This window comes from Pseudomonas sp. LFS044 (assembly GCF_047978245.1).
Taxonomy (GTDB): domain Bacteria; phylum Pseudomonadota; class Gammaproteobacteria; order Pseudomonadales; family Pseudomonadaceae; genus Aquipseudomonas.
Map to the genome: position 1 here is coordinate 112,563 of NZ_JBFPFX010000005.1, position 54,717 is coordinate 167,279.

At 64.8% G+C, this 54,717-nt stretch carries 55 protein-coding genes (2 of these 55 running past the window's edge); 26 read left to right on the plus strand and 29 right to left on the minus strand.

The window, feature by feature from the left end; genetic code table 11:
* The 3 genes from ACNQPL_RS05820 to ACNQPL_RS05830 form a co-directional block, all read left to right on the plus strand.
* Positions 1 to 725, plus strand: the 3' portion of a protein-coding gene (locus tag ACNQPL_RS05820) for a mannose-1-phosphate guanylyltransferase/mannose-6-phosphate isomerase (RefSeq protein WP_346615595.1). It extends 730 nt beyond the left edge of the window; only the last 725 of its 1,455 coding nucleotides appear in the window; the start codon falls outside the window, past its left edge; its stop codon occupies positions 723 to 725.
* Between the two features lie 146 nt (positions 726 to 871).
* Positions 872 to 1,336 carry a multidrug transporter gene (locus ACNQPL_RS05825; RefSeq protein ID WP_346615596.1) on the plus strand — a complete coding sequence of 155 codons (465 nt, stop codon included), beginning with the start codon at positions 872 to 874 and terminating at the stop codon, positions 1,334 to 1,336.
* Between the two features lie 129 nt (positions 1,337 to 1,465).
* Positions 1,466 to 2,290, plus strand: coding sequence for an SDR family oxidoreductase (locus tag ACNQPL_RS05830; RefSeq protein ID WP_416466186.1), 825 nt, complete (start codon positions 1,466 to 1,468; stop codon positions 2,288 to 2,290).
* Between the two features lie 130 nt (positions 2,291 to 2,420).
* Here ACNQPL_RS05830 and ACNQPL_RS05835 read toward each other — a convergent pair whose 3' ends face one another.
* The 4 genes from ACNQPL_RS05835 to ACNQPL_RS05850 form a co-directional block, all read right to left on the minus strand.
* Positions 2,421 to 3,872 carry an efflux transporter outer membrane subunit gene (locus tag ACNQPL_RS05835; RefSeq protein WP_416466187.1) on the minus strand — a complete coding sequence of 484 codons (1,452 nt, stop codon included), beginning with the start codon at positions 3,870 to 3,872 and terminating at the stop codon, positions 2,421 to 2,423.
* Complete coding sequence (locus tag ACNQPL_RS05840) at positions 3,869 to 4,930, minus strand: HlyD family secretion protein (protein WP_346615599.1); 1,062 nt, start codon at positions 4,928 to 4,930, stop codon at positions 3,869 to 3,871. Before ACNQPL_RS05840 ends, ACNQPL_RS05835 begins: the two co-directional genes overlap by 4 nt.
* Positions 4,931 to 4,957: 27 nt before the next feature.
* Positions 4,958 to 6,499, minus strand: coding sequence for an MFS transporter (locus ACNQPL_RS05845; RefSeq protein ID WP_416466188.1), 1,542 nt, complete (start codon positions 6,497 to 6,499; stop codon positions 4,958 to 4,960).
* A 114-nt stretch (positions 6,500 to 6,613) separates the two neighbouring features.
* A complete protein-coding gene (locus ACNQPL_RS05850; RefSeq protein WP_387525863.1) occupies positions 6,614 to 7,519 on the minus strand; it encodes a LysR family transcriptional regulator in 906 nt (301 codons plus the stop codon).
* Positions 7,520 to 7,788: 269 nt separating this feature from the next.
* Here ACNQPL_RS05850 and ACNQPL_RS05855 point away from each other — a divergent pair, with 269 nt between their 5' ends.
* Positions 7,789 to 8,235 carry a universal stress protein gene (locus ACNQPL_RS05855; RefSeq protein WP_346615602.1) on the plus strand — a complete coding sequence of 149 codons (447 nt, stop codon included), beginning with the start codon at positions 7,789 to 7,791 and terminating at the stop codon, positions 8,233 to 8,235.
* Between the two features lie 209 nt (positions 8,236 to 8,444).
* Here ACNQPL_RS05855 and ACNQPL_RS05860 read toward each other — a convergent pair whose 3' ends face one another.
* From ACNQPL_RS05860 to ACNQPL_RS05875, 4 genes are read right to left on the minus strand one after another with little or no spacing between them, the layout of a single operon-like run.
* On the minus strand, positions 8,445 to 9,305 hold the full coding sequence (locus ACNQPL_RS05860; RefSeq protein ID WP_416466189.1) for an efflux RND transporter periplasmic adaptor subunit: 861 nt from the start codon (positions 9,303 to 9,305) through the stop codon (positions 8,445 to 8,447).
* A 10-nt stretch (positions 9,306 to 9,315) separates the two neighbouring features.
* Positions 9,316 to 9,516 (minus strand): DUF1656 domain-containing protein, encoded by a 201-nt coding sequence (locus ACNQPL_RS05865; RefSeq protein ID WP_008097766.1) that lies wholly within the window; start codon positions 9,514 to 9,516, stop codon positions 9,316 to 9,318.
* On the minus strand, positions 9,506 to 11,683 hold the full coding sequence (locus ACNQPL_RS05870; RefSeq protein ID WP_416466190.1) for an FUSC family protein: 2,178 nt from the start codon (positions 11,681 to 11,683) through the stop codon (positions 9,506 to 9,508). Before ACNQPL_RS05870 ends, ACNQPL_RS05865 begins: the two co-directional genes overlap by 11 nt.
* A complete protein-coding gene (locus ACNQPL_RS05875; RefSeq protein WP_416466191.1) occupies positions 11,680 to 13,209 on the minus strand; it encodes an efflux transporter outer membrane subunit in 1,530 nt (509 codons plus the stop codon). The genes ACNQPL_RS05870 and ACNQPL_RS05875 overlap by 4 nt, the downstream gene beginning before the upstream one ends.
* A 180-nt stretch (positions 13,210 to 13,389) precedes the next feature.
* Between ACNQPL_RS05875 and ACNQPL_RS05880 the strand changes: the two genes are divergently transcribed.
* Together ACNQPL_RS05880 and ACNQPL_RS05885 are read left to right on the plus strand one after the other, a co-directional pair.
* Entirely contained in the window at positions 13,390 to 14,337 is a 948-nt protein-coding gene (locus tag ACNQPL_RS05880; protein WP_346613974.1) for a LysR family transcriptional regulator, read from the plus strand.
* 165 nt (positions 14,338 to 14,502) lie between these two features.
* Positions 14,503 to 15,477 carry a 2-hydroxyacid dehydrogenase gene (locus ACNQPL_RS05885; RefSeq protein ID WP_387532163.1) on the plus strand — a complete coding sequence of 325 codons (975 nt, stop codon included), beginning with the start codon at positions 14,503 to 14,505 and terminating at the stop codon, positions 15,475 to 15,477.
* Between the two features lie 8 nt (positions 15,478 to 15,485).
* Here the strand turns inward: ACNQPL_RS05885 and ACNQPL_RS05890 are convergent, their stop codons facing one another.
* A complete protein-coding gene (locus ACNQPL_RS05890) occupies positions 15,486 to 16,382 on the minus strand; it encodes a DMT family transporter (protein ID WP_416466192.1) in 897 nt (298 codons plus the stop codon).
* A 266-nt stretch (positions 16,383 to 16,648) separates the two neighbouring features.
* On the opposite strand from ACNQPL_RS05890, the gene ACNQPL_RS05895 reads away from it, so the two are divergent.
* On the plus strand, positions 16,649 to 17,524 hold the full coding sequence (locus ACNQPL_RS05895) for a helix-turn-helix domain-containing protein (RefSeq protein ID WP_416466193.1): 876 nt from the start codon (positions 16,649 to 16,651) through the stop codon (positions 17,522 to 17,524).
* A 137-nt stretch (positions 17,525 to 17,661) separates the two neighbouring features.
* Here ACNQPL_RS05895 and ACNQPL_RS05900 read toward each other — a convergent pair whose 3' ends face one another.
* From ACNQPL_RS05900 to ACNQPL_RS05925, 6 genes are all read right to left on the minus strand, one after another.
* Positions 17,662 to 20,052, minus strand: a complete 2,391-nt coding sequence (locus tag ACNQPL_RS05900) for a TonB-dependent siderophore receptor (protein ID WP_416466194.1) — start codon at positions 20,050 to 20,052, stop codon at positions 17,662 to 17,664.
* Positions 20,053 to 20,193: 141 nt separating this feature from the next.
* A complete protein-coding gene (locus ACNQPL_RS05905) occupies positions 20,194 to 21,174 on the minus strand; it encodes a FecR family protein (RefSeq protein WP_416466195.1) in 981 nt (326 codons plus the stop codon).
* Entirely contained in the window at positions 21,171 to 21,737 is a 567-nt protein-coding gene (locus ACNQPL_RS05910) for an RNA polymerase sigma factor (protein ID WP_416466196.1), read from the minus strand. The genes ACNQPL_RS05905 and ACNQPL_RS05910 overlap by 4 nt, the downstream gene beginning before the upstream one ends.
* A complete protein-coding gene (locus ACNQPL_RS05915) occupies positions 21,727 to 22,053 on the minus strand; it encodes a DUF3325 domain-containing protein (protein WP_346613967.1) in 327 nt (108 codons plus the stop codon). The genes ACNQPL_RS05910 and ACNQPL_RS05915 overlap by 11 nt, the downstream gene beginning before the upstream one ends.
* Positions 22,053 to 23,627 carry a PepSY-associated TM helix domain-containing protein gene (locus ACNQPL_RS05920; protein WP_416466197.1) on the minus strand — a complete coding sequence of 525 codons (1,575 nt, stop codon included), beginning with the start codon at positions 23,625 to 23,627 and terminating at the stop codon, positions 22,053 to 22,055. Before ACNQPL_RS05920 ends, ACNQPL_RS05915 begins: the two co-directional genes overlap by 1 nt.
* Positions 23,624 to 23,929, minus strand: coding sequence for a DUF3649 domain-containing protein (locus ACNQPL_RS05925; RefSeq protein WP_416466198.1), 306 nt, complete (start codon positions 23,927 to 23,929; stop codon positions 23,624 to 23,626). The genes ACNQPL_RS05920 and ACNQPL_RS05925 overlap by 4 nt, the downstream gene beginning before the upstream one ends.
* Positions 23,930 to 24,030: 101 nt before the next feature.
* On the opposite strand from ACNQPL_RS05925, the gene ACNQPL_RS05930 reads away from it, so the two are divergent.
* The 4 genes from ACNQPL_RS05930 to ACNQPL_RS05945 all read left to right on the plus strand — a co-directional run bounded on the left by ACNQPL_RS05930 (position 24,031) and on the right by ACNQPL_RS05945 (position 28,437).
* Positions 24,031 to 24,576, plus strand: a complete 546-nt coding sequence (locus tag ACNQPL_RS05930; RefSeq protein WP_416466199.1) for a sigma-70 family RNA polymerase sigma factor — start codon at positions 24,031 to 24,033, stop codon at positions 24,574 to 24,576.
* Positions 24,573 to 25,502, plus strand: a complete 930-nt coding sequence (locus tag ACNQPL_RS05935) for a FecR domain-containing protein (protein WP_416466200.1) — start codon at positions 24,573 to 24,575, stop codon at positions 25,500 to 25,502. The genes ACNQPL_RS05930 and ACNQPL_RS05935 overlap by 4 nt, the downstream gene beginning before the upstream one ends.
* 80 nt (positions 25,503 to 25,582) lie before the next feature.
* Positions 25,583 to 27,910 carry a TonB-dependent Fe(3+) dicitrate receptor FecA gene (fecA, locus tag ACNQPL_RS05940; protein WP_416466201.1) on the plus strand — a complete coding sequence of 776 codons (2,328 nt, stop codon included), beginning with the start codon at positions 25,583 to 25,585 and terminating at the stop codon, positions 27,908 to 27,910.
* Positions 27,911 to 28,089: 179 nt separating this feature from the next.
* Entirely contained in the window at positions 28,090 to 28,437 is a 348-nt protein-coding gene (locus tag ACNQPL_RS05945; RefSeq protein WP_016395445.1) for an HPF/RaiA family ribosome-associated protein, read from the plus strand.
* Between the two features lie 201 nt (positions 28,438 to 28,638).
* Here the strand turns inward: ACNQPL_RS05945 and ACNQPL_RS05950 are convergent, their stop codons facing one another.
* On the minus strand, positions 28,639 to 29,049 hold the full coding sequence (locus tag ACNQPL_RS05950; RefSeq protein WP_416466202.1) for a response regulator: 411 nt from the start codon (positions 29,047 to 29,049) through the stop codon (positions 28,639 to 28,641).
* A 57-nt stretch (positions 29,050 to 29,106) separates the two neighbouring features.
* Entirely contained in the window at positions 29,107 to 29,283 is a 177-nt protein-coding gene (locus tag ACNQPL_RS05955) for a Flp family type IVb pilin (RefSeq protein WP_387532200.1), read from the minus strand.
* 296 nt (positions 29,284 to 29,579) lie between these two features.
* Here ACNQPL_RS05955 and cpaB point away from each other — a divergent pair, with 296 nt between their 5' ends.
* Genes cpaB through ACNQPL_RS05995 form a run of 8 tightly spaced genes read left to right on the plus strand, consistent with a single transcriptional unit; the run spans position 29,580 to position 37,004 of the window.
* Positions 29,580 to 30,527 (plus strand): Flp pilus assembly protein CpaB, encoded by a 948-nt coding sequence (gene cpaB / locus ACNQPL_RS05960; RefSeq protein ID WP_416466203.1) that lies wholly within the window; start codon positions 29,580 to 29,582, stop codon positions 30,525 to 30,527.
* Positions 30,528 to 30,544: 17 nt separating this feature from the next.
* Positions 30,545 to 31,804 (plus strand): type II and III secretion system protein family protein, encoded by a 1,260-nt coding sequence (locus ACNQPL_RS05965; RefSeq protein WP_416466204.1) that lies wholly within the window; start codon positions 30,545 to 30,547, stop codon positions 31,802 to 31,804.
* Positions 31,801 to 32,991, plus strand: a complete 1,191-nt coding sequence (locus ACNQPL_RS05970) for a pilus assembly protein (protein WP_416466205.1) — start codon at positions 31,801 to 31,803, stop codon at positions 32,989 to 32,991. Before ACNQPL_RS05965 ends, ACNQPL_RS05970 begins: the two co-directional genes overlap by 4 nt.
* Positions 32,988 to 34,244 carry a CpaF family protein gene (locus ACNQPL_RS05975; RefSeq protein WP_346613956.1) on the plus strand — a complete coding sequence of 419 codons (1,257 nt, stop codon included), beginning with the start codon at positions 32,988 to 32,990 and terminating at the stop codon, positions 34,242 to 34,244. Before ACNQPL_RS05970 ends, ACNQPL_RS05975 begins: the two co-directional genes overlap by 4 nt.
* The gene (locus ACNQPL_RS05980; protein ID WP_416466206.1) at positions 34,241 to 35,122 is read left to right on the plus strand and encodes a type II secretion system F family protein; all 882 of its coding nucleotides are present in this window, start codon (positions 34,241 to 34,243) and stop codon (positions 35,120 to 35,122) included. The genes ACNQPL_RS05975 and ACNQPL_RS05980 overlap by 4 nt, the downstream gene beginning before the upstream one ends.
* A gap of 2 nt (positions 35,123 to 35,124) precedes the next feature.
* The gene (locus ACNQPL_RS05985) at positions 35,125 to 36,012 is read left to right on the plus strand and encodes a type II secretion system F family protein (protein ID WP_416466207.1); all 888 of its coding nucleotides are present in this window, start codon (positions 35,125 to 35,127) and stop codon (positions 36,010 to 36,012) included.
* A gap of 10 nt (positions 36,013 to 36,022) precedes the next feature.
* Entirely contained in the window at positions 36,023 to 36,724 is a 702-nt protein-coding gene (locus tag ACNQPL_RS05990) for a tetratricopeptide repeat protein (RefSeq protein WP_416466208.1), read from the plus strand.
* 16 nt (positions 36,725 to 36,740) lie between these two features.
* Positions 36,741 to 37,004 carry a DUF3613 domain-containing protein gene (locus ACNQPL_RS05995; protein ID WP_387532220.1) on the plus strand — a complete coding sequence of 88 codons (264 nt, stop codon included), beginning with the start codon at positions 36,741 to 36,743 and terminating at the stop codon, positions 37,002 to 37,004.
* 11 nt (positions 37,005 to 37,015) lie between these two features.
* Here ACNQPL_RS05995 and ACNQPL_RS06000 read toward each other — a convergent pair whose 3' ends face one another.
* On the minus strand, positions 37,016 to 37,450 hold the full coding sequence (locus ACNQPL_RS06000) for an A24 family peptidase (protein WP_346614062.1): 435 nt from the start codon (positions 37,448 to 37,450) through the stop codon (positions 37,016 to 37,018).
* 75 nt (positions 37,451 to 37,525) lie between these two features.
* Between ACNQPL_RS06000 and ACNQPL_RS06005 the strand changes: the two genes are divergently transcribed.
* The gene (locus ACNQPL_RS06005) at positions 37,526 to 37,969 is read left to right on the plus strand and encodes a TadE/TadG family type IV pilus assembly protein (RefSeq protein ID WP_416466209.1); all 444 of its coding nucleotides are present in this window, start codon (positions 37,526 to 37,528) and stop codon (positions 37,967 to 37,969) included.
* Positions 37,966 to 40,611: an ATP-binding protein gene (locus ACNQPL_RS06010; RefSeq protein ID WP_416466210.1), complete on the plus strand. Its 2,646-nt coding sequence runs from the start codon at positions 37,966 to 37,968 to the stop codon at positions 40,609 to 40,611. The genes ACNQPL_RS06005 and ACNQPL_RS06010 overlap by 4 nt, the downstream gene beginning before the upstream one ends.
* On the opposite strand, the gene ACNQPL_RS06015 is transcribed toward ACNQPL_RS06010, so the two are convergent.
* On the minus strand, positions 40,596 to 42,551 hold the full coding sequence (locus tag ACNQPL_RS06015) for a pilus assembly protein TadG-related protein (protein ID WP_416466211.1): 1,956 nt from the start codon (positions 42,549 to 42,551) through the stop codon (positions 40,596 to 40,598). The two genes, ACNQPL_RS06010 and ACNQPL_RS06015, sit on opposite strands and share 16 nt — an antisense overlap.
* A 174-nt stretch (positions 42,552 to 42,725) precedes the next feature.
* Here ACNQPL_RS06015 and ACNQPL_RS06020 point away from each other — a divergent pair, with 174 nt between their 5' ends.
* Positions 42,726 to 43,028 carry a DUF3509 domain-containing protein gene (locus ACNQPL_RS06020; RefSeq protein WP_416466251.1) on the plus strand — a complete coding sequence of 101 codons (303 nt, stop codon included), beginning with the start codon at positions 42,726 to 42,728 and terminating at the stop codon, positions 43,026 to 43,028.
* Between the two features lie 4 nt (positions 43,029 to 43,032).
* Here ACNQPL_RS06020 and ACNQPL_RS06025 read toward each other — a convergent pair whose 3' ends face one another.
* Both ACNQPL_RS06025 and ACNQPL_RS06030 read right to left on the minus strand, forming a co-directional pair.
* Complete coding sequence (locus tag ACNQPL_RS06025) at positions 43,033 to 43,329, minus strand: hypothetical protein (RefSeq protein ID WP_346613948.1); 297 nt, start codon at positions 43,327 to 43,329, stop codon at positions 43,033 to 43,035.
* Between the two features lie 114 nt (positions 43,330 to 43,443).
* Complete coding sequence (locus ACNQPL_RS06030) at positions 43,444 to 43,914, minus strand: phosphate-starvation-inducible protein PsiE (RefSeq protein WP_346613947.1); 471 nt, start codon at positions 43,912 to 43,914, stop codon at positions 43,444 to 43,446.
* A gap of 227 nt (positions 43,915 to 44,141) precedes the next feature.
* On the opposite strand from ACNQPL_RS06030, the gene ACNQPL_RS06035 reads away from it, so the two are divergent.
* Positions 44,142 to 44,405, plus strand: a complete 264-nt coding sequence (locus ACNQPL_RS06035) for a YebG family protein (protein WP_346613946.1) — start codon at positions 44,142 to 44,144, stop codon at positions 44,403 to 44,405.
* Positions 44,406 to 44,464: 59 nt separating this feature from the next.
* Here the strand turns inward: ACNQPL_RS06035 and ACNQPL_RS06040 are convergent, their stop codons facing one another.
* The gene (locus ACNQPL_RS06040) at positions 44,465 to 45,490 is read right to left on the minus strand and encodes a Glu/Leu/Phe/Val dehydrogenase family protein (protein WP_346613945.1); all 1,026 of its coding nucleotides are present in this window, start codon (positions 45,488 to 45,490) and stop codon (positions 44,465 to 44,467) included.
* Between the two features lie 125 nt (positions 45,491 to 45,615).
* On the opposite strand from ACNQPL_RS06040, the gene ACNQPL_RS06045 reads away from it, so the two are divergent.
* Entirely contained in the window at positions 45,616 to 46,422 is an 807-nt protein-coding gene (locus ACNQPL_RS06045; RefSeq protein ID WP_416466212.1) for a SirB1 family protein, read from the plus strand.
* Here the strand turns inward: ACNQPL_RS06045 and maiA are convergent.
* Genes maiA through hmgA form a run of 3 tightly spaced genes read right to left on the minus strand, consistent with a single transcriptional unit; the run spans position 46,416 to position 49,658 of the window.
* Positions 46,416 to 47,048 (minus strand): maleylacetoacetate isomerase, encoded by a 633-nt coding sequence (maiA, locus tag ACNQPL_RS06050; RefSeq protein WP_416466213.1) that lies wholly within the window; start codon positions 47,046 to 47,048, stop codon positions 46,416 to 46,418. The two genes, ACNQPL_RS06045 and maiA, sit on opposite strands and share 7 nt — an antisense overlap.
* A gap of 12 nt (positions 47,049 to 47,060) precedes the next feature.
* The gene (fahA, locus tag ACNQPL_RS06055) at positions 47,061 to 48,353 is read right to left on the minus strand and encodes a fumarylacetoacetase (protein WP_416466214.1); all 1,293 of its coding nucleotides are present in this window, start codon (positions 48,351 to 48,353) and stop codon (positions 47,061 to 47,063) included.
* 3 nt (positions 48,354 to 48,356) lie between these two features.
* Positions 48,357 to 49,658 carry a homogentisate 1,2-dioxygenase gene (gene hmgA, locus ACNQPL_RS06060; RefSeq protein ID WP_416466215.1) on the minus strand — a complete coding sequence of 434 codons (1,302 nt, stop codon included), beginning with the start codon at positions 49,656 to 49,658 and terminating at the stop codon, positions 48,357 to 48,359.
* A 114-nt stretch (positions 49,659 to 49,772) separates the two neighbouring features.
* On the opposite strand from hmgA, the gene ACNQPL_RS06065 reads away from it, so the two are divergent.
* A complete protein-coding gene (locus ACNQPL_RS06065) occupies positions 49,773 to 50,555 on the plus strand; it encodes an IclR family transcriptional regulator (protein ID WP_416466216.1) in 783 nt (260 codons plus the stop codon).
* Positions 50,556 to 50,784: 229 nt separating this feature from the next.
* Here ACNQPL_RS06065 and ACNQPL_RS06070 read toward each other — a convergent pair whose 3' ends face one another.
* The 4 genes from ACNQPL_RS06070 to ACNQPL_RS06085 form a co-directional block, all read right to left on the minus strand.
* Positions 50,785 to 51,699, minus strand: coding sequence for an SDR family oxidoreductase (locus ACNQPL_RS06070; RefSeq protein ID WP_416466217.1), 915 nt, complete (start codon positions 51,697 to 51,699; stop codon positions 50,785 to 50,787).
* 114 nt (positions 51,700 to 51,813) lie between these two features.
* Positions 51,814 to 52,719, minus strand: a complete 906-nt coding sequence (locus ACNQPL_RS06075) for an alpha/beta hydrolase (RefSeq protein WP_346613938.1) — start codon at positions 52,717 to 52,719, stop codon at positions 51,814 to 51,816.
* 179 nt (positions 52,720 to 52,898) lie between these two features.
* Positions 52,899 to 53,585: an LrgB family protein gene (locus ACNQPL_RS06080; RefSeq protein WP_346613937.1), complete on the minus strand. Its 687-nt coding sequence runs from the start codon at positions 53,583 to 53,585 to the stop codon at positions 52,899 to 52,901.
* Positions 53,575 to 53,961 carry a CidA/LrgA family protein gene (locus ACNQPL_RS06085; RefSeq protein ID WP_346613936.1) on the minus strand — a complete coding sequence of 129 codons (387 nt, stop codon included), beginning with the start codon at positions 53,959 to 53,961 and terminating at the stop codon, positions 53,575 to 53,577. The genes ACNQPL_RS06080 and ACNQPL_RS06085 overlap by 11 nt, the downstream gene beginning before the upstream one ends.
* A gap of 96 nt (positions 53,962 to 54,057) precedes the next feature.
* Between ACNQPL_RS06085 and ACNQPL_RS06090 the strand changes: the two genes are divergently transcribed.
* On the plus strand, positions 54,058 to 54,717 hold the 5' portion of the coding sequence (locus ACNQPL_RS06090; RefSeq protein ID WP_416466218.1) for a LysR substrate-binding domain-containing protein. The gene runs 231 nt beyond the window's last position; only the first 660 of its 891 coding nucleotides appear in the window; its start codon is at positions 54,058 to 54,060; its stop codon lies off the right edge, out of view.

Sequence of the window (54,717 nt, forward strand, 5' to 3'; positions counted from 1 at the left end):
CGGACAACTCCATCGACTACGCGGTGATGGAAAAGACCCAGCGCGCCTGCGTGGTGCCGATGTCGGCTGGCTGGAGCGACGTGGGTTGCTGGTCGTCGCTGTGGGAAGTACACGAGAAGGACGCCCAGGGCAACGTCACCAAGGGTGATGTGGTGGTGCAGGACAGCCGCAACTGCATGATCCATGGCAACGGCAAGCTGGTGTCGGTGATCGGCCTGGAGAACATCGTCGTGGTCGAGACCAAGGACGCGATGATGATTGCCCACAAGGACAAGGTCCAGGGCGTCAAGCAGATGGTCAAGACCCTCGACGAGCAAGGCCGCAGCGAAACCCAGAACCACTTGGAAGTGTATCGCCCGTGGGGCTCGTACGACTCGGTGGACATGGGCGGCCGCTTCCAGGTCAAGCACATCACCGTCAAGCCGGGCGCCAGCCTGTCGCTGCAGATGCACCACCACCGAGCCGAGCACTGGATCGTGGTGTCCGGCACGGCCGAGGTGACCTGCGACGAGAATGTGTTCCTGCTTACCGAGAACCAGTCGACCTACATCCCGATCGCCTCGGTCCACCGCCTGCGCAACCCGGGCAAGATCCCGCTGGAAATCATCGAAGTGCAGTCCGGCAGCTACCTGGGCGAAGACGATATCGAGCGCTTCGAGGACGTGTATGGGCGTACCTCCATGCCGGCTGAGCGTGGCGTGTCGGTGAAGACTATCGCGCAGTAAGGCTCGAACCGTAAGCTACAAGCGGTAAATAAAAGCGGGCTGGCGGTGTACCTACTCATGTGGGTGCAGCGCCGGTCCGCTTTTTTCTTGTGCCTTGAAGCTTGCCGCTCCAAGATGCCTGGAGACTCGAAAGGGATTCGGACAACATGATCATCGGCGCCTTCCTCATCCTCACCTGGCTGGTCCTGCTCCTGCGGTACCCGGCCAAGGCCCTGCCGATTTCACTGGCCGCTGTCTGCGGCCTGGGGTTGGTAGCACTGTTCGTGGCCTGGCAAGACAACCGCGAAGCCACGCAACTGGCACGCCTGGACTTGCGCCTGAGCTACGCCCCCGAACAATGCCCTGCCGACCGCGCCCTGCAAGTGCACATGAAGAACGGCAACAAGGTCCCGCTGACCGAGCTGCGCTGGCGGGTGGGTGCTTATGCGCCGGGCGATAGCGTCAACCTCGCCGAGAATACCTACAGTGCACCGCGCTATCGTGGGCCGGGCGATCTTCAGCCGGGGGCCGAGTGGAAGGACTGCTTGCCACTGCCGCCGCTGCGCTCGGGCTACCGGCCGCAGACACTGGAGTTTCGTGCCGAGCACCTGCAAGGTACATTTGCCAACTAATCAACTGCCTGTACCGGCCTCTCGCGGGCAAGCCCGCTCCTACAAGCACCCGCTGTCCTGTAGGAGCGGGCTTGCCCGCGATGAGGCCAGTACAGTCAACACCAGCCTCCCCTGATAACAGGCGTAACCATGCCCACCGTCCTCATCACCGGTTGTTCCAGCGGCATCGGCCGCGCCCTGGCCGACGCTTTCCGCGACGCCGGCCACGAAGTCTGGGCCACTGCCCGCAAAGCTGAAGATGTCGAGCACCTGGCCGCCGCCGGCTTCACCGCCCGGCAACTGGACGTCAATGACGGCGAGGCCCTCACCCGCCTGGCCGAGGAGCTGCAAGCCCACCACGGGCGCCTCGACATACTGGTCAACAATGCTGGCTACGGCGCCATGGGCCCGCTGCTCGACGGCGGCGTGGATGCCATGCGCCAACAGTTCGAAACCAACGTTTTCGCGGTGATTGGCGTCACCCGCGCGCTGTTCCCGCTGCTGCGTCGCGCGCGTGGGCTAGTGGTGAACATCGGCAGCGTTTCCGGGGTGCTGGTAACGCCGTTCGCCGGTGCCTACTGCGCCTCCAAGGCCGCCGTCAACGCACTGAGCGATGCCCTGCGCCTGGAACTGGCGCCCTTCGGCATTCAGGTGATGGAAGTGCAACCCGGGGCCATTGCCTCGCAATTCGCCAGCAATGCCCAGCGCCAGGCTGAACTGGTGCTGGCGGCGGATTCACCGTGGTGGCCGCTGCGCGAGTACGTCCAGGCACGCGCCCGAGCATCGCAGGACCGGCCAACGCCGGCTGCGGTGTTTGCCCAAGGCGTGCTGGCGGCAGTCGGCAAGTCGCCGGTACCGGGGGTGGTGCGGTTGGGGAATGGCAGTACGGCGTTGCCGCTGATGGCGCGGCTACTGCCTCGGCGGTTGCTGGATTGGGCACTGCGCAAGCGCTTCGGCCTGCTGCGCCCGCTCTGAACATTCGGCTGCCTGTACCGGCACTATCGCCGGCAAGCCAGCTCCCACAGGTATAGCGCTGTGCCTAAGGTCTGCACTGCACCTGTGGGAGCTGGCTTGCCGGCGATGGGCCGCAAAGCGGCCCCTGCCTTTAGGCTTTCTTCGCAGGCTGCTCGTCAAACGCCTGCCAGCCGCCCCCCAAGGCCTTGTACAGCCCCACCAACGCCTGGGAAACCGCCGCCGAGCTGTCGATCCACTGTTCTTCGCTGGCCAGTAACGCACCCTGCACCGTCAGCACATTGAGAAAGTCCACCGCGCCTTCCACATACTGGCGCTGCGCAGTCTCCAGGGCAATGCGGTTCTGCCGCACTGCCTCGGCCAGATGATCGCGGCGCAGCTGGCTGGCGTTGTACAGGCGCAGCACATCGTCGATCTCATGCCAGGCGCCGAGCACCACCTTGCGGTAGTTGAGCGCGGCTTCCTGCTGCTGTGCTTCACGCAGCTGCAGTGTGCCCTTGAGCCGGCCACCCTCGAAAATCGGCAACGACAACTGCGGGCCGAAGGCGAAGCGACGCGAGTCCCAACCCCCGAAGTCGGACAGTTGCATGGCCTGGAAACCGACACTGCCGGACAGGCGAATGCTCGGGTAGAAGTCTGCCTTGGCCACGCCGATGCTGGCCGTGGCAGCATGCAGGCGCGCCTCGGCCTGGCGGATATCCGGGCGGCGTTCGGCCAGTTCGGACGGCAGGCCGATCGCGAACTGCTGCTGCGGCGCAGGCAATTCACCGCCCTCCAGCAATTGCGCCTGCAGGCTGCGGGGCGGTTCGGCGGCCAACAGGCTGAGGGCGTTGATCAGGTCATCGCGCCGCGCTTCCAGGCTCGGCAGGCGGGCTTCGATCGAGGCGACCTGGGCGCTGGCCTGGGCCACGTCAAGGCGGGTAGCGACACCTTCAGCCTGGCGGTCCTGGGACAGCTTCAGGCTGTGCTGGGCCACCTTGAGGTTGTCGCGGGTGACATCCAGCGTGTGCTGCACGGCGCGCAACTGGATGTAGTTGCCAGCCGTTTCCGACAACAGTGCCAGCAGCACGCCGCGCCGATCGTTCTCGGCGACTTCCACCGAGGCATCCGCTGCTTCTACCTGGCGCCGCACACGGCCCCAGAGGTCCAGCTCCCAACCTGCGACCAGGTCGCCCTGCCAGAGGTTGAACGCCGACTTGCCGGCATGGCCCGAGGGGTCGCTCAGGCCTTCGGCGCTGTTGCGCGCGCGGCTGTAGCCGGCGTTCACATCCACCGAAGGTGATTCGTCGGCCGCCACCGTGCTGCGCAGTGCGCGGCTTTGCAGCAAGCGTGCGCTGGCGATCTGCAAATCGAGGTTGCGCTCGGCAACCTGTTGGATCAGCGCACTCAGGCGGGCATCGTGAAACGTCTCCCACCAGCGCAGCTCCAGCGGTTCGGCCTGCGGCTGGCTTGCCGCCGCCTGGCCTTGCAACGGCGCCCATTGCTGTGGCGCCTGGCTGTCGGGGCGCTGGAAATCCGGCCCCAGGGTGCAGCCAGCCATCAACAAGGCCAGCAGCAAGGGGCTCAAGCGTAATGCGGGTTTCATCGTGCACTCACCTCTTTGCCGGCGAGCTTGTCGCCGTGGGTGTCGATGGTCGCTTCGACCGACATGCCCACACGCAAGCGTGCGAGCAGCGGCTGGCCGTCATCGAAGACGATCTTGACCGGAATGCGCTGCACCACCTTGGTGAAATTGCCGGTGGCGTTGTCGGGTTTGACGGCGGCGAAGGTCACGCCGGTGGCCGGGGCGATGCTTTCGACATGCCCTTTCAGCGTTTCGCCAGAGAAAGTATCGACGCTGATGCTGACCGGCTGGCCGGGCTGCACATGGGTCAGCTGGGTTTCCTGGAAGTTACCGACCACATAGGCGTGCTGCAACGGCACCACCGACAACAGGCGCGCCCCCGGGTTGACGAAAGCACCCACGCGCAGTGCGCGCTCGCCGACCATGCCGTCCACCGGTGCGGTGATGCGGGTGTAGGAAAGGTCGAGCTGGGCTTTTTCAACACCCGCTTCAGCGCGTTTCAACTGGCCATCAGCACTGGCCACCTGGGCGCTGAGGATGTCCACTTGTTTACGCGTGGCCACCAGCGCCGCCTGGGTGTTGGCCAGGCGTGCACGGGCCTGGTCTACCCGGCTGCGCGCTTGCTGGGCGTTCTGCACGGTGCCTGCACCCTGCTCGGCGAGGCGGCTGTAGCGGTTGACCTCATGGTCGGCGAACGACGCTTCAGCCTGGGCCGCCTTCACCGCCGCCTCGGCCTGGGCAATCAGCGCCGCCTGGCGTTCAAGGGTGGCCCGGGCATCGGCGCTCTGCGCCTTGGCCACCAGCAGCTGGGCCTGGGCAGCATCAAGGGCGGCCTGGTAGTCACGGGCATCGATGGTCGCCAGCAACTGGCCGGCCTGCACCTGCTGGTTGTCTTCGACCAGCACTTCCTTGATGAAGCCGGCGACCTTGGGCGCGACCACGGTGTAGTCGGCGATCACATAGGCGTCGTTGGTACGCTGGCGGTGATCACTGCCGAACAGCCAGGGGCCGACGATGCCGGCCAGCACAGCCACGGCGAGCACCGAGCCGATCAAAAGGGTTTTGCGGTTGTTGGTCATGTTCAGTGTCTCGAATTCATCCAGGGTTCAGGCCACCGCGCGCGGCGGATAGACCCGGGTAGGCACGAAAGGAATCAGGCAGATCAGCGCCACGGCGATGCACGCCATGACCAGGTACAGGTCGGCCGAGGTCAGCACCAGCGCCTGGTCATGCATGCGCTTGGCCAGGCCCGCCGTGTTGTCGTCGATCAGCGGGGCATTGCCCAGGCTGTCCACCAGGTGGTTGGAATGGAAGTGCCGGCGCAGCGTGCCAACGGCGTCCAGCAGCCCACCAGCGATCACAGCGGCCAGGCCTTTGACGGTGTTGAACCAGCTGGAGGCGAACGGCCCTTCCTGCGGCGTCATGCCGTTGGTGGACAGCATCAGCAGCGGCAGCACCGCCATCGGCTGGCCGAACACCTGCAACAGGTAGAACGGGTAAAAGTCGCCGCGGATCCATTCAGAAGTCAGCAGGCTGCTGCCGACGCACGACACCGCCAGCATCGCCAGGCCCGTGGCCAGCACCCAGCGGCAGTCCACCGCGCGGATGTTGCACAGCGCCGCCGTGAGCGGCAGGGCAATGAGTTGCGGCATGGCCACCAGCATCATCAGCGGGCTGGTTTGCGCCGGGCGATAGCCTTGGATTTGCGCAAGGTACGCCGAAGGAATGCTGCTCACCCCGGACAACACGATCAGTACGCCGGCCAAGGTCACCAGGGCAAAGCTCAGGTTGCGCCGCGACAGCATGCGCAGCTGGAAGAACGGCAGCGGCTCGGACCATTCGTTGTACATGAACAGCACCAGCAGCAGCAGGCCCCCGCCGAGCAGCCAGCAGATCAGTGGCGAGTCGAACCAGCCCCAGCGGTCACCCAACGACAGGCCCAGCACGATACAACTGATCGCTGGCAGGCCGAGCACTACACCTCGCCAGTCGAACTGCTTGAAGCGCTCCAGGCGCAGCGGGTCCTGCGGCAGGCCCCAGCCGACACAGAACAAGGCCAGCGCCGAGGGCAGGATGATCTGCCAGAACGCCCATTGCCAGCCGACGTATTCGGTCCACAGCCCCGCCAGTGGCGTGCCGAGGTTGGGGCCGAAAGTGGCAGTCAGGGCGTAGCAGGCCAGGCCATACACCTTGATCCCCGGCGGCAAAAAGCGCAGGGCCACGCTCATCAGCATCGGCGGCAAGGCCCCCGAGGCAAAGCCCTGCAGCACCCGCAGCAGCATCAGGCTGTGCAGGTCAGGGGCGAACGGTTGCAACAGGCCGAGTACGGCGAACAGGGCGATGGCGCTCATGGTGAAGCGCCGCAGCGAGAAGGTGGTGGCCAGCCAGGGCGCAAAGGCCATGGCCGAGACCGAGGCGGCGCTGTACACCGCCAGCAACCAGGCGCCTTCGTCGGCACCGATGCCCATGGCACCGCGGATATCGGCGAGGGAAATCTTGGTGACCGACTCATTGAGGCCTGCACAGAGTACGGCCAGCAACACACCGAATAGCCCGACCACCACCTGCAGGCCAAACGCCGTCTGCGCAGGCGCGGCCGGCGCGGGGGCGGCGGCCAGCGCAGCAGGAGGCGCGGTCAGGGAACTCATGGCAATACATCTCCAGCAACAATTCAGGGCTGGGGCAATTTTAAGAAGGTCGAATGCTGACGAAAACTGACTTGTTGGTAGTTTTATATTGCGCCAGACGCAATCGAGGCGGAATCACGGGTCAATCCGGCCACAGGCTTTCAATGTCTGGCGCAACCAGCGGTGCGCGGGGTCGTTGTCGAAGCGCGGGTGCCAGGCCTGCATCACATTGACCTTTTCCAATGGCACCGGGATCTCGAACGAGCGCAAGGGCAACTTCAACCGCTGCACACTGTTGAGGATATTGGCGGGTATCGGCAGGATCAGGTCCGAATCCGGCAGCGAGAACATCGCCGAGTGGAAGCTGGTGGTGATCAGGGCCACGCGCCGTTCCACCTTGTGGTTGGCCAACGCCACATCGATCGGCCCATTGGCACGGCCGCGTCGTGACACGCTGATCTGCGGGTAGGCGGCGAACCGCTCAGGGGTGATCGGGGCGTCGAAGATCGGGTGCCCCGCACGCGCCAGGCCCACGAAGTAGGTGTTGAACAGGCTCTGCACCTTGATTTCCGGGCCCAGTTCGATGGCCGAGCTGATGATCAGGTCGATGTGACCGTTGCGCAGCACAGCATCATCGTCACCACTGCCCTCCGGCACGAAGCGCAACACCGTGCGCGGCGCCTGGGCGAGCATCATGCGCAGCAACTGAGCGCCGTAGAGGGCAATGAACAGATCATTGGTGCGGATGTTGAAGGCACGGTCCAGGTTGACCAGGTCGACTTCGTCACGGCTGCGGAATACTTGCCCGGCCTGTTCTACCAGCCCATGCACCTGCTCGCGCAAGGCCAACGCCCGCGGTGTCGGCACCAGGCCACGGCCGGCGCGCACCAGGATCGGGTCGCCCAAGGCATCGCGGATACGCCCCAAGGTCCGGCTCATGGCCGCCGGGCTCAGGTTCATGCGTTGTGCCGCGCCCACCACGCTACCCTCGTCGAGCAAGGCATCGAGGGCGACAAGCAGGTTCATGTCCGGGAGTTGCATGGCCGATTTCCGTGGCGGTTGTGGGAATGGCGATATTAACAGGTCGGATGATTGCGCCAGACGCAATGCCGTCGTGCGTGGTGGGGCATTTATCTCGCTAGTTCAATAGGCCATAAGTGATGCAGTGGCTATACCGGCCCTATCGCCGGCAAGCCGGCTCCCACAGGTACGCCACCTGCCCTGAGATCGGTGCATTACCTGTAGGAGCGGGCTTGCCCGCGAAGGGCCAGTGCAGACAACCCACCCGTCAGCTTCAGCAAGGATTCCGCATGCCCAGCCCCGTCCTCATCGCCATCGACGCCTCCCACGCCTGCGCTGCCCTGCTCGCCCTCGCCCGCCGCTACTGCCGCCCCGGCGAGCACGAACTGCATGTGCTGCTGGCCATCGACTCGACTTTCGCCGTGCACGACAAGCCTGCGCCGTACACCGAAGAGGAACTGGAGGAATACCCCGCTGCCTGTGAGGAACAACGGTTGGGCGACAGCGCGGTGGCCGAGGCTGTCGCTTTGCTACAGCAGGCCGGGTTCGCCAGCCAGGGCTGCATGGTTGCCGGGCAGCCGGTCGATGCCATTGTCGCCAAGGCGCAGGCGTTGCAATGCGAGCTGATCATCATGGGCCACCGGCACCTGTCGCGGTTGGGGCGGTTGCTGGACCCGTCGATCAGCGCGAAGGTGATTGACCGGGTGCAGGTGCCGGTGTTGGTGGGGGTGGCTTAGAGGGTTTTTGAACGGGTTGGGGCTGGTGGGTGCATGGCTTGAGGGTTGTGGCGCCCTTGAGATCGAGCGCCGCGCGGGCGGCGCTCGATCTCAAAGGCGCTGAAGATCCCAAGGCAAGCGCTTCGCGCGGGCGGCGCTCGATCTCAAGGGCGCCACACCCCTCACGACATGCTCCGCCAGCCCCAACGCAACCCCAACGCAACCTCAACTCACCCCTCGCCAGGCATCACCACCACCGTACAGGTCGTCCCCGCCGCCAGCAAAAACCCGTCCGGCACTTCATCGATGTGAATTCGCACCGGCACCCGCTGCGCCAACCGCACCCAGTTGAACGTCGGGTTCACATCGGCAATCAACTCGCGGCTTTGCGGGTTGTCGCGGTCGTAGATGCCGCGGGCAATGCTCTCCACGTGCCCCTTGATGCGCTCGCCGCTCATCATCTGCAGCTCGGCCTGGTCACCCACCTTCACGTGGGGCAACTTGGTCTCTTCGAAGAAGCCGTACACCCAGAATGAATGCTCGTCGACCACAGCCATCACCGCTTCACCGGTGCGGGCATAATCGCCCTTGTGGATGTTCAGGTTGGTCACGTAGCCATCGACGGTGGCGACGATATGGGTGCGCTTGAGATTCAGCTCGGCCGCCGCCAGTTCGGCCTGGGCCTGTTGGTAATCGGCCAGCGCAGCGTTGGCGATGTTGCTGGCGTCGTCGCGGTTCTCCTTGGAGATCACCAGGTTGTCCATGTCGGCGCGGCGCCGGGCGTTGACCTTGCGCATTTCCCAGGTGGCCTTGCGCGAGGCGACCAGCGCCTTGGCCTGGTTGACCGCCAATTGGTAATGCTCGGGGTCGATCTGGATCAGCAGGTCGCCCTTCTTCACCCGCTGGTTGTCCTTGACCGGTACGTCCACCACATAACCGGGTACGTCGGCGGCAACGTTGATGATGTCGGCCCGCACCCGGCCGTCACGGGTCCACGGTGTGGTCATGTAATGCAGCCACAACTGGCGGCCGATCACCACGGCAGCGGTCAGCACCAGCAAGGTGGCGATCAGGCTGAAGAACTTTTTCATCGAAGGATTCTCACCAGTAGAGCGACAGCGCCAGGGCGCCGAACAGGCAGACGAACAGGGAAAGGCGCAGCAGCGCCGGGTGCCAGAAGAAGCGATAGCCATCATGGCTGGCGATGAACCGATCCAACCCCCAGGCCAGGCCCAGGGCGAACAGGAACATCAGGGTCATGGTGGGCATGTACACGCCATGGAAGGCGATCTCACGGGGCATGGTGCAGTCCTTTCGCCGGTGCCAGTGGCGACTGTGGGTCGAGCAGGGAGGAACGGATGAAGTGCAGGTAGCTTTGCGCGCGGCGCAGCACCGAGGTGTCGAAGTGCCGGGCGAAGGGTTCGTCGGTGGCCTGCACGCGGCTGATGGCGTGGTCCACCGCCACCAGCGCGCGCTCATGGTTGCTGGCGCTGGGCTGCAGGAACAGCCGCGCCAGGGCACGGCCCATGACGCGGATGGCCTGGCGCCAGGGCTGCGACTCGGCATAGGCCGGGTGCACCGGGGCACGGGCCTGCTCCTTGCGCAGCTCGATGATCGCATGGCCGATTTCCAGCACGGTGAACATCCAGCCCATCAGCTCGCTCTGCACCTGCGGCTTGCCGGCGGCCAGGCCATAGGCCTGGTGCAGCAGGTCGCGGGTGCGGCTTTCGAAGGCCGAGCCCAGGCCACGCAGGCGCCCGCTGATGGCGAACAGCACCTGCTCGCGCAGCGCCTGCTCCAGGCGGCTCCACAGCCAGCGGCTGTTGGGCGGCAGGATGATCGCCCCGGCTGCGGCGCAGACGAACATGCCGATGACCATGCCGATGTAGTCGTTGATAAAGGTGTAGGGGTCGTAGACCGTCAGGTTGTTGGGCACCGAACCGATGGCGAAGAACACCAGCAGGCCAATACCGTAACCCGCGTAAGCCGGCCGCGACGACAGGAACGCGCCGAGCACGAACACCGGCGCCAGCACCATGCACAGCAGCGGGAAGCCGTCGATCCAGGGGAACACGAAGAAGGTTTCGAAAAACCCGATGAAGGCACCGATGGCCGTGCCGCACGCCATCTGGAACGACATGCGCTTGGGGTTCGGCGAGGCCGCCGACAGGCCTACGGTGACGGTGGCGATCAAGGTCATCATCGCGCCACTGGGCCAGTCGCTGAGTAGCCAGTAGCTGCCCAGCAGCAACAATACCGCCGAGGCGCGCACACCGGCGGCCAGCGACACCAGCCAGCTGGTCTGGGCCACGTAAGGCTCGTCCCACTGCTCGCGCTCATGCTTGTGTGCGGCCAGCGAGGCATGGGTTTCGGCGTAGCTGTACATCTCGTCGACGAAGCGATAAAGCAGCTCGAAGGCGGTATGGAAGTCGAGCAGGTCGGCCTCGCTGGGCGCGGTTTGCAGGTACGCGTTGCGCAGGCCGCGCACCTGCGATTGCAGGCCCTCTTTGTAGGCAGCCAGCTCCAGCGTGAGGCGCAACGCGTCGGCATCGGTGAGTGCCCGCCCGACATACGGCTGCAGCAGCTCGACCAAGGTATCGAGCCCCGGCTCGATGGCCCCGACGATCTGCAGCGGGCCACGGGCGCGCAGGCGTTCCAGCAAGCGGTGCAAGGCGTTGAAGCGCGTGGTGATGGCCATGAACTCGCTGTTCATGCGCACCAGCCGGCCCGAGCGCCGGCGCATGTGCGGGTCTTCGAACGCCGTCACGTTGCGCAGGCTTTCAAGGCCAACGGCCTCGGCAACGAAACGCACGTTGCTGGTTTCGAAGCGGTCGCGCTGGCTGTCGCCGCGCAAGGCTTCAACCACCACCCCGGCGAATATGCCAAAGCGCTGGTACAACGCGTTGCGCATGGCCGCACTGGCCGATTGCGGCAGGATGGCAGCACTGACGAAGGTCGAGACCAGAATGCCCAAAGCAATCTCCAGCACCCGCCATACCGCCGCCATGAACGCCTGATCAGGGTGTTGCAGCACCGGCAGGCCGATCATCGCCGCGGTGTAACCGGCCAGCACGAAGCCGTAGGCGCGGAACGTGCGGTAGCGCATGGCGCCCGCCGAGCACAGGCCCACCCACAGCGCCAGGCTGGGCAGGAACAGCTCGGTGTTCTGCGGAAAGAGCGCAATCAGCGCAACCATCATCGCCGAGCCGGCCAGGGTGCCGAGCACTCGGTAGAAGCTCTTGGCGAACACGTGGCCGCTTTGCGGCTGCATGACGATGAACACGGTGATCATCGCCGTGCGCGGTTGCGGCAGCTCCAGGCGCATGGCCAGCCACAGGGTGATGAACGCGGCGGCCAGCACCTTGAAGATGTAGACCCAGGTCACACCATCTGTGCGCGCCCAGGCAAAGAAGCCCCGGCGCCATTCCAGGCTGTGCAGCCAGCGCAGCGGCAGGCTCGATGTGCTCATTCGGCGTGTTCCGCCTTGCGGTCGAAGATGGCCAGGGTGGCCGGGGTTTTCGGCGCGGCCTGGCGCCCGTCCTCAGGCACATCCTTGCCGGCCTGCAGGCCGCCACCCAGTGCGGTCACCAGCTCGGCGTGGGCAATCAGGCGCGCGGCCTGCACTTGCTGTTGCACCTGCTGCTGGCGGAACAGCAAGGTCTGTGCGTTGAGCACGTTGAGGTAATCGGTGAGCCCGCGCTGGAAGGCGATCGTGGCGATGTCGTAGGTTTTTTGCGCGGCGGCCACCGATTCGGCGGCGAAATGCGCCTGCTGCTTCATCGACTCGCGGCGGATCAACTGGTCGGAGATGTTTTTCAACGCGCCGATCACGGTCTGGTTGTACCGCGCCACGGCCACGTCATAGCCCGCTGAGGCCACGCCCAGTTGCGAGCGCAGGCGGCCACCGTCGAAGATCGGCAGGCTGATGGCCGGGCCGACGTTGTAGTTGAACTTGCGCCCGGTGAGGAATTCCAGCGGCCCGCCGCCGGTGGCCATGAAGCCGAGGCTGCCGACCAGGTCGACGTTGGGGAAGAAGCCGGCGTGAGCGACATCGATGCCCCGCGCCTGGGCAGCCACCTGCCAGCGGCTGGCGACCACGTCGGGGCGCTGGCCGACCAGTTCGGCGGGCATGGCCGACGGCAGTTTCAGCGGCGCTGCAAGTGCCAGGCCAGGGCGCTGGATCTGTGCGCCCTCCCCTGGCCCCTTGCCCGCCAGCGCCGCCAGTTGGTTGCGGGTCAGGGCGATTTCTTCATCGAGGCTGTCGAGCTGGCGGTGGGTTTCAGGCAGTGGCGCTTCGGCCTGGCTGACCTCGAAATGGGTGCCGATGCCGCCGTCGAGGCGGCGCTTGGCCAATGCCAGGATCTGTTCCTGCTGCTCAAGCTCTGCCTTGACGATGTCACGCTGGGCGAAGTGCAGGCTCAACTGAATGTAGGCGCGCACCACGTTGTTCTGCAGCTCGAGCTGCGCCTGGCGCGCTTCGGCGACGCTCATGTGCGCCTGGTCCACGGCCTGTTCGCTGGCGTTACGCTCGCGGCCCCAGAGGTCGAGGGCATAGCTGAAGCCAATGGCGGCGTTGTTGTCCCAGGTGTTGGCACCCGACAGCGCGCCAGGGCCGTAGAACTGATCTTCTGGCCAGTTGTGGCGCTTGAGCGTTGCCTGGCCGTTGGCCTGGAGTTTTTCCGCCGACTCGACCACACCGGCCATGGCCTTGGCCTCGCGCACCCTCGCCGCCGCCATGGCCAGGCTCGGGCTGCCGGCCACGGCCAGGGCAAGCCAACGGTCCAGTTGCGGGTCGCCATAAGCGTGCCACCACTGTTGGTCTGGCCAGCGGGCGTCGCTGGCGGCTTCGCGAATGGCCGCGTCGGTGGTCAAGGTATTGGCTGGCAGCGTCTTGCTTTGCGGGGCAATACCCCAGGTTCCGATACAGCCGCTCAAGGTGAGGCTAAGGGCACAGGCACTGAACGCTTGAAGCGTTCTGATGATGCGACGCGGCACAGCTGCGATTTCCCGAGGATGAGGTGGAGGGGCGGAGCAATTCTAGGGGGCCGCCGCACTGGCGATAAGCGCAGATTCCTGCGAATCTTTGTTACCGAAACAGCGATAATCCGGCTTTGGTCGAAGGCACATTTAAGTTACTTCGTGACACAATTTCGTCCTCTACCTTGAGAGTGACCCATGGACACCCTGCAAAACATGCGTGCTTTCAGTTGCGTAGCCCAGCTCGGCAGTTTCACTGCCGCCGCAGCGCAACTGGACACGACCACCGCGAACGTGTCGCGGGCGGTCTCCAACCTGGAAGCCCATCTGCAAACCCGGCTGCTCAACCGTACTACCCGGCGCATCGCCCTGACCGAGGCGGGCAAGCGTTACCTGATGCGCTGCGAACAGATTCTTACCTACGTCGAAGAAGCCGAGGCCGAGGCCAGCGACGCCCATGCCCGGCCTGCCGGGCAGTTGAAGGTGCACTCGATGACCGGGGTCGGCCAGCATTTCGTGGTCGACGCCATCGCCCGTTACCGCGAATCGCACCCGGACGTGACGTTCGACCTGACCATGGCCAACCGCGTACCGGACCTGCTCGACGAGGGCTACGACGTGTCCATCGTGCTCGCCACCGAGCTGCCGGACTCGGGCTTTGTCTCGCAGCGGCTGGGCATCACCTACAGCATCGTCTGCGCCTCCCCGGAGTACGTGGCCAAGCATGGTTTCGCGCACAAGCCGATCGACCTGCTCAAGCATGCCTGCCTGCGCATGGTCAGCCCGGTGATCCCGCTGGAAAAGTGGCTGTTCGACGGCCCGGAGGGCCAGGAATTGGTCAACATCACCAGCTCGCCGTTCCAGGTCAACTCGGCCGACGCGATGAAAACGGCGATCCGCTGCGGCATGGGCATGGGTGTGCTGCCGATCTACTCGGCCATCGATGGCTTGCGTGATGGCAGCCTGGTGCGGGTGATGCCGGACTACCGGCTGCAGGAGCTGAACCTGTATGCGATCTACCCGTCGCGGCAGTACCTGGATGCCAAGATCAAGACCTGGGTCGAGTACCTGCGCAACTCGTTGCCAGAAATCCTCGCCGCCCATGAGGCGGACCTGAAAACCCACGAGTTGCTGATCGCCACCTGAAAAAGCTGCTGCAGTGCGCGGGTGGACAATGGTAGGTTGCTAATCAATGCCGGCCCTTTCGCGGGGCAAGCCCGCTCCCACAGGTTTTAGCAGTGTACCTGTGGCAGCGGGCTTGCCCCGCGAAGAGGCCTTAACTGACCCACCACCGCCCTGAGAAGTAGCCCGATGAAAAAGACCGTCCTGGCCTTCAGCCGTATCACCCCAGCCATGGCCGAGCGCCTGCAGCAAGACTTCAACGTGATCGTGCCGAACCCCAAGCTCGGCGACATCAGCGCCCAGTTCAATGAAGCATTGCCCGAAGCCCACGGCCTGATCGGCGCGGGGCGCAAGCTTGGCCGCGCCCAGCTTGAAGGCGCGGCGAAGCTGGAAGTGGTATCGAGCGTGTCGGTCGGCTATGACAACTACGACGTCGACTACTTCAACGAACGCGGCATTGCCCTGACCAACACCCCCGACGTGCTCACCGAGAGCACCGCCGACCTTGGCTTCTCGCTGATCATGGGCTGCGCCCGCCGCACCGCCGAGCTGGACGCCTGGACCAAGGCCGGCCAGTGGCAAGCCACGGTCGGCCCGGCGCATTTCGGCAGCGATGTGCACGGCAAGACCCTGGGCATCGTCGGCCTGGGCAACATCGGCGCGGCCGTCGCCCGCCGTGGCCGCTTCGGTTTCAACATGTCGGTGCTGTATGCCGGCAACAGCCGCAAGGCGGCGCTGGAGCAGGAACTGGGCGCGCAGTACCGCAGCCTTGAGCAGCTGTTGGCCGAGTCCGATTTCGTCTGCATCGTGGTGCCGCTGTCTGACGCAACCCGCAAACTGATCGGTGCTCGCGAACTGAAGCTGATGAAACCAAGCGCCTTCCTGATCAACATCGCCCGTGGCCCGGTGGTCGACGAAGCGGCGCTGGTCGAGGCATTGCAAAACGGCACCATTCGCGGTGCCGGGCTGGATGTGTACGAGAAAGAGCCGCTGAGCGACTCGCCGCTGTTCAAGCTGCCCAATGCACTGACCCTTCCACACATCGGCTCGGCCACCGCCGAAACCCGCGAGGCCATGGCCAACCGGGCGATGGGCAACCTGCGCGCGGCGCTGCTGGGTGAGCGGCCGCAGGACCTGGTGAACCCGCAGGTGTGGAAAGGCTGAGCCCCTACCTAGCGCGCCAACACCATTGCCGGCTTGACCTTCGGCTTGCGAAACACCAGCACATTGCCCGCCATCACCGCGACCAGCCCCAGCAACGCTGGGGCAGTCCATTGGTAGCCCTCGGCAAACGCCGAAACGTTCAGCGCCACCAGCGGGAACAACACCGTGCAATACGCCGCCCGCTCGGGCCCCATGCGCCCGACCAGGGTCAGGTAAGCGGTAAAGCCGATCACCGAGCCTGGAATGACCAGGTACATCAGCGAACCGATGTAGCGCGTGTTCCATTCCATGGCGAAAGGAATACCGCTGGCCAGGCAATACCCAGCCAGCATCGCAGCACCATAGGCCATGCCCCAGGCATTGGTGGTCATCGGTTTGAGCCCGGCCTTCTGCTGCATGCTCGACAGCATGTTGCCCGCCGAGAAACACAGCGTACCGAGCAGGGCCAGGCCCAGGCCATACAGGGTTTCGCGGCTGGCCGCATGGTGTGAAAGCTCCGGCCAGAACAGCAGGCCCAGGCCCAGCAGGCCGAGCGCGCCACCCCCGAGCACATTGCTGGCGATCCTTTGGCCGAAAAAGACCCGTGCGTTCAGCGCATTCCACAGTGTCGCGGTAGAGAACACCACGGCGATCAGGCCACTGGCGATCCACTGGCTGGCGGTGAGGAAGCACATGAAGTTGACGCAGAACAGGCACAGGCCCTGGGCCAGGCAGATCAGGTGACCGCGGCGGTTCATCGGTTGCAGGCGGCGGCTGAGCAGCAGAATGGCGAACAGGATCAGGCCGGCCAGCGCAAAGCGGTAGACGATCGAAACCGGAATGGCGACCACGCCCAGCTGCAGTTTGAGGGCGATCCAGGTGGTGCCCCAGATCAGGACGGTGAGCAGGTACAGGGACAGGTTCATGCGGTTGGCTCCAGAGGGGTTCAATCATGGGGCCGCCTTGCGGCCCATCGCTGGCAAGCCAGCTCCCACACGTACTGCGCAAACCTCGAGGAGGGCGCTGAATCTGTAGGAGCTGGCTTGCCGGCGATCGAGGGCGCCGCCCTCGCCAGCGCCATCAGTGTCTGCCCAAGCCACAACGGCGCACTTGCACAAACTTGCGCTTTTCCATCTCAGCTAGCTGTCACCGCCCCACAAGCGCAGTACGATGGCCCCCAGAGGAGCCGCCCATGACCCCACTCAGCCAGTTGCAAGTGTTCAACGCCATGCACGCCTCGCCCCACGCGCGGCTGGAGCTGAGCGCGCAGCTGGGCGATGGCCTGGCGGCGGCGTTGTGGCGCAACCGCGATGATGCCCGCGACTATCAGGCGCCCAGCCATCACACCCTGTCTTGCTACATTGCCGACGGCACTGGCACCTTTCGCCGCCAGCGCCCCGCCGACAAGGGCGCGCCGAACAAACTTTGCATCATGCCGGCCGGCCATGAGTCGAACTGGGTGGTCAATGGCGCGATCCGCCTGGCGCACCTCTACATCAGCGAGGCGCAATTCGCCCTGGGCTGCGTGCGCCTGCTCGACCGCGAACCGCGGGAGTTGCAGCTGCAGGAGGCGACGTTCGTCGACGACCCACAGCAGTCGGTGCGCTTTCGTCAGCTGATCACCCTCGACTGGGACGAACCCGGCGAGCGGCTGCTGGCCAGCAGCCTGGCGCACGACATCGTCGACCACGCCGTGCTCAGCCAGGTCGGCCTGCGCCAGGGGTTGCGCTTGAAAGGCGGCCTGGCGCCGAACCTGCGTCGGCAATTGGCGGAGTACGTCGAGGCCCACCTGGACCAGCCCATCACCCTGGGTGAGCTGGCGGTGCGCTGCAACCTCTCCGAATACCACTTCGCGCGCATGTTCCGCACCAGCTTTGGCCTGCCGCCGCACCAGTACCTGCTGGCTCGGCGGCTGCACCGGGCTTGCCAGCTGCTGCGCCTGGGGCAGCTGCCGCTCGGCGAGGTTGCCTTGCTGTGCGGGTTTGCCAGTGCCAGCCATTTCAGCAACCGCTTCCGCCAGGCGCTCGGTGCAACACCCGGCGACTATCGCGCAGCATTCCAGGGTTGATGGGCGCCGCTATGCGGCCCTTTCGCCGGCAAGCCGGCTCCCACAGGAATTGCGCCAACTTCCAGAAAGTCTGCAGCGCTGCTATCTCAGTGGGAGCCGGCTTGCCGGCGAAAGGGCTGCGCAGCAGCCCCTGCAATTCAGAACTCGAAAGTGCTCGACAGGCTCACCTGCCGCGCCTCGCCAATGGCGACGAAATACTGGTTCACCGCCGAGCTGTAGTAGACCTTGTCGAACAGGTTCTTGACGTTCAACTGCAGGCGCACGTTGTGTTCGTCGAACTTGGTTTCATAGCTGGCAAAGGCATCGGCGACGGTGTAGCTCGGCAGGTCGAAGGTATTGGTCGCATTGCCCGACCGCTCGCCCACATAGCGCGCCCCGGCCCCCAGGCGCAGGCGATCGCCACCGAACAGGCTGCCGAAGTCATACACCGCCGACAACGAGCCACTGTGCCTGGCCACGTTCTGCAGGCGGTTGCCCTTCAGGTCCGGGTCCTTGGTCACCTTGGCGTCGGTGAAGGCGTAGCTGCCGATAAGGCTCCAGCGTTCGCTCAACTGGCCGGTAAGGTCAAGCTCCACCCCTCGCGAATTGACCTCGCCGGCGTTGCTGTACACCGTCTCGCCGGTGCCGCTGTCGAAGTTGGCGACCAGCACGTTGCGCTTGGTGATGTCGAACAGCGCCAGGGTGCCGGTGAGGCTGCCCGGCATATCCAGCTTGGCACCCAGCTCCCACGACTTGCCCTCCTCGGGCGCCACGGAACCATCCAGCACGACGCCGCCGGTCAGGGGGGCAATGCTGGAATTGGGCTTGAACGACTCGCTGTAGCTGCCATAGAACGACAGCTGCTCATCGACCTTGTAGACGATGCCGGCATGCGGCACCCAGGCCTGGCCGCTGCTGTCGGTGTTGGCGGTGAACGGGCGGCCGCGGCCGGCGTACTGGTCGTACTGCTGAAAGCGCGCGCCCGCCACCAGAACCCAATGGTCGTCCAGGTGCAGTGCGTCCTGCACGAACAGCGCGTCGGTGCGCAGCTTGTCGGTTTGGTCGCTGTCGCTGGCGCGTACCGTGCTGCCCTCCACTTCCTGGCCGTAAACCGGGTTCACATAGCTGAAGGTGGACGTGGCAGCCTGGCGGATCAGGTCGCCGCGAAACACCTTGCGGTCCTCGTGGTCGATACCAAACAGCAGGTCATGCTGCATGCCCGCCAACGCTACCTTGCCATTGAGGCTGAGGGTGGCGAACTGGTCGCGGCTCATGGCGTTGTGGGTGCCGTCGATACTGCGGGTGAGCGTGCCCTTGGCTTCGTTGACGCCTGTCACGCGGACCTGGCTGGCGTCATAGGTCTCGCGGTTGAAGCTGTAGCCGACATGCACGTTCCAGTCGTCGGCCAACTGGTGGTCGACCTCCAGGCGGTACAAGTCGGAGCGCCCTTCCATGTCGTTGAAGGGTTCATCCAGGCGGCGTGTGGCCGGGATGTCCAACGGGTGGCCATTGCTGCCGAACGCCGTGCCGCGGTCGAACGGGTAAAGAAACTCGCGGTGCTCGTAGGCCAGCACCACCTGGGTGTCCTCGCCAAGCCAGGCCAGCGACGGCGCCACCAGCGATTCGCGATGCACGCCGTAGTTGCGCCAGTAGTCTTCGTCCTCGTGATCGACGATCAAGCGGTAGGCGAAGTTGCTGTCGCCCAGCGCACCGGTGCTATCGAAGCCGCCGCCACTGCCGTTCTTGCCGCTGCCATAGGTCGAGCCGCGTACGCTCAGGGCATTGTACTGCTGCAGTTGCGGGCGCTTGCTGACCACGTTGATGACCCCGCCCGGGTCCTGGATACCGTACAGCAGCGAGGCCGGCCCCTTGAGAACCTCCACCCGCTCGGTGCTGGCGTTGAGGCTGCGGCCCTGCACGATCGGCATTCCATCGCGCATGATCGAACCGTCACGGTTGTCGCCAAACCCGCGTTTCATCACAGTGTCGGAAGTACCGCCGAAGTTGTTGCCCTGGGTGATGCCGCTGACATTGGCCAATGCGTCGTCGAGGTTGCGTGGGGCCTGGTCACGGATCACCTGGGCCGGGACCACGTTGATGGCCTGGGGGATGTCCTGGGACGGGCCCTGGCCCCGCATGATCGAGGCGCTGGCCGGGGGCTGGTAGCTGTAGGCGTCCATCTGCGAGTTCACCGTGGTGGCCTGCAGGTTGAGGGCGCCGGAGGTGTCCACCGGTTCCAGCGTCAGGGTGCGGGCGTCGACGCGGCGCCAGGTCAGGCCGCAATTGCCCAGCAACTGTTGCAGGGCCTGTTCGGCACTGAACGTACCGTCGAGTGCCGGCGCCTGCACGGCGGGCAGTTCAAGGGTGTAGACCACGCTTTGCCCGCTGGCACGGCTGAAGGCGTTGAGTGCCTGGGCCAGCGGTTGGCTGGGTTGGGCGAAGGTGTGCAGCTGAAGTTGCTCGGCGGCCACGGCACAAGGGGCGGCAGTGATGGCCGCAAGCGCAGAAAGGCCGAGCCAGAGAGGGACGCAACGCGGGGTGAACTTCATGGACGCTGACCTGTGAGAGGGTTATTACTGCGAATGAATCGCACTTCCACTCATTACACGGATGCCACGTCCTGTTACCTCATCCGCTTTTCATGATTTTTTTCGAGAGCAGCTTGCCGGCGATGAGGCCGGCACAAACACCTACCTGATGACCGTCAGCCGCCCCAGCATCGTCTGCCGCGAAAAGCCCATCACCTTGCCCAGCGAATCCAGTGCCACCAACGGCTCCTGCACCGGGAAGCTGCCACTGACCTTGCGCTGCCCCAGCTCATCACCGAGCAGTACGATGCGCCCCGGGTAATAGCGCCGCAGGTCATCGACCACCTGTGCCAGTGGCACCTGGTAGTAGTTGAGCCAGCCCTGGCGCCAGGCCAGGCGGCTGTCGCTGTCCACACGCAGGGTTTCGCCCGCACGGCCTTCGGCGTAGGCCAGTTGCTGGTTGGCCGTCAGCTCGCGGGCAGTTTGCCCCGGCGCCGGGGTGACAGCCACGCGCCCGCTGCGCACGGTCACCTGGGCGCCGTCAGCCTGGTCGCGCACTTCGAATTCGGTGCCCAGCACCCGTACCTGGCCGCCCGCAGCGTCTACCACGAAGGGCTCACCGGTGTGCGTGACCTTGAAGAATGCCGCGCCATGCAACAACCGCACATGGCGCTCGCCCTGCTGGAAATCGACCGCGATGGCACTGCCCGCATCCAGCGTCACCTGCGATTGGTCGGCCAGGGTCAGCTGGCGAATCGTGTCGCTACTGCTGAAGTCGGCTTGCAGGTTCTGCAGCCAGTAACCCGGGTGCCAGCCCCCCGCCACACTCACGGCCAGCACCAGGCACGCTGCTGCCACCCAGGCACCGGCGCGACGCCAGCGACCATCGGAAGGCGCCGTGGCCATGGCGTCCAGGTAGTGCTGCAGGTTGGCCTGCTCTTCCTCGGCCAGCCGCGCGGCAGGTGCCGCACTCATGCGCCACAGCGCCTGGGCCTGGGCATAGGCCTGGCGATGGCTTGGGTCTGCCAGCAACCAGCGCTTGAACGCCGCGCTGTGCTGCGCCTCGGGCTGCTCGTTGATGCGGCTCAGCCACTGCAGCGCTGCTTGCGACGGGTCGTCGGTAATCACGTCTGGATCGCTCATCGACGGGTGCTCCCTGGCCTGCGCATGGGGGTCGCGGGCTCGGCAACACTGGCCTTGCACGCTTCGAGGGCGCGCATCATATGCTTTTCCACCGCGCTCTGGGACAGTTGCATGGCCTTGGCGATCTCGCCGTACTTGCAGCCGTGAATGCGGTTGAGCAAGAAGATCTGCCGGGTACGCTCCGGCAAGGCACGCAGCGCGGTTTCGATGCGCTGCAAGTCATGGTCGACCTCAAGCGCCTGTTCCGGGGCCTGGGCCGAGCAGGGTTCATCCAGTGGCAATGACGCTTCGGCGACGCGCTCGCGGCTGCCTTGGCTGCGCAGGTGGTCGATGGCCAGGTTGCCGGCGCAACGCAGCAGGTAGGTGTCCAGCGCCTCGACCTTGACCTCGGGGCGGCGCCAGAAGCGCAGGAACAGCTCTTGCACCAGGTCGGATGCGGTAGCGCGGCAGCCGACTCGGCGGTTCACCAACGCCTCCATGCGCGCACGCTGGGCCAGGAACACCTGGACGAAACGGGCGCGCGTGCTGTCGATCTCGGGTTCGGTCAAGGCGTCACCCGGCAAACACGGCCAACAACGGGCCCAGCACCAGGCTGAGCGCGGCAAGCCCCAGCAGCAGGCGCGGCTGGTAGGGCAAACCGAAGACCCACAAAGTGACCCCGGCCATCAACACCGCAACCCATTCCACCAGGCCATGGGCCCAGCCCCGCTGGTGCACCGACAGCACCAGCGACACCAGCAGCAACAGCCAGCCTGCCAGGCGCAGGCTGCGCAACTGGCCACGGCCAGGCTTGCGCCCGAGCAGGTCGCTGAAGTGTTTTTCCATGGCCAGGCACAAGGCAGCGAACCCGGCAAAACCCATCAGGGCAATACTCAGCATCACTTCACCTCGACCGCTTCAACCGTTGCCTTGGACGCCCGGGGCGCGCGCTTGGCAACCGGCTTTGGGGCGCGCAGCATCTTCGCTGCAGCCCAGGCCAGGAACGCCCCAGTGCCAAGCGCGGTGAGGTCGAAGCCGGCCATGGCCCAGTCACCGACGGCCACGGAGTGGTCCAGGCCCTGCCCTGTCGTCAGTGCATTGAGCAACGGCAGCAAGGCGAACGCCAGCGCGCCCAGCCCTAGCTGTTCACCCCAGGCCCTGCGCCCGGGGCGCAACGCAGCGTGCAGCAGTGACAACGCCCACAGCAGGAAGAAGCTGTTGATCTCCCAGTTGGCCCTGCCCTCCAGCCCCACTGGCAGCAGCCGGTTGGCCCAGAAGAAAGCAGCCACGGCCAGCAGCAGGCCGCTCATGCTGGCGATGTTGAGCACCTCGACCAGGCGCAACTCGCCCGGGATGCGCTCGCTTTTGGCATGTTTGAGCTGGCGTTTGCCCAGCCACATCACCAGGCCCGTACCGATCACTGCCGTGCCGGCCACGCCGAACACGAAGTACAACCAGCGCAGCCAAGGGCCGGCGTAGTTGCCCATGTGCAGGCCGGCAAAGCTGAAGGAGGTCATCATCGCCGCGCTTTCCGGCGCGCCCTGGTTCAGCAGCGCCCCCGTGGCACCGTCGAAGGTCCAGCTGGCGCTGCGCTTGTAAGCGACGTGATCGGCGGCGGATTGCGTGAAGGTGACGCGGGCATTGAGGTCGCCTGGGTTCTGCACCTGGATGAAGCCGATGCGCGCACCGGGCACCTGCTCCTGAACCTTGGCATACAGGCGCTCCAGCGGGACCAGCGGGGTGGCGACATTGGCCACCTTGGGCACCTCGTCGCGACCGAACAGGTCATTGAAATAGCCATTGGTGTTGCCCCCGTAGCTGGCCAGAATACCGGCCGGCATCACCATGTACATGAACAGCACCAGGCTGCTGTAGCTGATCATCAGGTGGAACGGCAGCACCAGCACGCCGATGGCGTTATGGCCGTCCAGCCAGGAGCGCTGGCCCTTGCCCGGGCGGAACGTGAAGAATTCCTTGAAAATCTTCTTGTGGGTGATGATGCCGGTCACGAGCCCAAGCAGCATGATGAAGGCGCAGAATGTCGACAGCCAACGGCCCCAGGGGTACGGCATCTGCAGCTCGAAGTGAAAGCGATAGAAGAAGTCGCCGCCGCGGCTGTCGCGCGCCTCCACCGGCTGGCCGCTCTGCGCGTCCAGGCTTTTTCTGACAAACCCCCGGCGCCCGCCTTCAGGGTCGCGCCAGCCCACGCTCAATGCCGCTTCCCGTTCACTCGGCAGCCGGATCATCCAGCTCGCCGAGTGCCCGGCGTTGGCTTCCAGGTAGCCCTGGGCCAGGCCCAGGCTGGCGAGCGGGTCGAGCGCATGGCTGCGCAGTTCGGGCTGTGCCCAGTGGCTGATCTCTTCCTTGAAGTACGACAGCGTACCGCTGAGGAAGATGGCGAACAGCAGCCAGCCGAAGATCAGGCCAGTCCAGGTGTGCAGCCAGGCCATCGCCTGGCGGAAGCCTTCCTTCATGGGTTTTTCATCCAGTAGGCGAGCCCATTGACCATTGCCAGTACCAGGCTCGGCAGCAGCACACCGAGCCAGGCCCGCCAGGCGCTGCGGCAGGCGAAGCACCAGATGAACGCCAACAGGTAGAAGACGAACGACAACAGCAAGCCGGTCAGGGTCGCATCGACCTGCGGCATGGGCGCCAGCAGCGCGACGCAGATGCTGACCATCGACGCCAGCAGGTAACCGCCCAGCAGCGCGGCCAGGCTGCGTGAGGTCACGGCCAGGCGGTAGCTGAGCGGGAGGCCGGCGGCGGTGCGCTTCATGGCGGAGGTCCGGGGAAATTCGGGGATGCAATAGTAATGATTTCAATTCTCATAAGCAAAGTCTGAAAGGTCTGTTGCCGAGCCATGAGCATGCCACTACAATGCGAACAATTCTTACTACCAGTTGCGCTAGTTGGCGCCGGAGTATCACGGTGTCCAGCGCCCTCTCTTCATCGGTCGAAGGTCTTTACCACGCCCACCACACCTGGCTGACCAGCTGGTTGCGCCGTCGCCTGGGCTGCCCGCAGAGCGCTGCCGACCTGGCCCAGGACACCTACGTGCGCCTGCTGCAGGCGCGCGAGGCACCGCAACTGGTCGAGCCGCGGGCATTCCTCGCCACCGTGGCCAAGCGCGTGCTGTGCAACCACTTCCGGCGCCAGGAACTGGAGCGCGCCTACCTTGAGGCGCTGGCGCAAACCCCTGAAAACGTAGCGCCGAGCGAAGAACAGAAGGCGATCATCTTCGAAACCCTGCTGGAGCTCGACCGCCTGCTCGACGGCCTGCCGCCCTTGGTCAAACGCGCCTTCCTGATGGCCCAGGTCGATGGCCTTGGCCAGGGCGAAATCGCCCGTGAGCTGGGCATTTCGCTGGCCACGGTCAAGCGTTACTTGAACAAGGCAGCGCTGCGCTGTTATTTCGCCCTGTGAACACGTCGTTTTCGCCGCAGGTGGCCGAGCAGGCCGTGCACTGGTTGATCGAGTCGCAGGGCGACGACTTCGACGACACCCAGCAACAGGCGCTGCAACACTGGCTGCTGGCCGATCACGAGCATCAGCGCGCCTGGGCGCATATCCAGCAGGTCAACCAGCGCTTGCGTGGGGTCGCCTCGCCGGTGGTGCACGCCACGCTGCAGGCGCCGCCCTCCCCCGCACGGCGCCGGGCGCTCAAGGCTCTGCTGCTGCTGGGCGTGGCCAGTGCCGCCGGCTTGGGCCTGCAATCGCATAACCCGTTGCCCGGCCTGATGGCCGACTACCGCAGCCCGGTCGGCCAGCGCCGGCGGATGCAGTTGGACGACGGCAGCCTGCTCCAACTCAATACCCGCAGTGCCGCCGATGTGCGCTTCGATGGCCAGCAGCGCGTGGTAAGGCTGCTGGAAGGAGAACTGGCGCTGGACGTGGCCCGCGACGCTCGCCCTTTGCTGCTGCGCACGGCCGAAGGTGCCCTGCAACTGGACAGCGGGCGTTTCAACGTGCGCGAGTTCGAAGGCTTCAGCCTGGTGTCAGTGTTCAGCGGCAAGGCCAACTTCTCGGGCCAGGCGCTGCTGCCTGGGCAACGGGCGCGGTTCAGCACCAATGGCTGGCAGGCCATTGCCCCGCTGGACAGCAACAGCGGTGCCTGGGTCGACGGCATGCTGGTGGCCTCGCAAATGCGCCTTGGCGATTTTCTGGCCGAGCTTGGGCGTTATCGCCAAGGCCAGTTGGGCTGCAGTGAGCGCGTGGCCGACTTGCGGGTATCCGGTTCGTACCCGCTGGATGACAGTGAGCGGATTCTGCAGATGATCGAGGTGGCCTTGCCGGTGAAGGTGCGGCGCTTTACCCGCTACTGGGTCACGGTCGAACCGCGGGTCAGTTGAAAAACTTTTCGATTACCTGAGCCATTTCCTGAACCTCGCGTGACAGAGAAGGCAGAACCCCTTCTCACAGGATCCGCCCCATGCCCCTGCGCCCCAGCCCCCTCGTCCACGCCCTGCTGCTCGCCACCAGCCTCGGCCTTGCCTCGCCGGCCCTGCACGCCGCCGAGGCGCGCACCTACCACATCGCCGCCGGCAGCCTGGAAGATGCCCTGAACCAGTTCGGCCGCGAAAGCGGTGCACTGATCTCGTTCGGCTCTCAGCTGACCCAGGGCCTGAACAGCCAAGGGCTGGACGGCCAGTACGATGTCACCGAGGGCCTCGACGCGCTGCTGCGTGGCAGCGGCTTGCAGGCAAGGCAAGAGGCCGACAATGCCTTCAGCCTGCAGCCCGTCGATGCCGCTCAGCCGGGTGCTGCCGTAGAGCTCGGCGCTTCGACCGTGGTTGGCGACTGGCTGGGCGAGGCGCAGCAGGACAACGTCTTCGAGCACCCCGGTGCCCGCGACGTGGTGCGCCGTGAGCAATTCGAACGCAGCGGCGCCACCACGGCACGCGAAGTACTCAACCGCATGCCCGGCGTCAACGCCCCGGACAACAACGGCACCGGCAGCCATGACCTGGCCCTGAACTTCGGTATCCGAGGCCTCAACCCACGCCTGGCTTCGCGCTCGACGGTACTGATGGATGGCATCCCGGTGCCCTTCGCCCCGTATGGCCAACCGCAGCTGTCGCTGGCGCCGATCAGTATGGGCAACATGGACGCGGTGGACGTGGTTCGCGGCGGCGGCGCCGTGCGTTATGGCCCGCAGAACGTCGGCGGCATCGTCAACTTCGTCACCCGTGCCATCCCCGAGCAGGCGACCTTCAAGGCCGCCATGCAAAACCAGGTCAGCCCATCCTCCAGCCAGGACGGGTTGAAGAACAGCGCCAACCTCTTGGTCGGTGGCACCAACGACAATGGCCTGGGCGGGGCGCTGCTGTACTCCGGTGTGCGTGGCGGCGACTGGCGCGAGCACAGCGACACGCAGATCGACGACTTGATCCTCAAGGGCAAGCTGCAACTGGACGAAGCCAACAGCCTGCACGCCATGGCCCAGTACTACGAGGGCGAGGCTGACATGCCGGGCGGCCTGAGCAGCGCTGACTTCGATGCCGACCCCTACCAGTCGACGCGCCTGAAGGACAAGTTCTGGGGCCGCCGTACCCTGTTCAACTTCGGCTACGACTACAAGCAGGACGACCGCCAGTTCAGCGTCAACAGCTTCTTCACCAAGACCCTGCGCAGCGGTTACCTGGACCAGGGCAGCTTCGTTTCGCTGTCGCCACGCGAGTACTGGGTGCGTGGCATCGAGACGCGCTTTTCGCAAGGCCTGGCCCTGGGCGAGAGCTGGCACGAACTGGGCATCGGCTACCGCTACGTCAACGAAGCCGGCCACGAACTGCGTTTCCGTGAACCGGTCAACGGCAACCTGCCCACCACCGCCAGCCGCAACGACCGCGACACCCGTGGCAGCACCGAAGCCCACGCCATCTACCTGGATGACCGCATCGACATCGGCCGCTGGACCATCACCCCGGGCATCCGCTACGAGATGATCGACTCCGAGCAGAGCAACAAGCTCAGCGGCCAGCGTTACCAGGGCAGCTACAACACGGCCTTGCCAGCGTTGAATGTGATGTACCACCTGACCGACAGCTGGAACCTGTACGCCAACACCGAAGGCTCGTTCGGCAGCGTGCAGTACAGCCAGATGCCCAACCGTGTGACCAGTGGCGAGGTGAAGCCCGAGAAAGCGCGTACCTGGGAAGTGGGCACCCGCTACGACAACGGAGACCTGCAGGCAGAGATCGGTGCATTCCTGATCAACTTCGACAACCAGTACGAGAGCAATCAGACCAACGATTCGGTGATCGCCCGCGGCGAGACGCGCCACCAGGGCATCGAGACCAGCGTGCGCTATGCGCTGGATGGTTTGAGCCCGGCGCTGGCCGGCTTCGATGTGCACGCCAGCTATGCCTTCGTTGACGCGACCATCCGCGAAGATGGGCCGAACAAAGGCAATCAAGTGCCGTTCTCTTCGCGCCACAAGGGCACGCTGGGGGTGGGTTATACCGAGGGGCCGTGGCAGCTGAACCTGGATGGCAGCTTCCAGAGCAGCCAGTATGCAGACAACGCCAACACCAGCGCCGAAAGCGCCGACGGCAGCACCGGGCGCATCCCCGGTTACATGCTGGTAAGCACCCGCGCCGGGTATGACTTCGGGCCGCAACTGTCGAACCTGAAGGTGGCGGTGGGCGTGAAGAACTTGTTCAACCGCGAGTACTACACACGCTCGTTCGATGACAACAACAAGGGCAAGTACGTGGGTGAGCCGCGCACGGTCTATGTGCAGACGTCGGTAGCGTTCTGATCGAATGGCGGGCCGCGTTGCGGCCCTTCATGTGGATTTGCTACAAGAAATTTATTTTCAGAAAGGGCTTGAATTCGTTCCTCGGTTGCCTGACCTTAGAGTCAAGAGGCGAAGAAATTCCAAGGGCCTCAAGGGCCTAGGCACGCCTCCATGCGAGCAAGCTGAATAAGGATTGAATCATGCAAATCCAGGTCAACAGCAGCAACCATATCGAAGGCAACATCCGTCTCAACGAGTGGGTCCGCAGTACGCTGGAAGCCACACTCGAACGTTACGAGGAAGACCTCACCCGCATCGAGGTGCACCTGCGCGACGAGAACGGCGCCAAGCCCGGGCCGCATGACAAACGCTGCCAGATGGAGGCTCGCCCCAAAGGCCATCAACCGATTTCCGTGACCCACACCGCGACCTCGCTGGACCAGGCGGTCGACGGTGCTGCCAGCAAATTGAACAATGCGCTGGAACACTTCTACGGCAAACTGCGCAGCAAGCGTGGCGTACTGGAACTGAGTGACCCTGACGCCTGAGCTTTGCCAGTCGCGTTCACTTGAAAATGCCGGGGCCGCTCTGCGGCCCTTTCCGACCGGTCCGGCGCCCCGGCAAGGCCGCTCCTGCACCGACCGCGTGATGCACCTGTAAACAGGGCATGCGCGGACCTTGTAGGCGCGGCCTTGTGTCGCGATGGGCCGCAAAGCGGCCCCAATACCTATCTCTGCCATTAAACCAGGTCAGTTTTTGACCGCCTGCAGCAAAGGCTGTGGAAACAGATTCTCCAGGGTTTCCAGCAACCGCGCGTGGTAGATGGGCTTGCGGAAGAAGTCCAGCACCTGCAGGCGCAGCAGGTCGCTGACGTCATCCATGCTGGCATGCCCCGACATGACGATCACTGGCAGGTGCTGGCGGAAGGTGTGATCGCGCAGGCGCTTGATCAGGCCCATGCCGCTTTCTTCCGGCATGCGCAGGTCAGTGATCACCAGGGCAACGTCCGGGTGGCGGGTGAGCACTTGCAGGGCCGCTTTCACCGAGCCTACGGTATGGCAGTAGTAGCCTTCGTTTTCCAAGAGTTCGGCCAGCTCGAGCAGGTGCTCTTCCTCGTCATCGACCAAAAGAATCTGCTGACGCGAGGAAGAGTTCTGCATGGGTGGCTCCTGTTCACCGGGTGCGTTGATGGCGTTACGTGGACGTCAGCTTGTGAGTTACAGAATCCCCGAGATCGTGGTGAACATCGTGGCAATTTTGCCCGAAATGGGGGTGACGAACGCCGCCAGGGCTACCGCCACCATCGCCGCGATAACCGCGTACTCGATACCGGACGCCCCGTCCTTGCGGTGCAGGAAGTTCTTGCAGTGAAGAGTGATCTTGTTCAGCAGCATGACCCAGCTCCTTGCGGCGACAGCGCCGGCGTTAATGGTGTCAAAGTGACGCCTATTTGCCATCAAAGGATCGCCAAGCCTGCGGCGTCTGCAAATGTAAAAAAGTATTAGTCGGCCAGTATTAGCCGTAAAGTATTAGCCCTGAAGAATCCCTTTAACCGGCTGTATTTATTAGGTTTGCAGCACCGCTTGAAAAATTTCCGCCGGCCTCATGGCGAAGAGTAAGGGTTGAGCTACCGTCCAATAGCGAAATAGTAACTTTTTGCCACTACTCGATCCGCGCAGGGAGGCCAGAGATGAGCAGTCGCTTGACCATGGTTCTGGCTGCGCTATTCCTGCTGGGGGCACTGCTGGCCGGCTATTGGGGGTTTGTATTGAGCCGCCCTGTCGCGCCGCCTGTACCCGTCGCCAGCGAAGTCGACCAGCCCACCGCCGTGATCGCACCGCCTGCCCCGCAACCGCCGGAGCCTCAGCGCTCCCCCCTGGTGGTGCTGCGCAAGGCCCTCCCCGCCAATACGCCAGTGACCGAAGACGACGTGGTAGTCGAGCGCCTGCAGGTGGTGCCCGCCGGGGGCTTCCAGGCTATCGAACAGGTGCTGGGACGCACTAGCACCCGGCCCCTGGCAGCAGGCAGCTGGCTCGACGCGTCCAGCTTCGAGGCTGGCGGGCCGCTGTCGCGGATGATCCGCGTGCACGAGCGCGCGGTTGCCGTGGGCGTGGACGACGTGGTCGGTGCTGCGGGGCAAATGCACCCGGGCGATTATGTCGACGTGCTGCTCTTCCTGCGTGAAGAGGCCAACAACCCGCAGTCCTCGGCCCAGGTGGTGTTACCTGCCCTGCGTGTGCTCAGCGTCGGCGAGCAGATGGGCCTGGCCAATGACGGGCGCCCGGCGCAAACCGCCGAAGAACAAAAGGCCCGCCGCGAGCAGGCCACTTCAAACAGCCTTGGCTCCACTACCCGCACCGTAGTCCTGGCCGTGCCCGAAGCCTTGGCCAGCCGGCTGATGCTGGCGGCCCAGGTGGGCTCCCTGCGCCTGGCCGTGCGCAGTGCCGACGAACAGCGCCTGGCCCGCTACTGGGCTGAGGCAGAGAGCCAACCGCAGGTAGAGAGCATCAAGCGTGAACTCTACCGGTTCAGCCAATTGTCCCAGTCGCCGCTGGCCAATACCGCCCAGGCGCCTGCCGTGGCGAGCATGCAGATCATTCGTGGGGCGCAGGCCGCCGACGCCAACAAGACACCCTGACAAGGCAAGGATGCAGTATGCGTAGTTCCGAGCGTTGCAGTTCAAGACGATTCTTCAGCCCTGCGTGCCTGGCCCTGCTCACGGCGGCGCTGCTGCCACAGGCCCATGCCGCCAGCAAAGGCTGCGAAGCCTTCAGCCAGTTGCCCTCGGTCATCGAAATGGACCAAGGGCTGCAACAGGAGCTACGCCTGCCGTTGACGATCACCCGGGCCGCCGTCGGCGACCCCAAGGTCGCCGATGTGCAGGCCAGCGGTGACCGCGCCGTGCTGGTGACCGCCGTGAGCCAGGGCAATACCACCCTCATGCTGTGGACAGCCTGCGCCCCCGCCCCGCACCGGGCCATGCTGTTCGTCAAGGGCCAGGCCAGTGCCGACATGGCCGAACACAACCTGCCGCCCTCGCTCGACCCTCAGTTGCCTAGCCAGGTACAGGCCGACATCCGCTTCGTCGAAGTGCGCCGCACCAAGTACAAGGAGGCGGGCGCGCGGCTGTTCTTCAGCGGCTCGAACAACAGCCTGATCGGCTCGCCGGGCACCGTGCCGGGTACCTCGGTGACCCCTGGTGCAGTGCCGATCGTGCCACCCTTGATTCCACTCGACGACGGCGTCTTCAACATCGTCTGGGGTGGCGGCAGCAGCCGCTTCCTGGCCGCCATCAACGCACTGGAGAACAGCGGCTTCGCCTACACCCTGGCGCGGCCCAGCCTTACCGTGCTCAGCGGCCTGACGGCAAGCTTCCTGGCCGGTGGTGAAATCCCCATCCCGGTCCCCAGCTCCGGCAGCGACAACGTCTCGATCGAGTACAAGGAATTCGGCGTACGCCTGGCCCTGACCCCGACCGTGATCAGCCGCGACCGCATCACCCTGAAGGTCGCCCCTGAAGTCAGCGAACTCGACTACACCAATGCGGTGACCATCGCCGGCACGCGGGTACCGGGCCTGAGCGTGCGGCGCACCGACACCAGTATTTCCCTGGCCGATGGCGAGAGCTTCATCATCAGTGGCCTGGTCGGCAACAACACCCGCTCGGCCGTGGACAAACTCCCAGGGCTGGGCAACCTGCCGATTCTGGGTGCGTTCTTCCGGCAGTCGGCACTGGTGCGCGAAGAAACCGAGCTGCTGATGATCGTCACCCCGCACCTGGTCCAACCCCTCGCCGCCAATGCCCGCCTGCCGCAACTGCCGGGCGAAGGGCTGCGCACCTATGACCCAAGCTGGGGCCGGCTGTTCTTCCTGGAAAACGGCAACTTCGATGGCCGCAACGGGTTATCACAATGAACGAGATCCTCAACCAGACCTTCCTGGCCATTACCCGCAACGAAGAAGACCTGCAATGGCTGCAGAGCGCGCTGGCCCCCCAGGGCCAAGTGATCGGCGCCAATGCCGGCAGCCTCGACGAACTGCTGGCGCTGGTCAACGCCACGTTCAGTACCCTGGTGTTCATTGGCCTGGACCGTGAGCAACTGGTCACTCAGTGCGCGCTGATCGAGGGCGTGCTGGAAGCCAAGCCGATGCTGGCGATCGTCGCCCTCGGCGATGGCCTGGACAACCAGCTGGTGCTGCATGCCATGCGCGCCGGTGCCCGCGATTTCGTCGCTTATGGCTCGCGCGCCAGTGAAGTGGCCGGGCTGGTGCGGCGCCTGGGCAAGCGGATGCCGACCGTCACCAGCAACCCCAGCCTGGGTGGGCTGACCGTGGTGTATGGGGTGCAGTCGGGTGCCGATGGCGCGTTGCTGACCACGCACCTGGCGCGGGTGGTGCAGGAAAGCGGCCAACAGACCCTGCTGCTCGACCTGGGCATGCCGCGCGGCGACAGCCTGGCCCTGCTCGGGCTGGAGGCGTCGTTCTATTTCGGCGATGCCTTGCGCCACCTGCGCCGGCTCGACACCACGCTGATCGACAGTGCCTTCACTCGCGACAAGAAAGGCCTGCGCCTGCTGACCTGCGCGGTGAACGACGAGCCGCTGCACCTGACCAGCCCTGCCGAGCTGTACATGCTGCTCAGTGCCCTGCGTCAGCATTTCCAGCACATTGTCGTGAACCTGACCGGGCATGCCGACAGCGAAGCGCTGCGCACCATCGTCAGCCACTGCGACAAGCTCATCGTCTACACCGACCAGAACATCATCGATTGCCGGCGCAACCTGGAAGTGCTTGAGCTGTGGCGTGACCATGGCATCAAGCTGGAGCATGCCAGCCTGCTGGTCGACCGTTACCTGAACAACGTCGCCCCCGACGCCGACAGCCTGGCCAAGCGCTATGCCCTGCCGCTGCTCAAGGTCTTGCCCGACAGCCCCGAGGTGCGGCTGAACGTCAAGAACCAGGGCCTGAGCCTGTTCGAACTGGCCCCACGGGAAAACTTGACCCAGGCGCTGCGCAGCCTGGGTGAACGCCTGGCGCTGCGTTCGGAAAACCTCCCGCCACCGGCCTTCACCTGGCTACGCCGGCTGTGGGGCAGCAAATGAACGGCGACCTGCCTTTCGGCGGCCACCAGCACAGCGCGAGCGACCCCTATGCGCTCAAACGCGCGCTGCACCGCTTCGCCATCGACGCCATCGAGGACAGTGGCCGCAACTTGCTGGAAGGCGCGCGCCCGGCACTGACCCAGTTCGTGCTGGAGCAGGTCGGCGATTACGTCGCGCGCCTGCGCCTGGCCTTGTCCCGCTACGAAATGGAGCGCCTGGCAGAAGAACTGGTCGATGAGCTGACCGGCTTCGGGCCGCTGGAGGTGCTGCTGCGTGACGCCAGCGTTACCGAAATCCTGGTCAACGGCCCGCACCGGGTATTCGTGGAACGCGCCGGGCAGTTGCAGCAGACCGACCTGCGCTTCATCGACGCTCACCACGTCGAGCGCGTCATGCAGCGCATTCTCGCCCCGCTCGGGCGGCGCCTGGACGAGTCGTCGCCGATGGTCGATGCACGCCTGCCCGATGGCAGCCGGGTCAACGCGATCATCCCGCCGGTGGCGCTGGATGGCCCGTGCCTGTCGATCCGCAAGTTCCGCCAGGACATGCTCAAGAGTGCCGACCTGCTGGCCACCCGCGCCATCGACCAGCACATCTTCGACTTCCTCGAACGCGCGGTTGGCCGGCGCTGCAACATCCTGGTCAGCGGCGGCACGGGCACCGGCAAGACCACCTTGCTCAATATCCTCAGCCAGATGATCGCCCCGCGCGAGCGCCTGGTTACCATCGAGGACGTCGCCGAACTGCAGCTGAACCACCCCCACGTGGTACGCCTGGAAACCCGCCCGCCGAATGCCGAGGGGCACGGCGAGATCAAGGCCAGCGAGCTGATCCGCAACGCCCTGCGCATGCGCCCGGACCGCATCATCCTGGGCGAGATCCGCGGCACCGAAGTACTCGATGTACTCACCGCGATGAACACCGGCCACGATGGCTCGATGAGCACGGTGCACGCCAACACCGCGCAGGATGCGCTGCTGCGCCTGGAAACCCTGGTCGGCCTGAGCGGGCGACAGATCGCCGAAAAGACCTTGCGGCAGATGATCTGCGCGGCGCTGGACGTGGTCATCCAGCTGACTCGCCTGCCCGATGGCCGGCGCTGCGTCAGTGAAGTGCTGGAGGTGGTCGGCGTACGCGACGACGTGTACGTGACCAACACCTTGTTCCGCCTCGACCGCCGCGGCGGCGACGTGTTCCTGCGTGAAGCGCCCAACCCTGCTGGCAGCAAGCTGCGCAACGAAGGTGTGCTGTGATCGGGCCCGTGCTGTTGGCGCTGTCGCCGTTGTTGCTGGGCGTGTCGCTGATGCTGTTTCGCCTAGGGCTGTACAAGCGCAGCGAACAGCGGGTTCTCCAGCGCCTGGGGCGAGCCTTCCAGGTGGTACGCAACGGCAACGCACGGCGCGACTGGCTCGACCCGTTGTTGCAGCGTGCCGGGCTTGGCGCCGCCGACTGGCAACCGCGGCGCTGGCTGCTGGCCTGGTTCGGCCTGGTGCTGCTGGCGCTGCTCGCCTCCGGCTGGGTGGCCGCGCTGATGATGCTGGTGAGCCTGCCGCTGCTCGGTTATTTCACCCTCAGCTGGCTGTACCGGCAGCGCGTGCGGCAGCTGGTCGAACAATTGCCTGCACTGCTGGATTACAGCGTGCGTAGCCTCAAAGCCGGCCGCACCCTCAACGACGCCGTGCTCGGCGGCATCGACAGCACCCGCGAACCGTTGCGCTCGACCATGACCCGGGTGCGGCGCAACGTGCAGCTGGGGGTACCGCTGGATGATGCCGTGAACGAACTGGCCGAGCTGTATGGCCAGGACGAACTGCGGTTGTTCGCCCTGGGGTTGCGCATCAACCGGCGCTACGGCGGCAACACCAGCGAGCTGCTGGAGAACCTGATCAAGCTGATCCGCGAGCGCGAACAAGGCAGCCGCCAGCTCAAGGCCATGACCGGCGAAACCCGCATCACCGCCATGGTGCTCGGCGCCTTGCCGCTGTGCATGGCCGGTTACTTCCTGATGGCCAACCCGCGCTACCTGCTGGCCATGTGGCAAGACAGCGCCGGGCAGATGATGCTGCTGGTGGCTTTCGCCCTGCAGGCGCTTGGCTGCCTGGTGCTGTGGCGCATGATGAGGAGCTTGTGACCATGGCCCTGCTGCTGTGCGCCCTGTGCCTTTTGATCGCGGCCACCTTGCTTGGCCTGCAGGCCGCTCGCCAGTTGCGCGCCCGTTACCTGGTCGCCCGCCGGCTGCAAGGCCGCCTGGCACGCGATGAACGCCTGGGGGATTGGCTGCACTGGCTGGGCAGCAGCCCACTGGGGCAGCGCTTGCAGAAGCTCGACGGTGAAACCCAGGCCTTGCTCGACCGCGTCGGCTGGCGCCGCAGCCGTCAGCGCGCGCTGTTCGCCGCCGTGCAACTGGGGCTGCCGCTGGTCGCGCTGCTGCTGACCTTGATCTTGCAGCAAGGCGTGATGGGCGGTGACGCGGTGCACTGGCTGATCTGGCCGTTGTGCGCACTGGGGGCCTGCTACCTGCTGCCAAAGCGCTTGCTGGCGGTGGCCGCCACGCGCCGCCAGCAACGCATCGCTCTGGAAGTGAGCCTGCTGATTCCACTGCTGCGCATCCTCTTCGAAACCGGCCTTGCCGTCGAGCAGGCGCTGCGCGTGCTGAGCCAGGAAGGCCGAGCGCTGGTGCCGGAGATCAGCGACGAGCTGCGCCAGGTACTGCAACGGGTGGACTCGGGCCTGGCGCTGGGGCCGGAGCTGGAGAAGACCGCACGCGTTCTGGCGGTGGACGAGTTCATCGATACCTGCGTGATTCTCCAGCAGTTGCTGGTGCAGGGCAGTGGCGCGATGAAGTCGCTGCTGGCGCTCAAGGACCTCCTGGACGACCGGCGCCTGACGCGGATGCAGGAACGGGTTTCGAAAATGTCGGCAAAGATGTCAGCCGTGATGATGGTATTCCTCTTCCCGGCGTTGCTCATTGTTTTGGCTGGGCCGGGGTTTTCCGCTTTGGCGCGGGCCTTGGGCCCCTAGGGAGTGATGGATGAAAGCAATGCTGTTGATGGCCAGCCTGATACTGCTGGCCGGTTGCGCCGGGCACCCGCCGGAGGGGCTCGGGCAACTGTTCGGTACCCCCAGTTGCGGCAAGCCTGACGCCGACCAGCAATTGGCGCTGAACCTGGCAGACGAGATGCTCAACGACGGGCGCCCGCACGCCAGCCTCGCGCACCTGCAGCAGTTGCCAGACGCCCTCGACCAGGTACGCCTGCGCAAGGCCAGGGTCTCGCGCCTGCTCGGGCTCGGCGAGGCCGAACCGCAGTACCGCAGCCTGCTCGGCGGCTGCCTTGCCGCCGAGGGTGAGCATGGCCTCGGGCAACTTGCCTCGGCCCGGGGTGACGATGTACAGGCCTTGCAGAATCTGCAGCGTGCGGTGCGCCTTGCCCCCACCGACGAGCGGGTGCGCAACGACCTGGGCGTGGTGCTGATGAGCCTGGGCCGGTACGAACAGGCGCGGTTCGAATTCCTCACCGCCATGGAACTCAAGGATGACAACCCGCTGCCAGCCGTCAACCTGGTGACCCTTTCGCTGCTGCAAGACAACTGGCAGCAAGCGACTGACCTGGTCGGCCGGCTGCGGCTGAAACCTGTGCAGTTTGCCGAAGCCCAGGCCCGCGCCAGCCAGATAAAGGCCAACGGGCGTGGGCCGATTGCCTCGGCCAGTGGCACCGGTGTAATGGTCAACTGAGGGAAAGGAGAAGGTCATGATCAGGTATGTGATGCTGATGGCCTGCTGCGCCAGCGTATCGATGGTGTCGGCCGATGACACCCCACGCCAGCCACGCGAAGCGCTGACGGCCACTGAAGCGCTGCTGCGGGTGCAGTCCAGCGGCGAGCAGGCTTCGCCCCGCTTGCAGGTACAAACGGCGCGCGAGCGCGACCTGTCCAAGCAGCGATGGCTGGAAACCTACAAGTACGCCATCCCGGATTTCTACCGCTGGACCAAGGTGACCGAGTCGAACAACTGACACCCCATGCATCACTGAAGGCAGGCGCTGGTCAGCAGAAAACCCGCCAGCACACAGGGCGCGAACGGCTGTTTTTCACCCGCGCGCCCTGCCCCGCGCCCCAGCAACCGCCGCACCAGCGCCCATACCAGCAACGCCGCTCCGGCCCCGATGAACGTGCCGAGCAGGTAATCCTGGCTGGTGGCCAAAGCCAGTGCAGCGAGCAACTTGACGTCGCCGGCACCAAAGCGTCCGAGCACGTAGCCAGGTAGCGTGAGCAGCAGCACGATAGCCAGTGCCCAGCCAGCATCGGTGGCCTGGGCACCGACCCAGGTACGCCCGGTAAACGCCAGCCACGCCAGGGCACAGGCGGCGACGCCCAGCGTCAGGACGTTGGAAATCTGCCGTTCGCGGACATCTTGTCCGCTGCACAAGGCAAGCCATGCTAGCAGGGCAATGCTGGATATTGGCAATTGGCCATCCCTGTTCGTCGAACGGTTCTATGCTGTCAGTCAGGACTCATCGTCAGGGTAGACGCAATCATGCAAGCAGGCCCGGCAGCACGGCAAAAAGGCGCGGCAGCCCTGGAGTTCGTCGCCGTCTTCATGATCTTTTTCACGGTGTTCTACGGCCTGGTCAGCTACACCTTGCCGATGCTCATGCTGCAGTCGTTCAACCAGGCCAGCAGCGAGGCGGTACGCCGCTGCGTCGCCCTCGACCCGAACAGCGCGAGCTATGCCACCGATGTACAAACCCTTGCCCGCAGCGTGATAAGCCAGCAGTTGGCCTGGATGCCCGCCGCGCTCGACTTTCGCCCCGCCAGCGATGCGCAGGTAACCCTCGGTGCAAACAAGGTCCTCACCGTGACGATCAATTATCCGAAAGCGAAACTGATCAATGTATTGCCGCTGCTGGTGGTCCCGCTGATTGGCGAGGTGCCGCGTTTGCCCGCGACCCTGCGCGCTGAAGCGAGCCTGCAGCTGTGAGCGGCCTGTTCGATCGCTGGCGTGGCAGCCACGCCGCGGAGCCGGCAACCGAACTGCCGCAAAGCGTCGGCCTGCAGGTGTGGCTGGATGATCAAGGGCAGGTGCTGCGGCTGTCCGGGCCGTTGCGCACGGTGCTGGCCGTGCCCAGTCAGGCGCGCCCCCGGGTGCATGATTACCTGTACCGGCACAGCTGGCTGGTGCTCGAAGGCGTGCCCGCCGACTGGCAAGGGCAAGCCCTGGATCTGGACTTTCATACCGTGCACGGCCAGGCCCTGCACACCCGCGGCTGGCTGCAACGGCAGGCTGTCGGCTGGCTGCTGCAGCTGTTCGATATCGGCGACCTGCTGCGCCAGGGCGATCGGCAGGCGCAATGGCTGACCGTGCGCCAACTGGCCGCCGACATGGGCCAGGCCGTGCGTGGCTGCAGCGAAGAATGGCTGGCGCAGACTACCGCCGAGCAACTGCAAGGCCTGGCCGAGCACTGGCATGCAGGTTCGGTGCGCCTGCTGCTGGCGGACGAATCAGGCTGGCGTAGCTACGCCTGCAGCGAGGGCGACTGGCCCTGGGCCGATGACGAACGCCTGCAACCCTGGCTGCAGGCGTTGCCACCCCGCTTCCACCAGGTGCAGCCAGACTCGGCGCAATGGCGGGCATCGTGTGCCGGGTTGCCGTTGTTGCTCTTGCCGTACAGCCACGGCCATGCCACTCAAGCCTGGTTGCTCTTTGCGGGCGCACGCTTGCCCCCTGCACCAGAGGCAGCCCAGGCGCTGCTGCAAGCCTTGCTCGAACCCTTGCTGGCCCGCCTTCGCCAGTACCAGCTGCAGCAACGCTCGCGCCACCTCGACGAACTGCAGCAGCAACTGGGCGCAGGCTGGTGGGAGTGGCCCGTGCAAGGCCCCCTGCATTTCGACCCGGCCCTGGCCGCAAGCCTTGGCCTGCCGTGCGAGGTCAGCATCGAGCAATGGTTGTCGCGCCTGCACCCGGCTGACCGCGAGGCTGCGCACATGGCCCTGGAGCAACTGCGCGATGGCGTTGCCCTGAGCCTCAGCCTGCGGCTGCACGAAGCCGACAGCGTGGCCACCCCGCGCTGGTTGCACTGGGTCGGGCAGCGGCATGGCCGGCAGGCGCGCGGTTTTCTGCTCGACATCAGCGCGCTGAAGGCCCAGGAGCTTCAAGCCGGGGCCGCCCGCGCGCGGCTGGAGAACCTGATCGCCAGTTCACCTGCGGTGATCTACATCCAGCGCTATGCCGACGGTGCGCTGCACAGCGAGTTTTTCAGCGCCAGCCTGGCGCCGATGCTGGGCTGGCCCAAGGACAGCGAACTGTCGCGCCAGCCAGGCCAGGCGGTGCACCCGGATGACCGCCTGATCTGGCTCGAACGCACACGCACGCTGCTGCGCGAGGGCCAGGTACGCAGCCGTTATCGCCTGCGTGACCACCTGGGGGGCTACCACTGGGTACTGGACGAAGCCCGCCTGCTGCGTGATGACCTCGGCCAACCCGTCGAGGTGGTCGGCCTGTGGCTGGATGTCAGCGAAGCGACCGAAGCCGCCGAACGTGTGCGCCAGAGCGAGGAGCGTTACCGGGTGCTGGTTGAAGACTCACCGGCGATGATCTGCCGCTACACCCCGGACCTGCAGCTACTGTTCGGCAACCGGCCGCTCGCCGAACAGTTGGAATGCGCGCCGGAACAGCTGATCGAGATGAACCTGGGCCAGTGGATGTCCGACAGCCAGCGCCTGGCGTTCGTGCAGCGCCTGGCGGCGCTGACCCCACAGCAGCCATTGAGCAGCGCCGAGGTCTGCCTGCAACTGCCGGGGCGCAGGCATGCATGGTGGGTATGGGCCGAGCGTGGGCTGTTCGATGAACACGGGCAACTGCTGGAAGTGCAGGCGGTGGGGCGCGACAACACGCAGGTACGGCACAGCCAGCAGCAACTGCTGCAAGGCGCCAAGATGGCCACCCTGGGCGAACTGGCAACCGGGCTGGTGCATGAAATCAACCAACCGCTGAATGTGATGCGGCTGGCCGTGGCCAATACCCTCAAGCGCCTGCAAAGCGGTGAGGCCGACATCGAATACCTGACAGGCAAGCTGCAGCGCATCGACGCCCAGGTCGAGCGTACTGCACGCCTGGTCGAGCACCTGCGCACCTATGGGCGCCGCTCTGAAGTCGAACGCCAGGCCTTTGCGGCATGGGTTGCGGTGGACGGCGCAGTGGCGCTGCTGGCCGAAGGGTTGCGCGGCAAGGGGCTGGCCTTGCAGATAGAGGAACCGGACCTGTGCCCGGAAGTACTGGGCCATGAAGACCAGCTGGAACAGGTGCTGATCAACCTGATGGTCAATGCCCGGGACGCCTTGCTCGAACGGCAGGTTGCCAACCCGCGGATCCGTGTGACCCAGCACATCGAGCCAGGGCAACTGTGCCTGCTGGTGGAAGACAACGCCGGCGGCATCGACCCGCGCCTGCTCGAGCGCCTCTTCGAGCCATTCTTCACCACCAAACCCGCCGGCGTGGGTACCGGGCTCGGGCTGTCGGTCAGCCACGCTATCGTCGAGGCCATGGGCGGCAGGCTGGAGGTAGTCAACGGCACAGAGGGCGCGTGTTTCCGCGTGCTGCTACCGGTCTACAGCACCAACTGAGCGCGGCCGTTGGAGCAACTGAGGTTGGCGCCGACCTCGGCGTTGACCAGGTCGATACCCAGCACTTTCAACAGCACGTTCAGTATCGGGTCGATCAGCGGGCTGAGCAGGCCTTTGATCAACGGGTCGAGAATACCTTTGACCGCGGTGAGCACGTTGCCGACGATCACCAGGACGTCGCCCAGACCGCTGTTGACGGTAGGTTTGAATGCCTGCAACTGGACGCCCAGCAAGGTGTCGCTGAGGCTGCCAACCACGTTGTCGTTGATCGTGCGCATGCTCAGGTAGGCGGCGGGCTGGCCGATGTTCGGCGGCTCACTGGTGGGTGCCTGGAACACCAGCGAGTGCTCCAAGGGGCCGCTGCCCAGCAACTTGCTGTCGACCCGCAAACCCAGGCCGCCGCCGGCGTAAGGTATGCGCGCCTCGCAGGTGCCGAGGATCAGCAGCTTGGTACAGCGCTTGGTGCCGATGTCGATCAATGGCAACGCCTTGACCGCGGTAGTACCGGTGGTGAAGAACGCCGTGGTGGACTCGAAACGCCCCACCGCAAGCTTGGCCGCAGAGCTTTGCGCCCGGGTGGTCAAGCGCTTGGGCGAGCAACTGAAGGTATCGGAAGACAGCGGGTCGAGGCGCGTCGTGGCTTCGGCGACCTCCAGGCCGATGTCCAGCTGGAGTTTGTCGGGGACCAGCATGATATCGGTCACCGTGCACGGCACCCCCAGCAGGCAGAGCACCGATTCCAGGGTCGATGCCAGGTTGAGGCTGAGCAGGTTGTTGAGCACGTTGGTCAGGGGCGAGACCAGGTCGAGCACGGCGTTGACCAGCCCGAAGATGGTGTTCAGCAACGGCAGGTCGAGCGAAATCATCGCCCGCACCTGCGCAGTGTGCACGCGCAGTTCATCCGTGCGTGGGTCGCCCACGGCCGAAATCTGTTGCGGCTCGATCACCTTCAGGCGCACCCGGCCATTGACCAGGCCCAGCACGCTGAGCGGCAGATCGGCATTGGCAGCGCTCTGGCTGGCCGCCAGCTGGATCACGCCCTGCACCAGCTGCAGCAACTGGATGCTGGCATCCAGGCCGGCTTGGGCGGTGCCGTTCTGGATATCGAGGATGTCGCCCAGGTTCAGCAGTGTGCCGTTGCTGGTACCCAACGCCAGTTTGCCCAGGTTGGTCACCACATCGACGGCAGCGCCGCTCTGCTGCAGTACCTTGACCGCGGCCTGCAGCAGTTGCGTGGCAGTGGCGTCGGCCTTGAGCAACTGCTGGTAGTCACCCACCTGCAATTTCAGGTCGACGGCCAGCTGGTCGAGATAACTGAGCAGGTTGATGTTGGTGGCGGCGATCCCTTTCCAGCCGGCCAGGTCGAGCTGCACGCTGCCGCCCAGGGCACCGAGCAAGGCATTGAGCAACACTGACTGGCGCGAATCGACCGTGGCCAGCGTGGTGCGAATGCTCAGCATGGCCTGCGGCGGCAACGGTTTCGACGCCACCGCGTGGGCGTGCAAGGTGGTGGTCAGGGGCACGCCGCTGCCCTGGACCAGGGTATAGAGACCGCCGGCGATGCTGGTGGTGACGGTGTTGCTGACGTCCACCCTGATCGCTTCGCTGCGGGTGTTGTCGCTGGTGAAGGTGCGCAGGCTGTTGGCGCCGGTCTGCAGATAACCGCAGCTGGCCACCAACGGGTCGTCGGCTGCATGGCCGTTACGGGTGGCGGCAACCCGCGCGATGGCCGTGGCCTGGGGGCCGCTGCCGCTGCACAAGGCGTATTGGCCGGCGGCTTCCAGCGCCGCCATGTCGGCAATGCGTTGCAACTTGCGCTGTTCGAGGTAAAGCCGGCCGCTGTCGAGCACCACCAGCAGGAACAACAAGGCCATGGCCAAGGTAGTCACGGCCATCAGGCCGATCGCGCCCCGTTGGCGGGTTGCGGACGAGGGAACCACGCGCACTCCTTTGCAGGCCTGAGGCCAGCCTTCGCGGCTTCGGTCACAGGAGTGTAGTCACGATAGTGGCTAATTGCCTTGCCCGATCGTGCATGGCACGGTCGATCAATGGCCGTGAACCAACCCGACGATTGCCCGGTCAACTTCTGCAGTCAATCTTTGCAGACCCCGACCATGAACAACCCCTTCGAACAGATCAGCGCCGCTTTCGCCCCCGAGTACCGGGTAAACCTGAGCATCGAACGCCTCGATGGCAGCATCATGCTCACCCTGTCCGACGATGCCGGCGTGGTCGCCAAGCGCCTGATCAGCCAGGCTCAGCGCAATGACCCGGTGCGCCTGCAGCGGGTCATCGACAGCATTCGCCTGGGCCTGGCCATCGAACTGGGGCAGAACCCCTTGCAGGTTCTGGCCGCACTGACCCGCGAAGCGGCCCCTGAGGCACGACCGTTTGCGCTAGCCGGCGTGGCCAACTGAGTTATCAGCCCAGCGTCACCAGCATTCGCCCGATTTCACGCTCCAGGTCAGACAGGCTCACGCCCCCTGCCCGGTGCGCGGGGTCGAACGTATGCGGTTTGTGAAACAGGCCAAACAGGCCCTGGTCGTAGGTCGGTTCCTGGTTTTGTTTCAGCCAGTATAGAGACTCCTCCACCAGGGAACGGCTAGCGACCACTTCGAGCTCGATGACATCGGCGACTTCGGTGACATGCACCTCATCGGGGTCAAGCCTCAGCGCGTATTTGAGATGGGCATGTACTTTTTCCGCTGTAATACTCATGGCTGTTCTCCTTGGGCGCCCATCGACCGCAACCGAGTGTCACGATGCTCCCCTGAGCGCCAGCCAGGATTCAACAGCAGCCAAGGCAGACCTTGGCGCTAGATAGGTAGCCCCTTACTTGCCGTCTTCCACTTCCTTGCCGTTGGCGTCCAGCACCTTGGTCGAGGGGTAGCGGTACGAGGCGTAGCGCACCACCAGGATCGAAAACGCCAGCAGCAGGATGCCACCGCACAGGTACAGCAGGCCTTCATCCGGCGCCTTGTGGTGCGAGACATCGCCGATCAGCAGGCGGGTCAGCGCGGTGATCGCCACGTACAACAGGAAGCGGATCGGCATGTGGTTGGTCTTGAAGTAGATACCGACCATCGCCCCGAGCTCCAGGTAGATGAACAGCAGCAGGATGTCATCGACACTGATCCCGCCCTTGCCGAGCATGTCCAGGAACGTCACCACCGCCGCGTAGGCGGTAATCGCGCCGATGCCGAACAGGGCGAGGTAGTGGAATGCCTCGACGCACAGATTGCCCAGCGAGTCGGCCGAGCCATGCAGGCCCTTGCGCAGCTTTTCCGCCCATTTGATGTTCACGATATCCAGCTCCCCGATACGACCTGAAGGATGATGCGTCACCTGTGTGACGCTTGTGTCATGCAGTTAAAGGGCCAGGCCCCTGCCTTGGAAGGCGACCGATTGCCGCAAGGCACCTGTGGGCTACGCTTTTTTGCGGCAACGCTTGATTCAGAGGTGCCATTGCCATTACTGTATGCGCATACAGTAATCGATCAACCAACCGCAAAAAGGCACAGAGGTGATGAATGGCCGTCGAAGTGGTGTACCGCAGCAGCCGCGACCCGGAGCGCTTGTTCATGGATAAGGCCGAAGCAGACCGTCACGACAAGATGCTCGAGCTGGCCGAACGCCTGGCCGAGGTGTTGCAGAAGGCGGTGCCTTCATTGACCGAACAGCAGGTCGAAGAAGCCGGTATTTACATGGCCAAGAACCGTGACGTGTTTGCCCGGGCGTTCAAGAGCCAGCCGGATGCGTTGGCAGAATTGCTGGATGGCAGTGCTGCAGAGTGATTTCGGGGGACTTTGCAGGGGTTACATTGCGTGTTCGCGCAGGTAAATCACAAGGCCCGCTAGCGCTCATCGTATAACAACCGCTCCGCCAGCATCTGCGCCACCCTGGCCGGTGAGCGCTTTTCGGCCTGGGCGTGGGCATACACTTCGGTCAGCCGCTCGGGGATCCGCGCCAGTTGCGCAGTGATGGTGCTCAGCTCTTCGCCGCGGTGTTTCATCGCCACGTAGATCAACCCACCCGCATTGATCACGTAATCCGGCGCATAGAGAATGCCGCGGTTTTCCAGCTGGTCAGCCACCTGCAAGGTGGTGAGCTGGTTGTTCGCCGCGCCAGCCACCGCAGCACAACGCAGCTGCATCACCGTCTGGCCATTTAGCACCGGCCCCACGCCACACGGCGAGAAAATATCGCAGGGCGTGCTGATCAAGGCATCGTTGGTGACCGGGTGAGCATTGAACTGCTCCACCGCCAACCGTACCCGGCCTGGGTCCAGGTCACTCACCAATAGCTCGGCACCGGCTGCATACAACTGCTCGGCCAGGGCATAGCCGACGTTGCCCAAGCCTTGTACCGCCACGCGCAAGCCCTTGAGGTCGCTGCTGCCCAGGCGGGCCAGGCAGGTGGCACGGATGCCGGCGAACACCCCCATGGCCGCATGCGGCGAAGGGTCACCGGATGCCGTGGTGCTGGTGACATGCGGCGTGCTCTGGGCGATGCAGTCCATGTCCAGGGTCGAGGTGCCGCTGTCCACGGCAATGATGAACCGCCCTTGCAAGGTATCGATGAAGCGGCCGAACGCCTCGAACAACGCCGCACGGTTTTCCACATGCGGGTTGCGCATGATCACGGCCTTGCCGCCGCCCAGCGCCAACCCGGCCAGCGCCGCTTTGTAACTCATGCCCTGGGCCAGGCGAATGGCATCGGCCATAGCGCTTTCGTCATCGGCATACGGCAGGTAGCGGCAGCCACCCAGCGCCGGGCCGCGGATTTCGCTATGAATCGCCACCACGGCCTTGAGGCCAGTCTTCGGGTCGGTGAAGAGGTGCAGCGATTGGGTGCGGGTGCTTTGCATCAGCGCGAACATCGGCGGGCTCCCCTGCGAGGTGCTCCTACCAGTATAGGCATCGGCTTACGCCCCACAGGGCGACCGGACCACTGGACGAATCACGGCGCCAGGGCTATTACTCAAACGTATGTGGAGATGCCCCAATGAACCCACGCCAAGCCTGCCTGGCCTGCCTGGAACGCGAGCCGGTCGCCCTGCTGGAAGCCGCCTTGTGGATTGCCGTCGAGCACGATCGGAAGGTCGAGCCCGCAGCCAGCCTTGCCACCGTGAATCATCTGCACAGTGAAATCAGCGCCAGCCTGCCAATGCTGCCACTGGCAGAATTGGCTCAACCCCTGCTGCGCCAGCTGAATGCGTTGGGTTTCCAGCAAGACGAATACCACCCCCTGCGCCCGCAGGCGGCGCTGCTGGACAAGGTGCTGCAACGCCGTCGTGGCCAGCCTCTGGCCCTGGCGATCATCACGCTGGAACTGGCCCGGCGCTTGTCCATTCCACTGGAAGGCGTGGCCTTCCCTGGCCATTTCCTGCTACGAGTACCCGGCGCCGATCACCTGCTTGATCCCTGTGGCGGCCGACGCTTGTACCCCAATGATTGCCGCGAGCTACTCGCCCGCCAGTTCGGCCCGCATGTGCCGCTCACGGCCGAGCACCTGCGCGCGGCCAGCCCGACGCAGATGCTGCAACGCCTCTCGCGCAACCTTCGCCAACTGCACATCAGTAACGACAACCACCTGGCGGCGCTGATCGACGCCGAACGGGTCATGCAGCTGGGCCCGGTGCAGGTCAGCGACTACATGACCCGCGCATCGCTCTACCAGCACCTCGATTGCCCGCAGGCCGAACGCTTCGACCTGGAGCATGCCCTGCTGCTGACCGACGACCCGGTGCAACGGCTGAAGCTGTCCGAGCGGATCGGCAAGCTACCGCAGGCCAACCGTTCGATTCACTGAGGCGGGGTATCCACCTGGCAAGCCGGGTGCGCTTGGCTGAACGCGGGGTGCCCGGCAGCCAGCGCCGCCACTCGGCGAATACGCGGATACCCGCCAAGGTCGATGTTGAAGCGCTCGGCCGCATACAGCTGCGGGATCAGGTAGACATCCGCCAGCCCCGGCGCCTCACCGAAGCAGAAGCCCTGGTCACCGATCAGTTGCTCCACGGCCGCCAAGCCTTGGCCGACCCAGTGAGCAATCCACTGATTGACCTGTGCCTCGTCGTGGCCAAGCTGGCGCAGCTGGTTGAGCACGCTGACGTTGTGCAGCGGATGAATATCGCAACCGATGATCGCCGCCACCCCGCGCACCTTGGCCCGTGCCGCAGCGCCAGCGGGCAGCAGCGCAGGCTGTGGATAAACCTCTTCCAGGTACTCGATGATCGCCGGTGACTGCACCAGCAACTCGGCATCATCGGTGCGCAGGGCTGGCACGCGGCCCTGTGGGTTCACGGCAACATAGGCCCCAGCACGCTGCTCGCCCTTGAGCAGGTTGACCGGCAGCGCCTGGTAACCCAGGCCCTTGAGCGCCAGGGCGATGCGCACCCGGTAAGACGAGGTGGAACGGTAGTAGGTATACAGCTCCATGGCCCTGCTCCCTCAGTTGGCGGCGATGACCTTGCCGCGGCACTCACCAAAGCCGATGCTGGCCACCCCATCGCGCTGGCAACGCGCCCGCAGGATGATTTCATCGCCGTCCTCGAGGAACTTGCGCACCTCGCCACTGGCCAGCTCGACCGGTTGCTTGCCGCCCTCGGTGATCTCCAGCAGGCTGCCGTACGAATCGGCTGTGGGGCCGGACAGCGTACCCGAGCCGAACAGGTCGCCTGGCTGCAGCTGGCAACCGTTGACGCTGTGGTGGGCGATCAACTGCGCCACGGTCCAGTACATGTTGAGGGTGTTGCTCAGTGCCAGGCGGTGGGCCGGCAAGCCTTGCTCACGCATGCGCTCGGTGAGCAGCAGCACCTCCAGTTCGATATCAAAGGCGCCTTTAGCCTGGTCACGCGGGTCCAGCAGATACGGCAGCGGTTGCGGGTCACCTTCCGGGCGCGCCGGCTGGGCGCAGCGGAACGGCTCCAGCGCCTCGGCGGTCACCACCCAAGGTGACAGCGTGGTGATGAAGCTTTTCGACAGGAACGGCCCCAGCGGCTGGTATTCCCAGGCCTGGATATCGCGCGCCGACCAGTCGTTGAGCAGGCACAGGCCAGCCAGGTGCTGGTCGGCTTCGGCGATTGGAATCGCCTGGCCGATGTCATTGCCCTGGGCGATCCAGATGCCCAGCTCCAGCTCGTAATCCAGGCGCGCACACGGGCCGAAGCTCGGTTCAGTGTGGCCGGCCGGCAGCGTCTGGCCCTTGGGGCGGCGCACATCGGTACCCGACGGGCGCAGTGTCGAGGCCCGGCCGTGGTAGCCGATCGGCACGTATTTGTAGTTGGGCAGCAGCGGGTTGTCGGGGCGGAACAGCTTGCCGACGTTGGTGGCGTGCTGGATGCCCACGTAGAAATCGGTGTAGTCGCCGACCTTGGCTGGCAGGTGCAGCTGGCAATCACTGGCCGGATACAACGCGGCCTTGAGCTCGGCCTGGTGCTCGCCATGCTCGCCCAACAGCGCCAGCAACCGCTCGCGCAGGGCGACGCGGGCATTGCGGCCGAGGGCGAAGAAGGCGTTCAAGGCGCCACCGCGGGTGGCCTCGACGGCGGCCTTTGCCTGGCCTTCGAACAAACCGGCAGCCAGCACGGCCTCCAGGTCGAGAATCGCATCGCCGATGGCGACACCGCAGCGCAGCGTTTCACCCGGCCGGCTGAAAATACCCAGTGGCAGGTTCTGCAATGGGAAGTCGCTGTGCCCGTTGGCGTGTTCGACCCAACTGCGGGCAATGGCGGACTGGTTCATGGGTTATCTCCGGTTCGGGTTGAAGGTGCTCGGCAAGGTGGCCCAGCAACTGTCGTAGTCGGCCTGCAATTGCGGGCACTCGAGGGCCTGCTGGCTCGGGCGCAGCACCTGGCTGGTTTCGAACATGAAGGCCATGGTGTCATCGATCTTGTGGGGCGCCAGGTCGGCAGCAATGGCCTTCTCGCAGGTTTCGGCGTCGGGCCCGTGGGCACTCATCACCCCGTGCAGCGAGGCGCCGCCCGGCAGGAAGCCTTCCGCCTTGGCATCGTAGGCACCGCTGATCAGGCCCATGAACTCGTTCATCAGGTTGCGGTGGAACCACGGTGGACGGAAGGTGTTCTCGGCGACCATCCAGCGTGGCGGGAAGATCACGAAGTCCATGTTGGCCAGGCCGTGCACGCTGGTTGGCGAAGTCAGCACGGTGAAGATCGACGGGTCTGGGTGGTCAAAGCTGACGGTGCCGATCGTGTTGAAACGGCGCAGGTCATATTTGTAGGGCACATTGCTGCCGTGCCAGGCCACCACGTCCAGCGGCGAGTGCTGCAGCTCGCAGGCCCAGTGCTCGCCAAGGAACTTCTGCACCAGTTGCACCGGGCCTTCGGCCTCCTCGTAGTGCGCAACGGGGGTCAGGAAGTCACGCGGGTTGGCCAGGCCGTTGCTGCCGATTGGGCCCAGGTCCGGCAGGCGCAGCGGCGCGCCATGGTTCTCGGCGATGTAGCCACGGGCCTGGCCATCGAGCAGTTCGACGCGAAACTTCATGCCGCGCGGAATCACGGCAATTTCCAGCGGCTCGACAGTCATTACCCCGAGTTCGGTGGCAATGCGCAGGCGGCCTTGTTCGGGTACCAGCAGCAGCTCACCGTCGGCATTGAAGAACACCCGCTCCATCGAACGGTTGGCGCTGTAGATGTAGATGCTGACGCCTGCCGGTTTTTCCGCAGCGGCGTTGGCCACCATCGGTAACCACCCCTCGATGAAATCGGTTGGCTCGACGGGGAGCGGTTGTGGGCTCCAGCGCAGGCGGTTGGGGGTGACCGCACCCAAAGGCACGCTCAACGGCTGGCGCCCCAGGCGCTCGAAGCGCGGGTGCAGCGCCGATGGGCGAATGCGGTACAGCCAGGTGCGGCGCAGCTCGCTGCGCGCCATGGTGAACGCCGTGCCCGACAGCAGCTCGGCATACAGGCCATAAGGGGCCTTCTGCGGTGAGTTCTGCCCGATGGGCAAGGCCCCAGGCAGTGCTTCGCTGGCGAATTCGTTGCCGAAGCCGCTCAGGTACTGAAGGTCGGGCGACGCGTCGCGGTTCATCGATGCCTCCGGATTTTGTTTTTATCGTAATCAGATTACGAATAACGTAATTTGCTCCGTGCAGGGCGTCAAGCTATAAAGGCGCGACTCGAAAAAACCGGAAAAATCTTCGCCATGGCCAAAGCCAGCTCCCCCACCGACACCGGCAAGCAGAAGGTCCGCTCGGCGGAAGTCGGCACCGACATCCTCAAGGCCCTCGCCGAACTGTCGCCCTCGACATCACTGTCGCGCCTGGCCGAGCACGTGCAGATGCCCGCGAGCAAGGTGCACCGCTACCTGCAGGCACTGATCGCCAGTGGTTTTGCCGAACAGGATGCGGCCACCAACCACTACGGGCTGGGGCGCGAGGCATTGCGGGTGGGGCTGGCGGCCCTGGGCAGTATCGATGTGTTGAAAGTGGCAGCGATGCCGCTGTCACAACTGCGTGATGAACTCAACGAAAGCTGCTTCATCGCCGTGTGGGGCAACCAGGGGGCGACGGTGGTGAGCATCGAACCTGCCGTGCGCGCGGTCACGGTGGTGACCCAGATTGGTTCAGTACTGCCGCTGCTCAGCTCATCCACCGGGCTGGTGTTCGCCGCCTATTTGCCCGAGCGCGAAACCCTGGAGCTGCGTGACAAGGAGCTGAGCGTGCTGCAGCACAGCGCCAGTGACTACGACACCTTGCTGGCCGGCATTCGCAAGCGCGGCCTGCACCATGTGCATGGCCTGCTGATGCCGGGGGTGGATGCACTGTCGGCACCGGTGTTCAACGCCATGGGGCAGATCGCGGCGGTGATGACCGTGGTCGGGCCGACGTCGATCTTCCATGCCGATGAACATGGGCCGGCGGCGCAGCGCCTGCTGGCGGCGGCGCAAGAGACCAGCTGGCGTATGGGCCACTCGCCGAAGGCTTGAACGGCGCTGCGGCACTATTGCCCGAAACGTAAAGGTGAATGTCACAAGCCGCTATTTTTCCCACCGGATCAAGCGCTTATTCTTGACTCACTGGCCGGCATGAAGGGCAACTACCCCCCCAGCCCTTCAGGCCCGCGAGGTTTACCGACGTTGATTTTGAAGCTCCTTGATCTAACGTCTCGATTGGCCGCTGCCTTTGCAGCGGCCTTTTTTTATGCTCTGCAATCAATCACTCCTGCGGATACTTCTGCAGGTTCGCCATCATCTGCTGCAAAGCCTGCACGTTGTCCTGCGGGTGCACCGCATGGGCAAAATCACCGATCTGCGCCCAGTTGTCCGCCACCTGCTCAGGGGTGAAACCTTCGCGGGGGTCGAAGCCGACGCCCAGGCTGCGCTCCCACCGTACCTTGCCCACCCAGCCACCACCGACCTCGAACAGCTGCCCGCTGTCCTGGCACTGCTCGCTGCCCAGGTAAACCACCAGCGGGCTGACCAGCTCGGGCTTGAGGCGTTCGAACACCTGTGGCGGGATCAACCCTTCGGTCATGCGCGTGCCTCCGGTGGGTGCGATGGCATTGACCAGCACGCCGTACTTGCGCCCTTCAATGGCCAAGGTGCGGGTCAGGCCATACAAGCCCAGCTTGGCCATGCCGTAGTTGGCCTGGCCGAAGTTGCCGTAGATACCTGACGTGGAAGCAGTGAAGATCACCCGCCCCCAGCTTTGCTCGCGCAGGTGCGGCCAAGCGGCGCGGGTTACCTTGAAGGCGCCTTCGACGTGCACCTGGTAAACCTGGTCCCAATCACTGTCGTCCATCTTGTGGAAGGTCTTGTCGCGCAGAATCCCGGCATTGTTCACCAGCACATCGACCCGGCCGAAGCTGTCCAGGGCCTGTTCGACGATACGTGCACCGTCACTGACCGAATCGTGATTGGCCACCGCCGTGCCACCTGCAGCGCGGATCTCCTCGACCACCCGATCGGCCGCCGAAGCGCTGGCGCCTTCACCGTGGCTGGAACCGCCGAGGTCGTTGACCACCACCTTGGCGCCACGCGCGGCGAACAGCAGCGCATGGGCGCGCCCCAGGCCACCACCGGCCCCCGTGACGATCACCACACGGTCTTGCAGACGTACCGGCTCGCTCATGCTCATGGCTCCAGGTCAGGTTGAAGACGTCGAGTGTCCGCCAGCCCCTGCCGGCGGACAATCAAGCTCACTCAGGCTGAATGCCAGGCAATAACGCTGAACGATTTCACCCGCTCAGGACCAGGCGACCTTCTGCGGCAAGTAGCTCAGCGGCTGCTCGCGAAAGGCCAGGTAGTGGCGCAGCACCTGCACGGGTGCTTCGGTGTGCGGGTAATGGCCAATGCCTTGCAGCTGCACCGTGTCCGGGTTGGGTACCAGTTGCCGATAGCGCTCGACCATGCGTGCGCCGGATAGCGGGTCGACCACACCATTGATGAAGCGCAGGGGCACACCCTCGCGCTGCAGTGCACCCACCCATCGCTCGCGATGCACCCGGCGCTCGGTCACGAAACCCACCAGCTTGTGCAGGATGCGCGTACCGCCATTCGAGGCAATCAGGCTCCAGAAATCATCCAGCGCACTTTCACTGGGGTGCGTGCATGGCCCGTACACCTGCGTGACATTGCGCACCAGGTCGTCGCGCCCGAACGAGCGCGCCACCAGCCAGCCCAGGCGGCTGAGCAGCAGCTTCTGAATCAGCAGCACCTGGCAGCTTTCAGCGAACAGGCCGCTGTTGAGGAACACGCAACTGGCGATTTCCGCGCGCTGTTCATGGTGTCGCGACAGCAGTTCCTGGGCCACACTGCCGCCGTAATCATGTGCCAGCAGGTGCACAGGTTGGTCGACCTCGAGGTGGGCAAGCAGCGCCTGCTGCAGGTCGGCTTGCTCCATCAGGCTGTAGGCATGGTTGAGGGGTTTGGCCGAATCGCCAAACCCGAGCATGTCGCAAGCGATCACGCGAAAGCGCTGGGCCAGCGGCGTCCAGAGGTAGTGCCAATCCCAACTGGCGGTCGGGAATCCATGCAGAAGCAGCAGGGGCTCTCCTTGCCCTGCGGTCCAGTAGCGGATGCTCTGGCCCCGGAATGAAAAACTCTGACTCCGGGTACGCCAGACGCACAATGGTATCTCGGCCAGAGGCATCAGAGTCGTCCCGGATAGGAGGGGGGATTGAGGGTATAGGGCAAGGCTGCGGTCATTGCATGTCACCTCGGCACATACATGTGCTCTCTATGTCGAGGCTGAGTCTAGTCAGGCGCAGACCCTGTGAAACTTGCGTTGCCAGCCAGCTTGATGACCGAGCGAGTCAGTGGCACGAACGGTCATAGCAGCAGGGCCAGCAGCGGCGCGGCGAACAGGTTGAGCAAGCCGGTCAGGACCATGACCAGGCCGGCCACGGAACCTTCTTCGCGGCCCACTTCCTGGGCCCGACTGACCCCGGCACCGTGCGCACCAACGCCGAACAGTGCGCCACGTGCCAGCGGTGTGCGCAGCGGCAGCCAGCGCAGCAGCACGCCGCCGAACATGGCACCGAGCACGCCGGTAAACATGACGAACACCGCTGTCAGCTCCGGCACCCCGCCCAAGTCGTGGGCCAGGGGCATGGCAAAGGGCGTGGTGATCGAGCGCGGCACCAGCGAAAGGCTGATCGCGTCATCCAGCGCCAGCAGGTGCGCCAATCCCCAGGAGCTGCCGATCGATGCCGCACTGCCGGCGACCATGCCCACCAGCAGCGCCGGCCAATGCCGTGCCAGCATGGCCCGCTGCTGCCAGATCGGCACCGCGAAGGCCACGGTCACCGGGCCGAGTACACTCATCAGCCAGTGGGTATTGCGCGCATACTCGGCATAGGCGGTGTGCAACGGCACGGCCACCGCCAGCAACAGTGCGGGCACCAGAATCAGCGGCGACATCAGGTAACGACCGGTACGCCGGTACAGCCAGCGGCTACCCAGGTACGCCAACAGCGTCAGCGCCAGCCAGAACAACGGCATGGGTTCAAGGCTCATGGCGCAACCCCCAGCGGCATACAACCTCGACGGTCACGGCCGTGACCACCATGACCATCAGCGTGCTCACGGCAATCACCACCAAGATGCGCCAGCCTTCTTCGCGCACCAGGCTGCCGTAATCGAGCAGGCTCATCAGCGCGGGAATGAAAAACAGCAGCATTTCGGCCATCAGCCAGCCAGCGCCCATCTGCAAGGCGGCCGGCCTGACCACACCGCAGGCAAACAACAGCAGAAGCACGGCCAGGCCCATCACACCGCCCGGTACAGGCCAGCCCAACCAACCGGCCAACTGGCCACCCAACAGGAACAATGCCAACAGAGCCGCCAACTCAACGAGCAGGCGCAGGGACTTTTTCAATAACGCGGGTTTCATGGACGGTTCCTCGACAGGTCCTCATTTTAAGATTTGCCTGCCTAGGCCAGAAGCGAATTGTTAGACTTGCCACCATTCCATAATGGAATTCAGACCATGGAATTCAAACAGCTGCGCAGCTTCATCGAAGTGGTTCACCGCGGCGGCTTCACCCAGGCCGCGCACACCCTGCATATCAGTCAGTCGGCGGTAAGCAAACAGGTTGCCCAGCTGGAGCAGGATGTGGGCCAGCCTTTGCTCGAGCGCCAGGCTTCGCAACTGCACCTGACCGCTGCCGGGCGCATCGTGCTGGAACGTGGCGAAGCGTTGCTACGCCAACGCCAGGCCTTGCTCAGCGAGCTCGATGACCTGAGCCAGATGGCGCGCGGCGAACTGCGCCTGGGCCTGCCGATGCTGGGCAGCGATGCGCTGTTTGCCGGTTTGTTCGCCGCGTACCGGCGCCAGCACCCGAACATCTCGATTCAGTTGCTCGAAGGAGGCAGCCGCAGCGTCGAGCAGGCCGTGCGCAGTGGCGAACTGGAGTTGGGCGGCAGCCTGACGCCGAACGATCCGGCGTTCGAATACCAGCCGTTCTGCAATGAGCCGTTGGATGCGTTGCTGCCGGCGGGGCATGCATTGGCGGGGCAGATGCAGGTCGCCCTGAATCAGTTGGCTGACACGCCCTTCCTGCTTTATCAGCGCAGTTTCGTGCTCAATGATCGGTTGCTCAAGGCATGCCAGCAGCAGGGCTTTACCCCGAAGGAAGGTGGGCGCAGT

Coding starts and splice junctions, on each gene's coding strand:
- ACNQPL_RS05990 (WP_416466208.1), top strand. CDS start 36,023: ATGAAAGCAATGCTGTTGATGGCCAGCCTGATACTGCTGGCCGGTTGC.
- ACNQPL_RS05920 (WP_416466197.1), bottom strand. CDS start 23,627: ATGAAGGAAGGCTTCCGCCAGGCGATGGCCTGGCTGCACACCTGGACT.
- ACNQPL_RS06065 (WP_416466216.1), top strand. CDS start 49,773: ATGGCCAAAGCCAGCTCCCCCACCGACACCGGCAAGCAGAAGGTCCGC.
- maiA (WP_416466213.1), bottom strand. CDS start 47,048: ATGGAGCTGTATACCTACTACCGTTCCACCTCGTCTTACCGGGTGCGC.
- ACNQPL_RS05965 (WP_416466204.1), top strand. CDS start 30,545: ATGCGTAGTTCCGAGCGTTGCAGTTCAAGACGATTCTTCAGCCCTGCG.
- ACNQPL_RS05865 (WP_008097766.1), bottom strand. CDS start 9,516: ATGCCCCGTGAGATCGCCTTCCATGGCGTGTACATGCCCACCATGACC.
- fecA (WP_416466201.1), top strand. CDS start 25,583: ATGCCCCTGCGCCCCAGCCCCCTCGTCCACGCCCTGCTGCTCGCCACC.
- ACNQPL_RS05835 (WP_416466187.1), bottom strand. CDS start 3,872: ATGAAACCCGCATTACGCTTGAGCCCCTTGCTGCTGGCCTTGTTGATG.
- ACNQPL_RS05845 (WP_416466188.1), bottom strand. CDS start 6,499: ATGAGTTCCCTGACCGCGCCTCCTGCTGCGCTGGCCGCCGCCCCCGCG.
- ACNQPL_RS06035 (WP_346613946.1), top strand. CDS start 44,142: ATGGCCGTCGAAGTGGTGTACCGCAGCAGCCGCGACCCGGAGCGCTTG.
- ACNQPL_RS05995 (WP_387532220.1), top strand. CDS start 36,741: ATGATCAGGTATGTGATGCTGATGGCCTGCTGCGCCAGCGTATCGATG.
- ACNQPL_RS05850 (WP_387525863.1), bottom strand. CDS start 7,519: ATGCAACTCCCGGACATGAACCTGCTTGTCGCCCTCGATGCCTTGCTC.
- ACNQPL_RS05870 (WP_416466190.1), bottom strand. CDS start 11,683: ATGAGCACATCGAGCCTGCCGCTGCGCTGGCTGCACAGCCTGGAATGG.
- ACNQPL_RS06020 (WP_416466251.1), top strand. CDS start 42,726: ATGAACAACCCCTTCGAACAGATCAGCGCCGCTTTCGCCCCCGAGTAC.
- ACNQPL_RS05825 (WP_346615596.1), top strand. CDS start 872: ATGATCATCGGCGCCTTCCTCATCCTCACCTGGCTGGTCCTGCTCCTG.
- fahA (WP_416466214.1), bottom strand. CDS start 48,353: ATGAACCAGTCCGCCATTGCCCGCAGTTGGGTCGAACACGCCAACGGG.
- ACNQPL_RS05915 (WP_346613967.1), bottom strand. CDS start 22,053: ATGCTGAGTATTGCCCTGATGGGTTTTGCCGGGTTCGCTGCCTTGTGC.
- ACNQPL_RS05860 (WP_416466189.1), bottom strand. CDS start 9,305: ATGAAAAAGTTCTTCAGCCTGATCGCCACCTTGCTGGTGCTGACCGCT.
- ACNQPL_RS05880 (WP_346613974.1), top strand. CDS start 13,390: ATGGACACCCTGCAAAACATGCGTGCTTTCAGTTGCGTAGCCCAGCTC.
- ACNQPL_RS06045 (WP_416466212.1), top strand. CDS start 45,616: ATGAACCCACGCCAAGCCTGCCTGGCCTGCCTGGAACGCGAGCCGGTC.
- ACNQPL_RS05975 (WP_346613956.1), top strand. CDS start 32,988: ATGAACGGCGACCTGCCTTTCGGCGGCCACCAGCACAGCGCGAGCGAC.
- ACNQPL_RS06025 (WP_346613948.1), bottom strand. CDS start 43,329: ATGAGTATTACAGCGGAAAAAGTACATGCCCATCTCAAATACGCGCTG.
- ACNQPL_RS06070 (WP_416466217.1), bottom strand. CDS start 51,699: ATGAGCGAGCCGGTACGTCTGCAAGACCGTGTGGTGATCGTCACGGGG.
- ACNQPL_RS05970 (WP_416466205.1), top strand. CDS start 31,801: ATGAACGAGATCCTCAACCAGACCTTCCTGGCCATTACCCGCAACGAA.
- ACNQPL_RS05895 (WP_416466193.1), top strand. CDS start 16,649: ATGACCCCACTCAGCCAGTTGCAAGTGTTCAACGCCATGCACGCCTCG.
- ACNQPL_RS06005 (WP_416466209.1), top strand. CDS start 37,526: ATGCAAGCAGGCCCGGCAGCACGGCAAAAAGGCGCGGCAGCCCTGGAG.
- ACNQPL_RS05925 (WP_416466198.1), bottom strand. CDS start 23,929: ATGAAGCGCACCGCCGCCGGCCTCCCGCTCAGCTACCGCCTGGCCGTG.
- ACNQPL_RS05950 (WP_416466202.1), bottom strand. CDS start 29,049: ATGCAGAACTCTTCCTCGCGTCAGCAGATTCTTTTGGTCGATGACGAG.
- hmgA (WP_416466215.1), bottom strand. CDS start 49,658: ATGAACCGCGACGCGTCGCCCGACCTTCAGTACCTGAGCGGCTTCGGC.
- ACNQPL_RS05830 (WP_416466186.1), top strand. CDS start 1,466: ATGCCCACCGTCCTCATCACCGGTTGTTCCAGCGGCATCGGCCGCGCC.
- ACNQPL_RS05900 (WP_416466194.1), bottom strand. CDS start 20,052: ATGAAGTTCACCCCGCGTTGCGTCCCTCTCTGGCTCGGCCTTTCTGCG.
- ACNQPL_RS05890 (WP_416466192.1), bottom strand. CDS start 16,382: ATGAACCTGTCCCTGTACCTGCTCACCGTCCTGATCTGGGGCACCACC.
- ACNQPL_RS06040 (WP_346613945.1), bottom strand. CDS start 45,490: ATGTTCGCGCTGATGCAAAGCACCCGCACCCAATCGCTGCACCTCTTC.
- ACNQPL_RS06080 (WP_346613937.1), bottom strand. CDS start 53,585: ATGAGCCTTGAACCCATGCCGTTGTTCTGGCTGGCGCTGACGCTGTTG.
- ACNQPL_RS05955 (WP_387532200.1), bottom strand. CDS start 29,283: ATGCTGCTGAACAAGATCACTCTTCACTGCAAGAACTTCCTGCACCGC.
- ACNQPL_RS06085 (WP_346613936.1), bottom strand. CDS start 53,961: ATGAAACCCGCGTTATTGAAAAAGTCCCTGCGCCTGCTCGTTGAGTTG.
- ACNQPL_RS05905 (WP_416466195.1), bottom strand. CDS start 21,174: ATGAGCGATCCAGACGTGATTACCGACGACCCGTCGCAAGCAGCGCTG.
- ACNQPL_RS05945 (WP_016395445.1), top strand. CDS start 28,090: ATGCAAATCCAGGTCAACAGCAGCAACCATATCGAAGGCAACATCCGT.
- cpaB (WP_416466203.1), top strand. CDS start 29,580: ATGAGCAGTCGCTTGACCATGGTTCTGGCTGCGCTATTCCTGCTGGGG.
- ACNQPL_RS05840 (WP_346615599.1), bottom strand. CDS start 4,930: ATGACCAACAACCGCAAAACCCTTTTGATCGGCTCGGTGCTCGCCGTG.
- ACNQPL_RS05930 (WP_416466199.1), top strand. CDS start 24,031: ATGCGAACAATTCTTACTACCAGTTGCGCTAGTTGGCGCCGGAGTATC.
- ACNQPL_RS05885 (WP_387532163.1), top strand. CDS start 14,503: ATGAAAAAGACCGTCCTGGCCTTCAGCCGTATCACCCCAGCCATGGCC.
- ACNQPL_RS05985 (WP_416466207.1), top strand. CDS start 35,125: ATGGCCCTGCTGCTGTGCGCCCTGTGCCTTTTGATCGCGGCCACCTTG.
- ACNQPL_RS06075 (WP_346613938.1), bottom strand. CDS start 52,719: ATGCCTCTGGCCGAGATACCATTGTGCGTCTGGCGTACCCGGAGTCAG.
- ACNQPL_RS05855 (WP_346615602.1), top strand. CDS start 7,789: ATGCCCAGCCCCGTCCTCATCGCCATCGACGCCTCCCACGCCTGCGCT.